We start from the raw sequence: 46,135 nt of genomic DNA, 5'->3' as shown, positions 1-46,135 counted from the left end.
CGCGCATCCGGCGCACGGTGAACTCCGGCATGAGCAGCCGCCGCAGGCGCGTGTGCTCCGGCGGGTCGAACGCGGGCAGCATCCCCGCCAGCATCGTCGCCCGAGCCTCTTCCTCCGGTGCGCCGCCGACTCCGGCCAGGACGCGGGCGGAGCTGAACCGTTTCGGGTCCGACAGCACTTCGCGTACGTCCTGGTAGCGGCAGACCAGGTACGCGGTCCCGCCGAACGGTGTCCGCGTCGGCACCACGCCCTCGCCGTCTCTCAGGCGGGCCAGTTCCTCGACCGGCCCGAATCCGTTCCGCCGCATCTCCAGCGGTAACTCCGGCACGTGCGTCATCCTCGTCCCGCCCGTCGCGTGATGGTGTGAGGCCTTCCGCACGCTACCAGGTAAGTGTTATCCAGCTACCACTTGATGGTGAGGGTTGTGTGGCGAGGGGGTGCGCCGGTCTCAGGAGGAGCAGGTGACGTCCTTCGCCGGCAGATGTCCGCCCGTGAGGTAGGCGTCGACGGTGCGGGTGACACATGCCGGGGCGCCGGGGAAGCCGTACACCGCGTGGCCCCGGCCCCCGTGGACGTACACCATCCGTGAGCCGCGCAGGGCGCGATGCATCGCGCGACCGCTGGACAGCGGGGTCTGGGGGTCCCACTGGTTCTGGACGACGAGGGCGGGGACCTTGTTGCCGACGTGGGTGGCCGGTTCGGCGCCGCGCGGCCAGAAGGCGCACGGGGTGATGTTGGCGGCGAAGTCGCCGTAGAGGGGGTGGCGGGCGCTCTCGTGGCGGGCGTCGCGCTGGTAGCGGGACGGGTCGCGGGGCCAGGACGCGGTGTTGTCGGCACAGATGACGGCCCAGTTGAGGCCGGCGCTGTTGTCGTCCGCCGCGTCGGCGGGGCCGGTGTCCGGGCCGGTGGCGCGGCCGGGGCGGGAAGAGCGCAGGGCGACGACGTCTTCGGCGGCCTGGTAGGGATCGGCGCCGAAGGACCACCGCAGCCAGGAGCGGATGTCGGCACCGGTGAGGACGTCGCCCTGGTGGTCGAGGTCGTCGCCCTCGTACAGCAGGGGCGTGCGGTTGGCGCGGGCGACGAGCCTCCAGAAGGCGGCGCGGACCTTCGCGGGCGTGTCGCCGAGGTGGTAGGTGCGGTCGCGGCCGGCGGTCAGCCGGCTCCACTCCTCGAAGGCCGGCTCGGCCCCGGCCGCCATGGCCAGGGCGGTGCCCCGGCCGAACCGGTTCGGGTCGGGCGCGCTGTCGAGCACCATGCGGTCGCTGTGCCCGGGGAAGAGCTGGGTGTAGACGGAGCCCAGGTAACTGCCGTACGACCAGCCGATGTAGGACAGTTTCTTCTCGCCCAGCACACCCCGGATGACGTCCATGTCACGGGCGGTGTTGCGGGTGGCGCACTTGGCGGCGATGTCCCGGGCGCGCGCGGTGTCCTGGGCGAAGGTCGCGGCCCGGTACGGGCGGTAGGGCTCCGTGAGTGCCGCCTCGTCCTGCGTCAGGCCGCACCGCACCGGGCTGCTGGCGCCCAGGCCGCGCGGGTCGAAGCCGATCAGGTCGTAGCGTTGCAGGACGCTCTTGGCGAGCGCGTCCTTGAGCTGGACCGGGTCCGACAGTCCGGGGTTCCCCGGGCCGCCGGGGTTGGACAGCAGCACGCCGTGGCGCTTGGCCGGGGTGCTGGTGCGCAGCCTGGAGACGCGCAGACGCAGGGTCCGGCCGTCGGGGTGCGCGTAGTCCACGGGGACGGTGACGGAGGCGCACTGGTAGGAGGCGGGTTCGTCGGCTTCGCACCGCTTCCATGTCAACTGCTGGCTGTAGTACCGGACGAGCGGGCCGGTGCGGTCGGCGGACGTGGTCGTGCCCTCGGCGGCGGGCAGGGCCAGGACGGCGACCACACCGGCGGTGGCCAGGGCGGCGAGGGTGGTGGTACGGCGCATGGAGGCGTCTTTCTCGGGTGCGGACCGCTGCGGACAGGAGGGGCGAGGTGCCCTGTCCTACCTTCCGGCCACCGGGGCCGGCGCCGCCTCGGCCGATCGGCCAGACCACCGGAGCCGGCCTCGTCCGAACGGCCGACCTCCGCCGGGTCGCTTGAGTACGTGTGCCGGTCGCCGGTCGGCTCACTCGTGGCCGAACAGGTACGGCACGAAGACGACCGTGCCGCGGCGCAGAACGTACGGCCGGTTCGAGGGCGGGGCGGGTGACGACGTCCGCCGCCGAGCTTGGCGCGGTGAACCGGTCCGCGGTGTGCGCGAAGGAGGCGCGGCCCCTGCGGCAGACCTCCGGACGGGTCACGGAGAGCAGCATGATCGTTTGAGGAGCGCCGTGTGCCGGTCGGTGACGGCGTCGGCCATCGGCGAGCATGCGTCGGGGCAGGTCAAGGCCGTGCCCGTGGACCGTGAGCCTCCTCGACGACCGCGATTCCCGCGTCGGGGATGGGGCTCCACGCCCGCCGGGTCGGCTCCTGACGCGGCGGGCGTACGGCGGACACCCGGCGACGGGGCCCCGGCACGGTGCCGGCGGTCCCACGGGCTCCATGAGCGGCTCGGCCGTTTCCTGTCCTTTCGGACGAGTGGGCCCACCCGACCGAGCGAAGCGCCGGCCCACCGTCCACGCGATCAGCGGTCCAGCGCATACCGGGACTCTCGCCGAAGGCCCCGGCGTTCACGCTGGGGATGAATGCATCTCAAGACTGCTCTGACGTGCACGTCAGAGCGGACGTTTTTGCTGCGGCGATCGTCGCCCAGATCGAGCGGTTCGCCCCGGGATTCCGTGACCGGATCATCGGCAGCGCGGTGCGCACCGCACCCGGATTCGCCGCGTACAACCAGAACTACATCGGCGGCAACATCATGACCGGCGCCAAGGACATCCCCCAGCTGATCGCCGGACCACGCCTGACCACCCAGCCCTACGACAGCGGACTGCCCGGCCACTACCTGTGCTCGGCGGCGACCCCGCCCGGCCCCGGTGCCCACGGGATGTGCGGCGCCCACGCCGCGGCACGGGCCCTGAGCCACCTTCGCGGGGCGGCTGGCGCGTAGACCGGGCTCGCCTCAAGGGCGGTCGTCCTTCGGCCAGTTGCGCAAGATCAGTGAGCCGCATCGGTCAAGGCGCTCGGCGCTGCTGCCCCGGCCCAGTGGCGACTACACGGCGGTGGGTGGCTCCGTCGGCGCGCGGTGCAGGGCGTGCGCCTGCTTGGTGAGCACGTCGACGAACCAGCTGTGGCCGGGATCGAGTTGCCGTACCGGATGCCACCACGCGACCTCGGTGAACGGCGGCAGCGACGACGGGAGTGTCAGTTCCCGCAGCTCGGGGTCGCGGTGCTGTTCCACCAGCCGCTGGTGGGTGAGGATGAGCAGGTCGGTGCCCACCACCAGTCGGCCCGCGGCGGCGAAGTTCTCCACCCGCACCGCGCAGTGCCGGTCGATGCCCAGAGCGGCCATGGCCGCGTCCGACGGGGAGGCCCCGAACCGGTGCTTGAACGGCATCACCCAGCGCGCCCGCGCGGCCTCGTCCCGGGTGAGCCGGTCGCCGACGGAACCGTTTCCCTGCCAGGTGACACAGACCCAGCTGTCCTGGTACAGCTCGGCGCTCGGCACCTCGGAAGGGGAGAAGAGCTCCCGCGGGGCGACGAGGACATCGATCTCGCGCAGCGTGCCCGTCAGATCGCTGACCACCGAGTCGTTCATGGCCCGGAAGTCCAGGCTCACCCCGGGCGCCGCCCGGGCGACCGCGGCCAGCAGACCTGACCCGAGGACTTCCAGCACCGAGTCCGAGCACTGGACCACGAACCGACGCTCCGCCGTGGCCGGCTCGAACCGCGGCTTGGCGGCCAGCAGCAGCTGGAGGTCGTCGAGGGTGTGCCCCAGCTGGTCGTGGAGCGCCTGCGCCAAGGGCGTCAGGACGTACTGGCCGGCGGTCCGCTCCAGCAACGGGTCGTCGAAGTGCCGCCGAAGCCGGGCCAGGGCCGTGCTCGTGCCCGGCTGGCTCAGACCCACCCGCTCGCCCGCCCGCGTGACATTGCGCTCCTCCAGCAGGGCATGGAGCACGACGATCAGATTCAGATCCAGACTGGGCATGTGCACCGTCGGCTCCCGGTCCTCGGTCCCTCTCATACGGCGCACGAATGGACAGGCATACGCATCAATCATTTCCGTGGGCCGTGCGGCTGGGCCGATGCTAGTCGTGCGACGCGGCGATGTCGCCGGTGCTACAGGGAAACGAACCTGGTCCGTGGTGGTGCGCCGAGCCACCGAGCCGGTCCCCGTCCTGGACGGGGTTCGAGGAGGGGAAGCCATGAAACTCGCTCGTTTCGACGGAGACCGTCTCGGCGTCGTCGAGGGGGACACGGTGGTCGACATCACCGACACCGTGCCGTCCGGCCTCGGCGGCGGTCGCCTCCACGGCCTCATCGCGGCCGTCGCCGAGGGGGAAGCCCCGGAGCTGATGCCCGGCCCGGTTCGCCGCCGCCTGTCCGACATCACGCTCGCGTGTCCGCTGCCCGCACCTCCCAAGGTCATCGCCGCCCCGGTCAACTACCTCGACCACAAGGCGGAGATGACGGTCGAGCACACCGTCGCCGACCTCGGGCTGTTCCTCAAGGCCCGGACCAGCGTGATCGGGCACGGCGGCACCGTCGTCCTGCCCTACACCGACATGCGGTTCGACCAGGAGGGCGAGCTCGGCGTCGTCATCGGCCGACGGGTTCGCGACCTGCCGGTGGCGGAGGCGATGACGGCGGTCTTCGGCTACACCTGCCTGCTCGACATGAGCATGCGCTCCACCGAGGACCGCTCGACCCGCAAGTCCTTCGACACGTTCACCCCCGTCGGGCCGTGGATCGTCACCGCGGACGAGATCCCCGATCCCGCCGTGCTCGGCCTGCGCTGCTGGGTCGGCGACACACTCCGTCAGGAGACCACCGTCGCGGACATGATCTTCGACGTCCCCACCCTCGTCGCCTACGCGAGTTCGGTCATGACGCTCGAACCGGGCGACATCATCGCCACGGGCACCCCCAAAGGCGTCGGTCCCGTGGCCGACGGCGACCGCGTCGCGGTCGAGATCGACGCGATCGGCCGACTCGAAGTCACCGTCTCCGACCGGGGGGCCATTCCCTACGGCCGGCGCGTCGGCGCCACCCTGAGTCCGGCCCCCGCTCCTTCCGCGCACCTGTGAAAGAGGCCGAGATGACCACCGAGACCACGGGCGAGGGCACCGACCCTTACGACGCGATCGCGAAGCTCGGCGCCGCGCCGCTGTGGCGGTACTACGGCGAGCTCTTCGCCGGTGAACCGCGCAGCAGGGCCGTGCCCCACCTCTGGAACTACCGCGAACTGCGTCCGCACATGCTGCACTTCGCCGACGCCCTCTCCCTGGAGGAGGCGGAGCGCCGGGTCCTGATGCTGGTCAACCCGGGAATGACGGAACCCCCGGCGACGGTCAACTCCCTCTACGCGGGCATCCAGATCATCCTTCCCGGCGAGACGGCCCAGGCGCACCGGCACACGGCCAACGCCTTCCGCTTCATCATCGAGGGCGAGGGCGCCTACACCACCGTCGACGGCGAGCGCGTGCACATGAGGCCGGGCGACCTGCTGCTCACCCCCGGCTGGCACTGGCACGACCACTACCACGAGGGCGACGGCCCGATGATGTGGCTCGACGGGCTCGACTACCCACTGGTCAACGCGCTGGAGGCCGGCTTCTTCCAGCTCTACGACCAGCGCTCACAGCCGGCCGGGCGGCCGGACGACCTGTCCAGCAGGCAGTACATCCACGGCCGGCTCAACCCCCTGTGGGTCCAGCCGGACCGCATCAACTCGCCCATCGGCAACTACCCGTGGAGCGAGACGAGCAAGGCCCTCGCGGCCATCGGCGACGACGTCACGGGCAGCCGCTACGACGGAGTCGTACTGGAATACAGCAACCCGCACACCGGCGGCCCCGTCATGCCCACGATCTCCTGCCGGATCTCCCGGCTGCGCCCCGGCTTCGACGGCGCCGCGCACCGCCACACCGCCGGCACGATCTACCACGTGGTCTCGGGGGAGGGCCGTACGGAAGTGGACGGCACCGTACTGGAGTGGGGGGAGAAGGACGTCTTCGCGGTCCCCGGCTGGACCGTCCACCGGCACCGGAACGTTTCCCGCTCCACCGACGCGATCCTGATGTCGTACACCAACGAGCCCGTGCACCAGGCCCTCGGCGTCTACCGCGAGGAGCACGTCGAGTGACGCCGAGGCCTTGAGGTGCGGTTGTCCCGGGACGTCGGTGATGGGTGGGGAGCTGGCTGCGGTCCGGTGTGATCTGGAGGACTTCGCGGCGGAGATGTTCGAGCCGTTCGCGCGGGCGGATCAACGCCGGTGGGGAACGGTCTATCTGCAGGGCCTGCTGCTGGACGGGCGGCGCGAGTCGGTGGAACCGATGGTCGCCCGCCTCGGCGAGGACGGCAACCGGCAAGCCCTGGCGAACTTCATCACCACCAGCCCGTGGGATCAGGTCCGGCACACGTCCGCGCCCGCCTGGCCTGGCGGGATGCAGCAGGTGATCAACCCGACCGCGCTGATCGTCGATGACACCGGTTTCCTCAAGGACGGGCTCGCGGCAGGGGGGAACTCGACGGCAGGGCCCACGGCCGCCCCGGCCGTCACGGCCCGGGCAGCGGGGCGACGGCGGCCATGGCGACGTCGAGGAGTCGCGCCACGGGGCGCTTGCCGTCGCAGGCGACCCACTCCCGGCGGGCGTACTCGAAGCAGGCGACGCCGGCGGCGGCCAGCGCGCCCGCGCGCAGCCGGGGCTCGTCGCCGGACGGCGCCTCAGCGAGCCGTGGGAGGAGTGCCTCGGCGATGGCCTCGTTCCATTGCGCCTGTTGGTGCAGGTGGCTCGCGTACAGCACCTGAGTGTCGTAGATCAACCGCATCATCGCCAGCGCCTGGTCGCCGACGGTGAGTGCCTCGATCACGTCGTCGAACGAGCGGCGCAGCGCGTACCACGGCTCCTCCTCGGAGGGGCGCGCCGTCAACGCGGCCGCGATGTCCGTGCCCGCCTTGTCGAGCATGTGGGTCACCACCGCTTCCTTGCCGGCGAAGTAGCGGAAGAAGCTGCGCGGTGACAGCCCGGCCGCCGCGGCGATCTGGTCCACGGTGGTGGATTCGTAGCCGTTCGCGACGAACAGGTCCACGGCGACCGCCTGGACCTCCTCCTGCACTGCGAGCCGCTTCCGGTCGCGCAGGGTGGGCTTTCTCTGTTCCATCCCCGTAATGCTACAGCATGAGTCATGTTCGGCTGAGAGTGCCTTACTTGACAGTCTCTGCCAATAAAGGCGTACGCTGTAGATATGACTGATCCTCGTGATGCGCAGGTGAGGACAGCCGGAACCGCGCGTCCGTTCGTCATCGACGTGCCGCAGCGGGAGCTGGACGATCTGCGGGAGCGGTTGCGCCGAAGCCGGCTGTTCGACTCGGACCTGGACTGGTCGGCGGGGACTCCGACCAGACAGCTGCGTGAACTCGTGGACTACTGGGCCGAGGAGTTCGACTGGCGGGCGGTCGAGCGCCGGCTGAACCGGATGCCCCAGTTCGAAGCGGACGTCACCACCGACAGCGGCGAGTTCCGGCTGCACTTCGTGCATGCCCGTGGAAACGGCCCGGACCCGCTGCCGCTGGTGTTCAGCCACGGCTGGCCGGGGTCGTTCTGGGAGGTGCACAAGATCCTCGGCCCGCTCACCGACCCCGCCGCCCACGGCGGGGACCCGGCGGACGCCTTCCACGTCGTCGCCCCGAGTCTGCCCGGGTACGGCTTCTCACCCCACCCCGGCCGGCCGGGCGTCGGTCCGGCCGCGATCGCGGAGGCGTTCCACACGCTCATGACCGACGTGCTGGGCTATCGGCGCTATATCGCCCAGGGCGGCGACTGGGGCTCCTTCGTCACCGCGGCGCTGGCCCGCGCCCACCACGCGGCGGACGAGGGGGTGGCGGCCATCCATCTCAACTTCTTCCCCGGGCAGGCCACCCCCGAGACCCCGCAGGGCGCCGCGCACCTGCGGCGCGCGGCCGACTGGCAGGCCGCGGAGGGCGCCTACTCCCACCTCCAGATGACCAAACCGCTGACCATCGGCCACGCGCTGGCCGACTCACCGGCCGGTCTGGCGGCCTGGATCGTGGAGAAGTTCCACAGCTGGAGCGACTGCGACGGGGACGTCGAGTCGGTGTTCTCCAAGGACGACCTGCTGACCGACATCACGCTGTACTGGCTGTGCGGTGCCATCGGCACCTCCGTCCGCCTCTACCACGAGATGGCCGCCGAGGCAGGGCCGGCCACGCCGGGGCCCGTCACCGCCCCGACCGCGTTCGCGGCCTTCCCCAAGGAGATCCTCCCGGCGGCACGCGAGGTCGTCGCGGCCTCCTTCAACCTCCAGCGCTACACCGAGTTCCACCGCGGCGGGCACTTCGCCGCACTGGAACAGCCCGACGCCCTGGTCGAGGACATCAGAGCGTTCTTCCGGCCCCACCGGCGCCCCGCGGCGCGCTGAGCGCGGTCCGCGAAAGCCGGGTGCGTCCCGCGCACTCGTACCGACAACACCACGGCACGACAACACCCCCACGGAAGGTGCACATGCCCCCCACCACGATCACCGTCGACTACCTGGTCATCGGTGCCGGCGCCACAGCGATGGCCTTCGCGGACGTCCTCGTCAACGAGAGCCGCCACACCGTCGCCATCGTGGACCGCAACCACGCCCCGGGCGGTCACTGGACCATGTCGTACCCGTTCGTCAGGCTGCACGGCCCGTCGAACGTGTACGGCGTCCACTCCCGCCCGATGCCCAGCGACTCCTTCGGAACGGCTCTCGCCTCGCGCAACGAGATACTCGACTACTACGACCGCGTCATGCGCGAGACCCTGCTCGCCTCGGGCCGCGTCACCCACCTGCCGATGCACGACGTCGACGAGGTGACGCCCGGCCGGCCCTCGACGGCGCGGGCACGCTCCCTCGTGAACGGGGCGAGCACCGAGATCGTCGTCAGGAAGCGGGTCGTCGACGCCACGTACATGAACATCACCGTGCCCGCGATGCGGCGTGTGAACTACGACGTCGAGGACGGTGTGCCGCTCGTCCCGGTCAACCAGCTCGTGGACCTCGGCGGCACGCCCGAGCGGTTCACGGTGATCGGGGCCGGGAAGACGGGCCTCGACGCCTGCCTGTGGCTGCTCGACCACGGCGTCGACCCCGACCGGATCACCTGGATCGCCTCGCGTGACGCCTGGCTCATCAACCGCGGCCACGAGGGGACCGGGCCCCAGTTCCGCCAGCTGACGAAGCTCCAGTCGGCCCCCTCGGCCGACGACGCGATCAGCGCGCTGGAAGAGCTGGACCTCGTCATCCGACGTGACCCCGGCATCACGCCCAGCGCCTTCCGGTGCGCGACGGTCAGCTCCGCCGAGCTCGTCCGACTCCGCCAGATCGAGCACGTGGTTCGGCTGGGACGCGTACGCCGTATCGACGCGAGCGGCGTCCAGCTCGACGAGGGCACCGTCGCGGCGGCGCCGGGGACGGTGTACGTCGACTGCTCGGCGGACGGGCTCACCCAGAAGCCGCTGACGCCCGTCTTCGAGGACGACACGATCACACTCCAGCCGCTGCTGCCGTGTCTGCTCGCCCCCAGCGCCGCCGTCACCGCGAAGCTCGAATGCCTCGACCTCGACGACGAGACCCGCAACAGCCTGGCACCGCCGGCCCTCAACCCCAGTACCTCCCGCGACCTGCTGTCCTTCTACGGCATACGCATGGACCGGCTGCACCGGTGGTCCGGTTCACCCGAACTGTTCGAGTGGCTGCTCGGCTCACGTCTGTCGGCCGCCCTGGTCGACCTCCCGGAGATGAAGGACGAGGACAACCGTGCCACGGCGGCACTCCTCGCCTCCCACCTGGGGGATCTGCTGAAGAGGGACGGGATCGATCCCCGCGTGACCACCACGCTCTGAACGAGTGACGATCTACGCAAGGAGAACGAAAATGAAGACGACCATTGTCACGGGACCGGACTCGGTGGAGGTGCGGGAGGCCGAACAGCCGCCCGCCGGAGACACGGATGTCCTGGTCCGGGTCAAGGCCTGCGGGATCTGCGGAACGGACACCGCGTACATCCACATGGGCGGGACCCCGCTCCAGCAGGGGGACCTGCCGATCGGGCACGAGATCGCCGGCGAGGTCATCGAGGTCGGCTCGGCGGTCGACGGCGTCAGCGTCGGCGATCACGTCGTCGTCAACCCGATGGCCACGTCGGACGGCATCATCGGCAACGGCGGCGCACAAGGAGGGCTGTCGGAGGTCCTGGTCCTCCGTGACGCCGAGCCCGGCTCGCACTTCCGGGTGGTTCCCTCCGACATCCCCTGGCATGTGCTCGCGCTGAACGAGCCGATGGCGGTCGCCTACCACGGGGTCAACCGCTCCGGGGCCGGGGCCGGCTCCAAGGCCGTGGTGTTCGGCGCCGGGCCGATCGGCCTGGGCGCGGCGATCGGACTGAAGTCGAAGGGTGCCGCGCACGTCGTGGTCGTGGACGTGGTGCCCGGCCGGCTCGACAAGGCGCTCAAGGTGGGCGCGGACGCCGTGATCAACTCCGCGGAGGAGGACGTCATCAGCCGACTGAAGGAACTGCACGGTGAGGTACCGCAGTTGCTCGGCGACGCCAAGCCCGGCACGGACGTCTACATCGACGCCGCCGGTGTGCCCGCGGTGATCACGACCGCGTTCGCGGCCGTCAAGCACGGGGCGACGATCACGGTCATCGCCCTGCACAAGAAGCCCGTCGAGATCGATCTGCAGTCCGCCCTGATGAGCGAGGTCGATCTGCGCTTCTCCATGGGCTACCCGACCGAGATCTTCGAAGTGACGGACTCGATCATCGAGAACGTGGACCGGTACGCGGTCATCCCGAGCGACCTGGTGCCCTACAGCCAGGTACTGCAAGGCCTCGAACTCGCCGCCACGCCAGGGGCGACGGACAAGGTCGTCATCACCTTCGACTGAGCGGTCTCCCCGCTCCGGCCCCGAGGAGGAGCCTCATGACAGTCGTCCCGGTCGATCTGCGCACCGACACCCGCCGCGCACCACGCGGCATCGGCTCCGCACGGCCCGAGCTCGCCTGGCGGCTGCCCGCCGGTGCCGCCGACCAGTCGGCGTATCAGGCGCAGGTCGCCACGGGCGACGACTTCCGCGCCGGCGCGCTGGTCTGGGACAGCGGCCGGGTGGACTCGCCGCGGCAGTTCGGCGTCCGTCCGGCCGAGCCGGGCTGGCCGGCTGCACGGATCACTGGTGGCGGGTGCGGGTGTGGACCGGCGGCGAGGACCCCGGCCCGTGGAGCGCCCCGGCGTTCTTCGAGACCGGCGTCCTCGACCCGTCGCTGTGGACGGCCCGCTGGGTGACCGGTGAGGCCCCGGCCGGCCAGGACTACCGGGCGCTGTACCCGCGGGGCACCGCCGAGCCGGCCGGGGAGGTCGTGCGGGCGCGTGCCTACGTGTCGGCGCTGGGCTGGTACCGGTTCTTCGTCAACGGCCACGACCCCGCTTCCGCGGCCGCCTCGGGGCCTTCTCCCGCCGGGCCGTCTACGGGGACCAGTTGGCCGGGCTGGTGCAGGTGCATCTCGAACTGGCCGACGGAACCCGTGCGGTGCTCGCCTCGGACGGGACATGGCAGGCCGGTGGCGGCCCGATCCTCGCCTCCGACCCGATGCACGGGGAGCGCGTGGACCTGCGCGTCGACGACCGGGAATGGAGGACCGCGCCCGTGGCCCCGGCCGGCTTCGCCCCGGTCCGGGTCATGGACCGTGACACCGTCCTGGTGGCGGAGGACGTCGAGCGGGTCACCGAGATCCGGAGACTGCCCGCGGTATCGGTGCGTCGCTCCCCGTCGGGCAAGCAGATCGTCGACTTCGGCCAGAACTTCGCCGGCGTCGCCCGAATCCGCCTTCGCGGCCCCGCCGGCACGGTGGTGCGGCTCACCCACAGCGAGGTGCTGCGGCCCGACGGCGAACTGGACCTGGACTACGTACTGACGCCGGGGACCAAGCGCTGGTGCCAGCGCGACGAGGTGACCCTGAACGGCACCGACACCTGGTTCCAGCCGTGGTTCACCATCCACGGGTTCCGTTACCTGGAAGTCGACGGCCTCACCGCCGACCTGCCGGCCGAGGACGTGGAGGCGGTGGTCCTGTCCTCCGCCCTGCCCGAGGCAGGAACGTTCGAGTGCTCCGACGAACGGCTCAACCGGCTGCATGCCAACGTGGAATGGTCGCTGCGCTCCAACTTCACCGACACCCCGACCGACTGCCCCACCCGGGAACGCTCCGGCTGGACGGGCGACATCCAGGTCTTCGCGCCCACCGCCACCACGTTCGTCGACGTCCAGGCATACCTGCGCCGATACCTGCACAACCTGGCACTGGAGCAGCACCCCGACGGCACCGTGCCGCCGTTCGTCCCGGCGGAGTCCTCGGCCTTCTCCAAGGGTCCGTCACGACTGGACCGTCTGACGCGCACCTCCGCGGGCTGGGGCGACAGCGCGGTGCTCCTGCCGTGGACGCTGTACCAGTACTACGGAGACCAGCGGGTCCTGGAGCGCCAGTACCCGGCGATGACGGCCTGGGTGGAGCAACTCGTCCGGCGCGCCCGCCGGCACCGCAGCGTTCTGAGACGGCTGCGGCGCGAACACGTCGGTGCGCTGGAGCGGTACCTCGTCGACACCGGCTGGCACTGGGGCGAGTGGCTGCGGCCCGGGGAGTCCTTCGTCACGTCCATGCGGGACTCCCTGCTGCGCACCCGGGCCGTCGTGGCGACCGCCTACCTGGAGCACTCCGCGCGGCGCCTGGCCGACATCGCCGCTCTCATCGGACGCGAGAAGGACGCCGAGCGCTACGGAGATCTCGCCGACACCGTTCGTACGGCCTGGCGGGCCGCCTTCCTGCACGCCGACGGCCGCATCGGACCGACCGCCAGGACGACTACGTACGCGCCCGCAACCACTACGCCTTCGGGGCGGTGGCCCGATTCCTGACCGAATACGTCGCCGGTGTCGCCCCGGCCGCACCCGGCTACCGGACCATCGGCATCCGTCCGTACGTCGGGGGCGGTCTCACGTCGGCGCGTGCATCCGTGGCCACCCCTTACGGAGCCGCGTCCAGCAGCTGGCGCCGCGACGGCGAGACGATCACCCTGGACGTCACCGTCCCGCCCGGGAGCACGGCCCGAGTGCACGTCGGCACGGGAGCACCGAAGACGCTCACCGTCGGCACCCACACGCTCACCTGCCCATGGCCCGGACACGACTGACGACGATGTTCAGGCCGCCCTGGTCACGGCCGTTGCCGGCTGCGACGGCGGGCCGTCGGGACCGGGAGCGGCGCGGCGCCCTCCACCACGGTGCTGGACACCGAGCCGATGCCCTCCACGGTGAGGGTGACCGTGTCACCGGGTTTCAGCGGGGGAGGGGTCCGCTCGCCGTGCCGGCCCCAGAGTTCGGCGAGACAGCCGCCGTTGCCGCAGGTGCCGGAGCCGAGGAGGTCGCCCGGCCGGAGAGCGGTGCCCCGTGAGGCGTAGGCGGCCATCTCCTCGAAGGTCCAGCTCATGTTGGACAGCAGGTCCTTGCCGATGACCTCGCCGTTGACCTCCGCGGTCAGGGCGAGGCGCAGGAAGCCGTCCTCGTCGCGGAACGGCTCCAGCTCGTCGGCGGTGACCAGGTACGGGCCGAGGGTGGTGGCGGTGTCCTTGGCCTTGCAGGGGCCGAGGCCCACCTGCAGTTCGCGGGAGGCGAGATCGCGTGCCGACCAGTCGTTGAAGACGGTGTAGCCGACGATGTGCTCGCGGGCCCGCTCCGGGGTGAGGTCCCGGCCCCCGGTGCCGATGACGGCGCCGACTTCGAGCTCGTAGTCCAGGGCCCGGCTGCCCGGCGGGACCGGCACGTCGTCGTACGGACCGATGACCGCGTAGGGGCTGGAGAAGTAGAAGGTGGGGGCGTCGTACCAGGCGTCGGGCACCCCGGCGGAGCCTCCCAGGGAGAGCATCATGCCCTCGACGTGTTCCTCGAAGGTCACGAAGTCCCGCACGGTGGGCGGCTCCAGCGGTGGCAGCAGCCGTACGTCGGACACGTGCGGCGCCGCCGGACCTCCGAGGGCGGCCGTGCCCGCGTCGAGCAGGGCGCCCGGACCGTCGCCGGACCGGAGCAGTTCGATGATCGACCGTGCACCGTTCACGGGGTGCAGGACGCCCTGCTCCCCCATGACAGCGACGTGCCGTTGACCGTGGTGTTCGTAGGCGGCGAAGCGCATGGGCGCGGCTCCAGACTTCGGTTCTCGGATGGGGGCGGGAGCCGGGGACGCGGCCGGCGGGGCGACAGAGGATGCGCCGCGTCCCCGGGGTTCAAGAAGCCTCGCCGGTCAGACCGGCGGGGCGACGAACACGCCGTGGTCGGGGTCGTTGAAGGACTCCTTGGCGAGCATCTCGTTCATGGGGTTGGCGGTGCCCCACTGGTCGGTGACCTCGGGCTGGGAGAAGTCGTAGACGTGCGGGTGCCAGGTGTCCTCGTCCAGCTCCTCCATCTCCGTCGTGTACTCGACGGTGTTGCCGTGCGGGTCGAGGAAGTAGGAGAAGGTGTTGTTGCCCGCCATGTGCCGGCCCGGCCCCCAGAGCTTGCGGACCCCGGCCCGCAGCAGGCGGCCGGTGCCGTACATGTACTCGTCCAGGCCGCGCATCTCGAAGGAGATGTGGTGCAGGGAGGTGTGCGGGCCGCCGGCGATGGCCATCGTGTGGTGCTGGTTGCTGATCCGCATGAAGTGCATGACCTTGCCCACGTACGGCGACTCCAGCGTGTCGGAGAGCCGGAAGCCGAGGTGGGTCTCGTACCAGTCCTTCGTCCTGTCCAGGTCCGCGGAGTTGAGGACCACGTGGGACAGCTTGACGGGGATCGACTCCTTCTCCTCGATCCTGCGGTGCTGCCGCGCCGCGACGTCGGCGGAGACCTCGACGGTGCGGCCGTCGATGTCGAAGAAGCGGAAGCCGTAGCCGCCGCCGGGGGTGTCGAGCTTGCCCGGCTGCGAGATCAACTGCACTCCAGCGGCGGCGAGTTGCTCGGCGAGCGTGTCGACGTCGGCCGGGGTGCCGGCGCCGAAGGAGACGAGGTCGAGGCGCTTCTCCTCGGCCTTGCGCAGCCGCACGATGTACTGCTCGGGGCTGCCCTCGGCGGCCAGGAAGGAGATGCCGGTGTCCTCGGCGACCTTGGTCAGGCCCCAGACGCCGGAGTAGAAGTCGAGTTGCTTGTCGTAGTCGGGCACGGCGAGGTCGACGTGCCGCAGATGGGTGAGCAGGCGGTTGGACATGTGGGGGGTCCTCCTCAGTCGAGGCCGAGCAACGCGGCGGCGTTTCCACCGCGTACGGCATGGAAGTCGGTGTAGGGCAGACCGGCCGCGCGCACGGCGTCGAGCGGGTCCTCGGTGCCCATGTCGAAGGGGAAGTCGGAGCCGAGCAGCACCCGGTCGGCCCCGGCGACGCGGATCAGCTCCCGCAGGACGTGCGGGTCGTGGACGAGCGAGTCGAAGTACAGGTCCCGCAGGTAACTGCTCGGCTCCCGTGAGCAGTTCCGGGCGTCGGGGCGCACCCGCCAGGAGTGGTCGGAGCGTCCGATGTGGGTGGGGAGATAGCCGCCGCCATGTGCCGCGATCAGCTTCAGGCCCGGATGGCGGTCCAGGACGCCGGAGAAGATCAGATGCGACAGCGCGACCGCGTTCTCCACCGGCTGGCCGACGGTGTTGGACAAGTACCACTGGTCGAGGCGTTCGTCGAGGGTGCAGCCGAAGGGGTGCAGGAAGAGGATCGCGCCCGTCTCCTCCGCCAGGGTCCAGAAGGGCTCGTACGCGGGGTCGGACAGTTCCCGCCCCGGCGCGTGGGTGGCGAACTCCACCCCCGACAGACCCTGGTCCAGGGCGTGTCGGAGCAGCCGCACCGCCTGCGTCGGATGCTGCAACGGTACGAGTCCGAGGCCGTACAACCGCTCGGGCGCCTCGGCGCAGTGGGCGGCCGTCGATTCGTCGGCCCGCCGGCACACCTTCTCGGCCGTCTCCTCGTCCGCCCAGTAGTGGTAGTGCGACGGCGACGGGCTCACCAGCTGGACGTCCACGCCCTGTTCGTCCATCGCCGCCAGCCGTGCCGTGACGTCCGTCAGCCTCGGCAGGCGCGCGGCGACCATGGGGCCGCTCACCGCGAGGGCCGCGGGACCGTTGCGCCGGGCGTCGAGCGCCTCGGCCTCCGCCCGTCCCGGCAGGTCCGCCACGAGGACGTCGACCTCGGGCAGCAGGACGTGCGCGTGCACGTCCACCGTGGGTGCCCTCACGGGAGCTCCCTGAGGAGGTTCGAGGTGCGGTGCCGCAGCCCCTCCATGTCGCCGCGCACCCCGTCCTGCTGCCACTCGCCGATCTGCACGGACGCGTCGACGACGGCCCGCACACGCGGGAACCGGCGCTCGTAGAAGGACTGGAACAGCTTGTCGTCCCAGTCGCGCCCACTCGTCAGCAGCTCCGCGAGGACGAGGGCGTCCTCCAGGGACATCGCCGCGCCCTGGGCCAGGGTGGGAGGGCAGCAGTGGGCCGCGTCGCCGATCAGGACGACCCGCCCGCGGTGCCAGGAGCCCTCGACCAGCAGCCGGTGGAACCAGGTGTAGTTGATCTTCGCCGGATCGGTGATGTGGCGGGTGATCTCGGGCCAGACGCCGCCGTACTCGCCGGTGAGGGCGCGCATCTCGGTGGCGTACGCCTCGGGCGGGACGGCGGCGCGGACGCGGGAGTCCTCCACGACGTACGCGTAGATGGTGTCCGGGCCCGTCGGGCAGTACCCGGCGATGTACGTGGGGCCGCCGTACGTCAGGTCGTTGCGGGTGACGGCCGCGGGCCGTGGCGTGGCGACCCGCCAGATGGCCATGCCGGTGGGTTTGGGGAGGTCCGTGATGCCAATGGCCGCGCGGGTGGCCGAGCCCAGGCCGTCGGCACCGATCACCAGGTCGTAGCGGTCCTCCGTGCCGTCGCTGAGGCGTACCGAGACGCCCTGCGCGTCCTGGTCCAGGATCTCGGCGGTGGTGCCCGGACGGACGGTGGCGCCGCAGGCGCGGACCGCGTCCATGAGGATCCGCTGGAGGCGGGGGCGCTCCATGCCGACCGCGACGGGAAGGTCGTCGCCGCCGGTGTGCAGATCCTTGTCGACGGCCACGACGGTACCGTCGGGCGCCGTGATGCCCAGTTCGGCGCAGGCGCATCCGGAGGCCTCCACCTGCTCCCACACCCCGAGCTCGCGCAGGACACGCAGCGCGTTGCCCTGGAGCGTGATGCCGGAGCCGGTGGTGGCGTTCCAGTCGGGCTCGGCCTCGACGAGATCGACGGTGAGACCGGCGCGGGCGAGGAGAACGGTCACCGCGTTGCCGGCGGTGCCACCACCTATGACGAGGACCTTGCTGGGTGTGGCCATCTCAGGAACCCCCTTGTTCCGTTGGTTACTTGACGGCGATCGGGTTGATCGGAGAGCCGACCGCTCCGGTGATGCGGAGGGGCGCGGCGGTGAGCCAGAACTCGTACACGCCGTCCACCACGCAGTCGGCGGCGAGCGCGTCGAGGTCCCACATCTCGCCGATCAGCAGGCCGATGTGGGGGATGGCGACCTGGTGCAGCGGCTGGAAGGCGTGCTCGAACTCGTTGGGCCGTACCTCGAAGCCCCAGGTATCGGTGGCGATGGCGGCGATCTCGGTGCGGTGCAGCCAGCCGGCGGTGGTGAAGGAGAGGCCGGGGGCCGGGCCGCCGGCGTACTCGCCCCAGCCGTCGCGCTTGGCGCGGGCCAGCTGGCCGGTGCGGACGACGACGATGTCCCCGCGGCCGACACGCACGCCGTGGGCCTCGGCGGCCTCGGTCAGGTGCTCCTCGGTGATCGCGAACCCGTCGGGCAGCTCCGGTGTGCCGTCCTCGTCGCCGATGACCCGGCCCAGGTCGAGGAGGACGCCGCGGCCGGCGACGTGCGGTGCCATGTGCTCGATGCCGGTGACGAGGTCGCCGGCCGAGGTGACGACGTTCCAGGCGTCCCGTCCGTTCCACGCCTTGCCGTGGTCGAAGATGTGCCCGAGCCCGTCCCACTGGGTGGAGCACTGCAACGGCATCGCGATGACGTCGTCGGAGCCGCCGTGGCCGTGCGGGAACCCCTGCCCGAAGGCCGCGTCGGCGCCGGTGTCGAGCATGGTGTGGACGGGGTTGGTCCGCCGGCGCCAGCCCTTCTGCGGGCCGTTCATGTCGAAGGACTGGGAGAGCGAGAAGCTCACCCCGCGCCGGACCAGCGCCGCGCCTTCGCGCCGCTTGGCCTCGTCGAGGAAGTTCAGCGTGCCGAGCACGTCATCCTCGCCCCAACGCCCCCAGTTCGAGTACGACTTGGCGGCCTCGGCGATGGCGTCCTCGGGATCGTGCCGGTTCATGACGCCTCCTGTACACAGCGGGTGCGCTGGGTGCCGAGCCCGGTGATGGAGCCCTTCATGACGTCGCCGTCGCGCAGCAGCCGGCCCCAGTGGACGCCGTTTCCGGCCGGTGATCCCGTCAACACCAGGTCTCCGGGAAGGAGTTGGGCCGTCTGGGAGATGTACGACACCAGGCGGGCGACCCCGAAGAGCATGTCCTTGGTCGACTCGTCCTGCATGGTCTCGCCGTTCAGCTTCAGCGTGACCCGCAGGTCGCCCGGGTCGGCGACCGATTCCGCCGGTACGATCCACGGTCCTAGCGGGGTGAAGCCGGGCGCGTTCTTGCAGCGCAGCCAGTCGCTGCCGATGGCGGGCATGTCCCGGCGGAAGACGGTCGCGCGGTCGGTGAGGTCGTTGGCGATCGTGTAGCCGGCGACGTACTCCAGCGCCTCCTCGACCGGGACACGGTGGGCGGGCCTGGCGATGACGGCCGCCAACTCCAGCTCCCAGTCCGGCTTTTCGGCCCAGGCAGGGAGGACGACATCGTCGTAGGGACCGGAGATCGCGCTCGGCAGGCCGACGAAGACATAGGGCAGGTCCTCGGCCGCCCGCCGGTCCATGATCTCCGCGACCTCCGCGCGGGCCTGCTCGGCCGTGCGCGGGTCGTCGGGGGAGCGGTGCGCGACCTCCAGGTCGATCACGTGCTGACGGTAGTTGGCGCCGGACTGGAAGACCTGTCGCGGTTCGACGGGGGCGTGCACGCGCAGCTCGTCCACGTTCCGCCAGGGGCCGCCGGGTTCGGCGGCGAGGCCGTGCAGGGAGGGGAGCGCCTCGGCCAGGTCTTCCAGGAGGGTGCGGATCGTGAGGGCCGGGGCGTCGAGTGCCGTCCGGAGGTCCAGGGCCCGGCCGTCCGGCGTGACGAGTGCCGGAAAGGGAGACCCGTCCGGGACGGACAGGGTGCCCAGGGCGAAAGGGCCGGCGAAGAGAGCGGATTCTGCGGGGGGATTCACGAGCGTGTCCTCCTCGGTGCGATGGAAACCAATGTGGCCCCGCGCTCCGCAATCATGGAAATAGATACTTCAGATGTTGATCATGTGGGTCTCCGATGTGTGGCCGGCGGTGTCGGTGTGAACGAGGCTTCCGTCAGGCACGGTTGCGGGTTCGGCGTACTCGTCGAAGTGCTTCCGGAATTCAGTACCGGTGGCTCCGCGCCGGCCGGACCGGAGTGGCCTCGTGGACGCGCAGTGGCAGCGAAGTCCAGGACCGCAGGGTGTTGTTGGGGTGGCGGCGCGGTGCGGCGGTGAGTTCGATCCGTTCGACCCGGCGGGCCAGCGCGGTGAGCAGCGCCTCCGCCTCCAGTCGGGCCAGGTGCTGGCCCACGCACTGGTGGATGCCCATGCCGAAGCCGACGTGCCCGGACGGGTCGCGGGTGAGGTCGAAGCGGTCGGGGTCCCGCCAGCGGTTCGGGTCGCGGTTGGCCGCGCCGAGGAACATCAGGATCTTCGTGTCCGCCGGGATGACCGTGCCGGCGACGGTGACCTCGGTGGTGGCGGTACGGAAGAAGGTCTGCACGGGCGACTGCCAGCGCACCGCCTCGTCGAACGCCGCCCGCGCCATCTCAGGGCGTCGGCACAGGCGTTGCCATTCCTCCGGGTGGGTGGCGAAGGCGTACAGGCAGCCGGCCAGGCCGTGCACGGTGGTGTCGACACCGGCGGTGAGGAGGGAGCGCACGATCAACGGCGCCTGTTCGTACGTCACTTCGCCGCGGTCGGCGGCCTCCCAGACGCGCGCGCCGAAGCCGCCCTCGGTGAGCGCCTCCCGCCGGCACTGGGCGTTCACCCACGCGGACAGCTCCGCCACCCGGTGGGTGTCCGCCGCGGCCAGGTCGCCCGGCGGGCCGAAGGAGTTGAAGGCCATGGTGCCGTACGGCAGCAGGTTCTCCCGGCCGTCCGGGCCCAGGCCCACCGCGATCTGGTTGACCGCGTACGTATCCCCGTCGGTGCTGGTTCTCGGGGAGGCACCCGAGCCGGAGGTCGGCGATGGTCAGGTGCTGATGGACGTTGAAGCGGTGAACGTGCTGTTCGCCGAGACCATGGTCCGGGCGGGGCGCCCGCCCATGCCGCTGCCCACCCCGCTCTATGTACCCGGCTCGGGTATCGGCGGAGTGGTGCGGTCGGCCCGAACGTCGATCCGGGGCTGCTGGGCCGGCGGGTGTCGTCCAGGTCGGTACGGGGGGTTGCGCGGAGAAGGCGGTAGCTCCCGCGAGCGAGGTGATCCCGGACGTTCCGGCTGGAACGTGCGGCCGACGCCCACGCCGCCATGGAGGCCAGGACGACGGTGGGCAGGACGCTCCTGCTGGTGTGAGCGGGATCGGGCGGTTTCACGGCCGCGGAGCCGGGGTGCGGACCGCCTGCCGGCGGGGTGCGAGAACGGCCTCACGCCCCGGTGAGCGGCTTTGACCGCTCGCCGGGGTTCGGTCCGCGGCTCGCGTCCCGAAGGCTCAGGGACGCTCCGGCCGCCGTGCGCCGTCCAGGAAGATCCCCGCGGCGGCCTCGATGGCTTCCTCGGGGGTCATCACCGCGTCGATCGCCGGCCAGAGCGCACGTTCCACGACCGCGGAGAACATCGCGAACACGGCGTCGCCACCGAGGTCGTCGCGCAGCACCCGCTCGCTGATGCCCCGGTCGATCACCGCGCGGACGGGCCGGACCGTGCGCTCCATGTCGGCGGGGTCGCAGTACTCGTCGGCCTGCCTGATCACCGCCGCGTACTTCGTGCCTTCCCGCAGGAACACGGCGACGATCCGGATGATCGCCCGGTCGGCCGGAAGCTCGTCGAGGCGCGCGGCGTCGAACGCCTCCTCCAGCTCGCTGATGCCGACCTCTGCCACACCTCGCAGCAGCGACTCCCGTGACGGGAAGTGCCGGTACAGCGTCGCGCGCCCCACGCCGGCCTCCTCCGCGATCTCCGTCATCCCCGCGTCTGTCCGCCGACCCAGCACCCGTGCCGCGGCGTCGAGTATCCCCATCCTGGTCCGCTGCATCCCGACATCTGATTTGACCACCCCGTAAGGTTAACGCCTCATAACGAGACGTGAATGTCTCGTTATGAGGTATGCTCCTCTCATGGCATCCCGAGAGCTCGGGCGCACCGGCGTCCGCATGTCCCCGATAGGTCTTGGCTCCGCGCAGTTCTCCGGGGGAGGTGCCGGCACGTTCTGGCCGGCCCTGCCGCAGTCCGAGGTCGATGCCATCGTCAAGACGGCGCTGGCCGGTGGCGTCACCTGGTTCGACAGCGCCGAGGGGTACGGCAAGGGCAGGGCGGAGCGCAGCCTCGGCGCCGCGCTGACCCGAGCCGGTGCGCGACCGGGCGACATCACCCTCTCCACCAAGTGGACGCCGATCGGCCGGACCGCCCGCAACGCCGAGCGCACGATCGGTGAGCGCATCGCGAATCTGGCGCCCTTCCCCGTGGACCTGCACCAGATCCACGTGCCCTACGGCAGCTGGTCGTCGATCCACGCGCAGGCGCGGGTCATGGCCCGGCTGGTCGAGGAAGGCAGGATTCGCTCGGTCGGCGTCAGCAACTTCTCCGCCCGGCAGATGGAGGCCGCTCACGGGGAACTGGCGAAGCACGGCGTCCCGTTGGCGAGCAACCAGGTTCAGATCAGCCTGCTGCACCGCAAGATCGAGACCAACGGGGTGCTGGAGACCGCCCGGCGCCTGGGCGTCACACTGATCGCCTACGTGCCGCTGCGCAGCGGCATGCTGACCGGCAAACTCCACGCCGACCGCACACTGGTCGCCCAACTCCCGTGCCGGCGCAGGATGTTGACCGGGATCTCGGACAAGAGCCTGGACCGCACCACGCCTTTGATCGAGGAACTCCGCACCATCGCGCACGCGCACGGGGCGACCGTCGGCCAGGTGGCGCTCGCGTGGCTGATCACCTACTACGGCGACACCGTCGTGTCCACGGGGGACGCGCGGGCCGCTCTCCCAGTTGCTGACTGCCTGCCGTGTGGTGCCGATCGCGTCGGCAACTTCTTCCTGCGTGAGTTCCGCGCTTTCCCGAATCGAACGATGGACGGTGTCGTGTCCCAGGACGACGTACTCGACGCTGATCGCGGGGCCGTCGAGGTACTCCTCGATCAGCATGCCGGCCGTCCCGGTGTGCTCCAGGCCGAAGAGGGAAGAAGGACGCGCTCTGGGCTGCTTGGAAGGCGTCGCGGACCGGGTCGGGGGTGTCGGCGCGGCGGACGCCGGCGCTGCCCCCATCGACCTCGGCTTGAGGACGACCGGGCCGCCGAGGAGGACCGCGTACTCGACGGCGGTCTCGGCGTCCGGGACGAGGCAGGAGCGGGCCGAGGGCACGTGGGCCGCGGCGAGCAGGGAGCGGCTGAGGTACTTGTCCCGGTAGGCCTCGACGGCGCTGGGGTTGTTGCCGGGCAGCATGAACCGCTCCGCGATCCGGGCGGTGAGGGCCACGTGCTGCTCCATGTAGGTGAGCACCCCGGCAACGCCCTGGTCAGCGGCCAGAGCGGCAACGGCCTGGGCAACGGCCTCGGTGTCCGCCAGGTCGACGGCCATGGAGACGGCCGCGTGGTCGTTGGCCCAGGCGGGAGGTTGCTCGTCGAGGAGGGCGACGCGGTGGACGGCGGCGATGTGTTGCAGTCCGTATCCGCGCCAGATGCGGCTTCCAGCGCCGATGAGGACGGGCAGCGGTGATCCCGAGGAGTGTCATGTGCTTGTCACGGCACGGGACAGGAGGCCCCCGGACGGGAAACTAGAAGGAGAGGTGGCCAGCAGCCAGGCGATGACAGTTCCGGCGGCACCGAAGACGACTCCGCCCAGGACGGCGTAGACAAGGGCCAGGCGCTCGGGGCACGTCAGGTGCTTACGGGACATGGGACCTCCATGGGGCGCGATCAGCGGGTAGGCAGCTGGCCAGCTCGCTCTCCACACTCGGCCCCGCACAAAGATCGACTCCCAATTGCGACGAGCGCCCCGCCTGCGGCGGTATCAGTGCTGTTCAGGCTGTACCCGGGACCGGAGCGGGGATGATGGTGCGATGAGTCGCGACAAGGGGGGCGGGCCCACCAGGCGGCCGCGAAGGCTGGAGCGGGCACGGGTGAAATGGCCGCGTCCGTTGCGGGAGTTGAAAGATCTGCTGTACGAGGCGTACCTGGCGGCGAACGCCCCGAGCCTGGACGACTTGACCGCGGACATCGAGGCCGACGACAACCTCTCAGGGGCGCCGAGCCGGGACACCATCAGCCGCATCATCAGCTCCCCGAACCCGCCGCTCAGCCAGGCTGACGCGGTCTCCATCTCTATGGTGCTCGCCCGCCGCGCGGCGTGGGACGAGGGCGATCTGGCCGCGCGGGTGGGCAAGCTGTGGACCGAGGCCGGGATGTACACCCCTGCGGGTCGGCCGATCAGCGAATTCGACGACCTGCTCGTCCTGGACCGACTGGAGGTGCACCCGGCCCCTGACGTCGGCGCTGCCATCGGCAAGCTCGGCGCGCTGCCGGCCTACGTCCCGCGGGAGTTCGACGCGCTGCGTTCGGTGGTGTCCGCTGCCGAGGGCGGGCAGAGCGGCATCGCGGTCCTGGTCGGCGGGTCCTCCACGGGCAAGACCCGGGCCTGCTGGGAAGCGGTGAAGCAACTGCCGGACGGATGGCGGCTGTGGCACCCGATCGAGCCGGACCGCCCCTCAGCGGTGATCGGGCAATTGGACCTGGTGGCGCCGCAGACCGTGGTGTGGCTCAACGAAGCCCAGGACTACCTCCTCGCCCAGGAGCACAGTGCGCAGGTCGCCTCCGGACTCCGTGAGCTGCTGAACACCCCCGAGCGCGGCCCTGTGCTTGTCCTGGGCACCATCTGGCCCGAGCAGTGGGACGCACTCGCCTACGTCCCCGTTCCCGCGACGGGGTCGGACCCGTACTCGCAGGCCCGCCAACTGGTCACGAACAAGAGCATCACAGTCCCCGAGGTCTTCACCGTCGATGAGCTGAAGACCGCAGAGGTCACCGCCACGAGCGACCCCCGCCTGGCCGAAGCCCTTCGACACTCGGAGCAAGGGCAGGTCACCCAGTATCTGGCTGGCGTCCCCGCCCTGGTCGAGCGGTACCGCACCGCGCCCCCGGCGGCGAAAGCGCTGATCGAGGCCGCCATGGACGTCCGTCGCCTCGGTCACGGCACTGCCCTGCCCCTGGCTCTGCTGGAAGCCGCCGCCGAGGGCTGCCTCACCGACACCCAGTGGGACCTGCTGGACGACGACCGGCTCGAACAAGCCCTCGCTCATGTCGTCCGCCCGGTGCGCGGCACCCGCGGCCCGCTGACCCGCATCCGCCCCCGGCGCGGCCAAGCCACTCCTGCCCAGCCCCACTACCGCCTCGCCGACTACCTCGAACAACACGGCCGACGTTCCATCGGCACCGTTCCTCCGGCACCCGATGCCCGCGATGCTCCCGTTGTCCCCGTTCCGGCTCATACGTGGGACGCTCTGATTGATCACGGTACTCCCGCAGCCCGCGCATCACTGGCCCGCGCAGCCCACGCCCGTGGTCTTCTCCGCATCGCCATGCTTCTTTACCGGAGCGCCGCCGAGGCCGGGGACACCCGTGCGCTGAGACCGGCGGCCGACCTCTTGCGGGTGGCTGACCGGATGGAGGAGGCGATCGCCTGGTACCAGCGCGGCGCCGAGTCTGGCGACCTTCTCGCCCTGGGATGGGCGGTCTTGTCGCTGACGAGGCACGGCAGGACGGACGAAGCCTTCACGTGCCACCAGCGTGCTTCCGAGGCAAGTGATTCCGCCCCCTTGGGGATGGACACCCTGCCGGAGAAGATGGAACAAATCGAGGCCGCGGACGCCCGAGTCCAGCGCAACGTCGTCGACGGCGCGAGGGTTACCACGGAGTGGGCCCCACTGATGTTGAGGGACGACTATGCCTGGTTGTTGCAGAAGCCCACACGGATAGCCGAGGCCTTGGAGCGGCTGCGGCTCCACGCTGAAGCTGGCAATACCGGCGCCATGACGCTGGCGGCAGATCTGCTGCACGCGGCCGGACGGGTGGAAGAGGGGAGAAGACTGAGGCAGTACGGCTGGGAGCCGAAGGGATGGATTGCGGAGAGGTGGGAGGTTCCGCTGCCTGCTAGCTGAACCCCGCCCAGCAGACCGCAGCCCATGCAACAGCCCCCCCGACCCTGGCGGTCACTGCTGTCGGCGTCGGTGACGGTGCTCTGGAGGCCGGCGTCCGTGGGGCATGACCCTCCCGAGCGCGGAACGGGCCTGAACGCGCGACCACCCCCTCTTCGGTTTCGAAACAGGGGCGGTCGTCGTTGGACGCTTACCAGCCTCGTGCGCGCCACTCCGCGAGGTGGGGCCGCTCCGTGCCGATGGTGGTGTCGTTGCCGTGGCCGGGGTAGATCCACGTCTCGTCGGGCAGGACGTCGAAGAGCTTGGTCTCCAGGCCGCCCATCAGGGAGTTGAACTCTTCCGGACGTGTTGTCCGACCAGGACCACCCGGGAAGAGGCAGTCCCCGGTGAACACATGGGGGTGGCCGTGCGGATCGTCGTAGACCAGGGCGATCGAACCCGGCGTGTGGCCCACGAGGTGGCGCGCGGTCAGCTCCACGCGCCCCACCCGGATCGTGTCGCCGTCGTCGACGAGCACGTCGGTCGCCACCGGGATGCCCTCGGCGTCGTCCCGGCCCGCGTACGTACGCGCGCCCGTGGCCGCCACCACCTCGGCGAGCGCCTGCCAGTGGTCGCCGTGCTGATGCGTGGTCACGACGGACGCGATCCCGTCGTCACCGATCAGCGTGAGCAGGGTGCCGGCGTCGTTCGCGGCGTCGATCAGCAACTGCTCGTCGGTGGCCCGGCAGCGCAGCAGATAGGCGTTGTTGTCCATCGGGCCGACCGCGACCTTGGAGATCATCAGGTCCGGCAACTCGTGCACATCCGCAGGGCCGCCGACCTTCACTGCTCCGCTGTACGTCATGGTCGTCAGTCTAGGCCGCGGGGAGTACGGGGAGCGGGCCTCTGGCGGTGGTCAGAGCGGGGGCAGCGAGGGGAGGGTCCCGCCTTCCACCCGTAGCACGGTGCCGTCGCGGCGGCCCGCCAGCCAGCCCAGCAGGTCCGCGGCCGTGCCCCGGACGCCGATCGGGCCGCCCTCGGCGCCGCCGCCGGTCGTCCAGGCCCGGCCCTCGCTGCTGACCAGGCCGGTCGAGGGTACGTTCGGGTGCCCTGCGAAGCGCTCGGCGAGGAAGCCGATCTCCCGCTCCACGAACTCCTCCGGCAGATCCTCCAGCTCGTACCCGATCCCCAGGTCCACGTGATGGATCTCCACCTCGATCCAGCGCCGGAACGGCACCCGGGACGCGGAGTCGGTGACGCCGTTGCGCAACTCGACCGTGCGGGACCAGTCCGCCGGGGACGAGGCGGCCTCCTGGAAGCGGTCCGCGCTCTCGCGCAGGTCGGCGAGGTGCGTCTTCAGAGGACGTGGGGCGTCCCGCTCGATGCCGGCGTCCCTGGCGTCCCCGGAGACGTACATGGGGCGCCCTTCGAGGACGTTCACCAGGGCGTCCGCGTTGCGGGAGAGATGGGCGAGGACATGACCGCGGGTCCAGCCGGGCAGCCGTGACGGCCCGGCGACGGCGGTGTCGTCCAGCTCGGCGGCTGCGGTGAGGAGCCGCTCGGTCGCTTCATGTACACGGGCCAGGTCACGCGCGTGATCCATCATGGCGCCGACCCTAGCCCCGCCACACCTTCGGGTGAAGGTGGCTGACCGCGGCCCAAAATCGAATGCACGTGCTATATGGTCGAGTCCTGCGTCGGGCATGCTGGAAGGCCCGGAATTGTTGTGGAACGGGGAAACAGGACCGGCGCTGTCAGTGGCTCCCCCTAGTCTGTGAAGCACGGGGGCTCCGCTCCTGTCACTTCACTCAAGAAAGGTGCGGACCGGCGTGGCCGACCGTCTCATCGTCCGTGGCGCGCGCGAGCACAACCTGAAGAACGTCTCGCTCGACCTCCCACGCGACTCGCTCATCGTCTTCACAGGCCTGTCCGGGTCGGGCAAGTCCTCGCTCGCCTTCGACACGATCTTCGCCGAGGGGCAGCGCCGGTACGTCGAGTCGCTCTCCTCCTACGCCCGGCAGTTCCTCGGGCAGATGGACAAGCCGGACGTCGACTTCATCGAGGGCCTGTCCCCGGCGGTCTCCATCGACCAGAAGTCGACCTCGCGCAACCCCCGCTCGACCGTCGGCACCATCACCGAGGTCTACGACTATCTGCGCCTGCTCTTCGCGCGCATCGGCAAGCCGCACTGCCCCCAGTGCGCCCGCCCGATCTCCCGCCAGTCGCCGCAGGCCATCGTCGACCGGGTGCTGGAGCTGCCGGAGGGCAGCCGCTTCCAGGTGCTCTCGCCATTGGTGCGCGAGCGCAAGGGCGAGTTCGTCGACCTCTTCGCGGACCTCCAGACCAAGGGGTACAGCCGCGCGCGCGTGGACGGGGAGACCGTCCAGCTCTCCAGCCCGCCCACCCTGAAGAAGCAGGAGAAGCACACCATCGAGGTGGTCGTCGACCGCCTGACGGTGAAGGACTCCGCCAAGCGTCGTCTCACCGACTCCGTGGAGACCGCGCTCGGGCTCTCCGGAGGCATGGTCGTGCTCGACTTCGTCGACCTCCCGGAGGACGACCCCGAGCGGGAGCGCATGTTCTCGGAGCATCTGTACTGTCCGTACGACGACCTGTCCTTCGAGGAGCTGGAGCCCCGTTCCTTCTCCTTCAACTCGCCGTTCGGCGCCTGCCCCGAGTGCACCGGCATCGGTACGCGCATGGAGGTCGACCCCGAGCTGATCGTCCCGGACGAGGACAAGTCGCTCGACGAGGGCGCCATCCACCCCTGGTCGCACGGCCACACCAAGGACTACTTCGGCCGCCTCATCGGTGCCCTGGCGGACGCGTTGGGATTCCGGACCGACATCCCCTTCGCCGGTCTCCCGCAGCGCGCGAAGAAGGCCCTCCTGTACGGCCACAAGACGCAGATCGAGGTCCGCTACCGCAACCGGTACGGGCGCGAGCGGGTGTACACCACCGCGTTCGAGGGCGCCGTCCCCTTCGTGAAGCGACGGCACAGCGAGGCGGAGAGCGACGCCAGCCGAGAGCGCTTCGAGGGCTATATGCGCGAGGTGCCCTGCCCCACCTGCGAGGGCACGCGCCTGAAGCCGATCGTCCTCGCGGTCACGATCATGGAGAAGTCGATCGCCGAGGTCTCCGCCATGTCCATCAGCGACTGCGCGGACTTCCTGGGCGAGCTGAAGCTGGGCGCCCGCGACAAGAAGATCGCCGAGCGCGTCCTCAAGGAGGTCAACGAACGGCTGCGGTTCCTGGTCGACGTCGGCCTGGACTATCTGTCGCTGAACCGCGCGGCCGGCACGCTCTCCGGCGGTGAGGCCCAGCGCATCCGGCTGGCCACCCAGATCGGCTCCGGCCTCGTCGGTGTCCTCTACGTCCTCGACGAGCCCTCCATCGGTCTGCACCAGCGGGACAACCACCGGCTGATCGAGACCCTGGTCCGGCTGCGCGACATGGGTAACACCCTCATCGTCGTCGAGCACGACGAGGACACCATCAAGACCGCCGACTGGGTCGTCGACATCGGCCCCGGCGCCGGTGAGCACGGCGGCAAGGTCGTGCACAGCGGCTCCCTCAAGGAGCTGCTCACCAACGCCGAGTCGCAGACCGGGCAGTATCTGTCGGGCAGGAAGGCCATCCCCCTGCCCGACATCAGGCGCCCACTCGACCCGACCCGGCAGCTCACCGTGCACGGCGCCCGCGAGAACAACCTCCAGGACATCGACGTGTCCTTCCCGCTGGGCGTCTTCACCGCGGTCACCGGTGTCTCCGGCTCCGGCAAGTCCACGCTGGTCAACGACATCCTGTACACGCACCTGGCCCGCGAACTGAACGGCGCCAGGAACGTACCGGGCCGCCACACGCGCGTGGACGGCGACGACCTCGTCGACAAGGTCGTGCACGTCGACCAGTCGCCCATCGGCCGCACCCCCCGCTCCAACCCGGCGACGTACACCGGTGTCTTCGACCACATCCGCAAGCTGTTCGCCGAGACCACCGAGGCGAAGGTCCGCGGCTATCTGCCCGGCCGGTTCTCCTTCAACGTCAAGGGCGGCCGCTGCGAGAACTGCGCGGGCGACGGCACCATCAAGATCGAGATGAACTTCCTCCCGGACGTCTACGTCCCGTGCGAGGTCTGCCACGGCGCCCGGTACAACCGGGAGACCCTGGAGGTCCACTACAAGGGCAAGTCCATCGCCGAGGTGCTGAACATGCCGATCGAGGAGGCGACCGACTTCTTCGAGGCCGTCCCCGCGATCGCCCGCCACCTCAACACGCTGAAGGACGTCGGCCTCGGCTATGTCCGCCTCGGCCAGTCGGCGACCACGCTCTCCGGCGGTGAGGCACAGCGCGTCAAGCTCGCCAGTGAGCTGCAGCGCCGGTCCACGGGCCGCACGGTCTACGTCCTGGACGAGCCGACCACCGGTCTCCACTTCGAGGACATCAGCAAGCTCCTCAAGGTGCTGTCCGGCCTGGTCGAGAAGGGCAACACGGTCATCGTCATCGAGCACAACCTCGACGTCATCAAGACGGCCGACTGGATCGTCGACATGGGTCCCGAGGGCGGCGCCGGTGGCGGCCTCGTCATCGCGGAGGGCACGCCCGAGCAGGTCGCCGGGGTTCCGGCCAGTCACACCGGCAAGTTCCTGCGGGAGATCCTCGGCGCCGACCGCATCAGCGACGCGGCCCCGATGAAGGCGCCTCGCGGGACCGCCGCCAAGAAGACGGTCGCGGCCAGGTCGACACCGGCCAAGAAGACGACGACGGCCCGTACGACCAAGGCCGCCAACAACACGGCGACCAAGAAGGCGGCCACGGCGACGAAGAAGACGGCCACCGCGAAGCGGACGACCCGGGCCGACAAGGCCTGACCAGGACGTTCGGGCAAGGTCTGCCGAGCCCTCTGAGAGGCGTCGTCGGCGGGAGTCCGACCCGGGCCGGGAGTGAGGCGATGCCGCTCCCGGCCCGGGTCGGACTCATGTGCGGCCGGGCCGCCGGAATGCGTCGTGCGGTGCCGAGGCGGCGGATTACACCTCGCCCAGCTCTGCCGCGTACGGCGGTTCCGCGCCCGCGCGGGAGCAGGTGAGGGCCGCGGCGCGGGCGGCGTAGCGGAGCAGGCGGGTCCAGTCGGTGGGGGTGAGGGCGGCCAGGGCGGCGGGGGTGAGGGCGTCGCGGGTGGCGAGGCCGTGGAGGAGGGCCGCGTTGACCGTGTCGCCGGCGCCGATGGTGTCGACGACCTCGATCCTCTCGCCCGGTACGGAGTGCTGGGCGCCGTCGCGGGTGTGGGCGGTCAGGCCGTCGCCGCCATGGGTGATCACCACCGCCGAGGGGCCGGAGGCCAGCCACTGCTCCGGGGTGCCGCCCAGCCACTCCGCGTCCTCCTCGGAGAGCTTGAGCAGCGACACCGAGGGCAGCCAGCTCTTGAAACGGGCCCGGTAGGCGTCCGCGTCGGGGATCAGTCCCGGCCGGATGTTCGGGTCGAGGGCGGTGAACACGCCTTGCGCGGCGGCGCCGCGCATCAGCTCCTCGTACGCGGTCGCCCCCGGCTCCAGGACGAGTGAGCACGTGCCGAAGGACACCGCCCGGGTGCCCTCGGGGAGGCGGTCGGGGGCCTCGAACAGACGGTCGGCACTGCCCTCGACGTAGAAGGAGTAGGCGGCCGAGCCGCGCTCGTCGATGGAGGCCAGGGCGAGCGTCGTGGGCTCGGGGCCGCGCTGCACGGCCGACACGTCGACACCCGCCTCGCGCAGGGCGTCCAGGAGTGCCTCGCCGTAGACGTCGTACGACACCCGGGAGCAGAAGGCCGTGGGAGAGCCGAGGCGGCCGAGGGCCACGGCGGTGTTGTAGGGGCCGCCGCCACGGGCCGGCCTCAGGTCCACGAGCGTGCCGGCGCCCCGCGGGACCAGGTCGATCAGGGCTTCACCGGCGACGACGATCACGCCACGGTTTCCTTTCGTCGGGGCTTGAGGGCTTCGCAGCAGAGGGCTTCGGGCTTCGGGCTCGGGTGTTCGGGGTTCGCGACAGGCTGTCGGCGGAACTCGGCGGATTATCGCCCGGAAGGTACCGCGAACATGTGCGCGGGGCGACGCCCGCGCCCTCGCGCACCCGGCCTCACGCCCCGCCCTTCACACCCGGCGTCACGCCTCGCCCTTGCGCGCCAGGCCTCACGCCCCGGCCTTCACACCCGACCGCCCCGCTCACTCACGGTCCCCACGCCACCCGGCTTCCGCTCCCCCCGCCGCGCTCCTGCCCACTCACCGCCGGGCCGTCGGCCGTACCCCACTCACCGCCGGGCCGTCGGCCATACCCGTCCGCCGCCCCATCGGGCGCCGAGGATCGCCGTCGATACGCGCGCCCCCGCACCGCCCCCGTCCGCTCACCGCGGACCGTCGGTCACACCCCGCCCGCCACCGAATCCGGCGAGCGCACTCAGCCGCCGCCGACCTGCCCCCGCCCTCGCCTTCGCCCCCTCATTCCCACTCCCACCCAATGCCCACGATCCCCGTCCGTACCCGGGGCTCCACGAGGTGAACGGAGCGGTGGAGGGCGCTCAGGGGGAGGGGCTGGTGGGCGCTTCGGGGGGCGGCGGCCGAGTGTTGGGTGAAGCGGTGGCAGCGGGCGGGGAGTGCGCGTTCGTCGAAGCGGATCTGGAGGGCGTACTGGCCGCCGGCCGTGCGGAAGCCGCGTACGTACTCGGTGCAGACCCCGGCCGTACCGTCGTCGAAGCCGTAGCGGAACAGGAAGGTGTCGCCGCTGCGCAGCCGGGTGTCGAAGAGGAGTTCGGCGACGAGGACACCGGTGTCGTGGTCCCAACGCACCCGCCCGCTGCGGCAGTTCTCCAGGGCGTGCACGGCCATGCGCTCCGGTACGCAGCCGGGGTCGCCGTGGTGGACGGCGACATAGCGGTCCACACCGTCCTTGTGGGCGCGGACGATGTGCTGGGACTCGCGGCCGAGCAGTTCCCGGCAGGCGCCGACGAGGACCCGCTCGTGGTGGCCGACGGTGTGCACACCGCTGTCGGGCGGCACCTGCAGTTCGTCGAGGAGCCGTTCCATGACGCCGGAGGCCTCCACGACCGCGCGATAGGAGCGGCCGGCGGGGCGCTCGGGGCCGGCGAGTTCGTCGGCCTGGGCGAGCAGCCGGATCAGTGACTCCTCGGGGAGTTGGAGGATCTCCTCCAGGGCCCGCACCGCGCGCAGCGACTCGGGGCGCTGGGGGCGCCGGGCGCCCTGCTGCCAGTAACTGAGGCTGGTGACACCGACCTTGACCCCGTGGCGCGACAGATGGTGCTGCACACGCTGCAGCGGCAGTCCGCGTGCGGCGATCGCGGCGCGCAGCGCGACATGGAAGGGGCCGCCCCGCAGGACCGACTCCAACTCCGCGGTGGCCGCGTCCGCGACATCCGGGACGTCGGCGATCGTCGCGACGTCCGCGTGCTCTGGGGCGTGCCGCATGCAGGGGCCTTTCTGTGAGGAGGCGCGTCGGCTGCTCGGACCGCGCGGAGGACCGATCTGGGCGCGTCCGTCGGACACGCGGGGCGCGGGGCTCGCGGCGCCCGAATGTCGTTACATCCGGACGAAGGCATTCCTGTTCCCGAGTTCCCCCGCATTGAAGCGTGTTGACCAAGTCCCGACAACACCTGGCGTCCGATATGGCCGGTCCTCACCGTCAAGATCCTCAAGCCTCCGGGCATGGCGAATCGGGCCCCAGCAGATCGCACAGAGCCTGTCCGGAGAGCTTCGATTTGTGGAGAAAGCCCCTGGCGGGGCTGGCCGCGACGAGTTCCTGGACGTCGTCCAGGGTGTGCGTGGACGTGAGGATGATGACGGAGGACGCGGAGCACGCGAGCCGGGGTGCCAGATCCAGCCCGCTCTCGCCGTTCAGATCGATGTCCAACAGGACGACGTCCGGGGTCAGTTCCACGGCCCGTGCGAGTGCCTCCACGCCGGTGGAGGCCACACCGACGACATGGACCCCGTCGCGTTCCAGAAGTGTGCGAGCGGCCTCCAGGAACCGGGCACTGTCATCGACGATGAGACAGCGCATGGACATGTCGAAAGCCTCCCAAGGCGCTCATGGGCCCACATCCCGGCTAGCCGGAAAGTGTCGTCCCGGCAGGATTCCCGTTAGCGGGAATGTGCTGAAGTCCTTTACCGGATCGATCCGTTCACACTCACTCAGGGAATCGAACAAGCCACGAGGAGTAGCATGTCGCTGCCCTTGGGGGCAGATCATCCGTTCGAGTGGGGGTGCGTGATGATGTCGCCGTACAAAGACGTCGGCGGACGCGGGATTCGTCATGCCCTGTTGGCCGGGATGTCGGCCGCCGCGCTGCTGCTGGCGGGCTGCGGCGGGGGCGGGACGCAGGAGAGGGAGGACGAGGGGGACAAGGCGGTCGGTGACACCACGTGCGACGGCCGGATCGACGGCACCGCCCACATCACCATGTGGTTCCACGCCGGACAGAGCGGCGAGTTGAGCACCCTGCGCAGCCAGGTCAAGGAGTTCAACAAGGCCCAGCGACAGGTACGGGTCGAACTGGTCACCCTGCCCGAACAGCGGCCGTACACCGAACTCGTCCTGTCCGCCGCGGCCAGCGGCGACCTCCCCGACCTGCTCGACTTCGACGGACCGAACCTCTACAGCTACGCCTGGTCCGGCAAGCTCAAGCCGATCGACTCCTGTGTGCCCACCGAGGTCCGCGAGGATCTGCTCCCCTCCGTCCGCAGCCAGGGCACCTATGACGGGCGGCTGTGGGGCATCGGCACCTTCGACTCCGGGCTCGGTCTGTACGTCCGGCCGTCCGTGCTGGAGAAGGCGGGCGTCCGCATCCCCGAGGGCATCGACGACCCCTGGACCGCCGACGAGCTGACGGAGATCCTGCGCACCCTCCGCAAGCAGGGGTACGAGACACCGCTCGACCTGAACTTCACCGATTCCAAGCTCGCCGACGAGTGGAACACCTATGCCTTCGCCCCGGCCGTCTGGTCGGCCGGCGGCGACCTCATCGAGCCCAAGGGGTTCGACACCGCCGAGGGCCATCTCAACGGCCCCGAGGCCGTCGACGCGCTCACCACCATGCAGGGCTGGGTGGATGACGGATACGTCGACCGGGACGAGAAGAAGGACAAGAGCGCCTTCGTGAAGGGCCGTAGCGTCATCTCCTGGATGGGCCACTGGAAGTACGGCGAGTACAGTGCCGCCCACCCGGGCGATGTGGCGATCGTGCCGCTGCCCGACTTCGGCTCCGGCACCGTCACCGGAATGGGCTCCTGGCAGTGGGGCATCCCCTCGGGCGGCGCCGACGGTGACGCGGTGTGGCGGTTCCTGGAGTATCTGCTGCGGCCGGAGCAGGTGCTCAGGATGAGCGAGGCCAACGGCGCCGTGCCGGCGACCGAGAGAGCGGTGAAGTTGTCGAAGCAGTACGACGAGAACGGCCCCGAACGGCTGTTCATCGAGCAGTTGCGCAGCGGAGTGGCGAGGCCCCGGCCGCAGACCCCCGCGTACCCGGCGGTCACCGTCGCCTTCGCGCGCGCGGTCGCCGACATCGTCTTCGAGGGGGCGCCCGCGCAGAAGACCCTGGACCAGGCCGTCGCGGACATCGACAAGGACCTGGCCGCCCACAACGGATACCCGCAGAGCCGGCCATGACCCGAAGCGCCGGACCGCGGCAGCGCGCTGCACGCAGAGGAGGACCGACACCGGGGCAGGGCCTGGAGCCTTCTGCGAGGAGTTCCGCCGTGCGGCGTTCCACGACGACACCCCGTCGGCCCCTGCTCGCCGCACTGCTCTGCACGGTCCTGCTGCTCGCCGGCTGTGACGCGGCTGACGACGGGCGGCGGGACGTCCGGCGGCAGGCCGACGCGACCTGCGACGGGCGGATCGACGGGGGCTCCGCGCAGATCACGATGTGGTTCCACGACGCGGCCCCGGACGAACAGGAGGCGGTACGCGCCCAGGTGCGGGCCTTCAACGCCGCTCAGGACGAGGTGAAGGTCCGGCTCGTCACCCTCCCCGAGGACGACTACGACGACCTGGTCCGCGAGGCCGCCGCCGACGGCGAACTGCCCGACCTGCTGGACTTCGACGCCACCGACCTGTTCCGCCACGCCTGGGGAGGCGACCTCCGGCCGATCGACTCCTGCGTCCCCGAGTCCCTGCGCGAGGACCTGCTCCCGTCCGTCCTCGAACAGGGCACCTACCGGGGCAGGTTGTGGGGCATAGGCACCTTCGACTCGGGGCTCGGCCTGTACGTCCGTCCGTCGGTGCTCAAGAAGGCCGGCGTCCGTATCCCGAAGGGCATCGGCGACGCCTGGACCGCCGAGGAGTTCACCGGCATCCTGGGGAAACTGCGCTCGCTGGGCCACGAGAAGCCACTGGACCTCCAGTTGCCGTGGGCCGACACCGAGTGGGGAACGTACGGATTCGCGCCGGCCGTCTGGTCGGCGGGCGGCGATCTCGTGGAACGTTCCGACTACCGAACGGCCGACGGTGTGCTCAACGGACCGCAGACGGTCGACGCCCTGACGACGCTGCAGGGCTGGGCGAAGGCGGGCTACGTGGACGCGAACAAGGACGGCGAGGCCTTCCAGCAGGGCAGAAGTCCGGTGTCCTGGACCGGCCACTGGTGGTACCGGCGCTACTTCGAGGCGTTCCCCGGCGATGTGGCGATCGTCCCGCTGCCCGACTTCGGCACGGGCACCGCCACCGGCATGGGCTCCTGGCAGTGGGGCATCCCGGCGGGCGGCGCCGACGGTGACGCGGTGTGGCGGTTCCTGGCGTTTCTGCTGGAGCCCGACGAGATCCTGCGGATGACCGACGCCAACGGGGCGATACCCGCCACCGCGACCGCGACAGAGCGCACGGAGGCCTTCTCGCAGGGCGGCCCCGGACGCCTGTTCATCGACCAACTCCGCAGCGGCGTGGCGAAGCCCCGGCCGCAGACCCCCGCCTACCCGGTGATCAGCGAGGCGTTCGCCCACGCGTTCGTCGAGATCATGAGAGGAGCCTCCGTCCGACCGGCCCTCGACGAGGCCGTGCGCGCCGTCGACAAGGACCTGGCCGACCACCGCTACTACCCGCCGACCGGTTCGTGAGGCCCGGCGATGCGCCGCTCGTCAGGACGACGCCCCGCCCTCCGCCGCGGCCTCGCGCGGGTCCGGCCCACGACCGCGGGCACCGTCCCGTTCCTGGCCCGGCTGAGGGTCGGCGCCAAGCTGATGCTGCTCGTGTTGCTGCCGCTGACCGTGCTGCTGGCCTTCACGGCGCTCGCCGCGGTGACCCGGTGGGAGGCCGCGCGGACCCTGGGCGACTTCGACACGGCGATCCGGGTGTCGTTCGCGACCAGCGAGGTCACCGAGGACGTCGCCCGGGAACGGATCGCGGCGGTCAGGGCCCGGCTGCGGCCCACTCGGAGCACGACGCGTGAACGGAGCGAGGCCCAGCAGATCACCGACGACGCCCTGCGCGAGGCCTTCGAACTCGCCCTCGACCGGTCGGGGTCCGATGTCCCCGGTGTCCTCGATTCCGTACGCCGGCAGCTGCACGCGCTGCGGGTCGAGACGGGCACCGTCTCCCTGGACGCGCCGACCGTGGCCCGACGGTACGAGGTCATCGAGAACATGCTGCTCGACACCGTCGCCGACCTGGAGTCCGGACGGCCCACCAGGGCAGCGGGACGGGCGGCGGACGCCCATGTCGCCCTGTCGAAGGCCATCGCCGCCGCCGAACGGGAGCGCGTCGAACTCGCCATCCTGTTCGACGCCCCCACCGATGAACGCCCCACCGCCGCCGGCCGCTGGACCGAACTGGAGGACGACCAACTGCGCGCGTTCCGTCTGAACGCCTCCGACGAACTGGGCACCGAACTGCACAGCGCCGTCTTCCGGACACCCGGCCGCGCCGTCCGCGAGGTCCGCGACATGCTCGCCGACTCCGCCACCCGCTCCGCCGACTGGCCCTCGTACGGCGACTGGCTGGAGGACTCCGGGAAGTACGTCGACGACCTGCGCGGAATCCAGCACCGGGCCGCGCGCGAGCTCGCCGTCACCGCCGACCGCGATCTGCGCGCCACCGAGCGGCAGGCCTTCACCGACCTGGCGCTCTCGCTGGGCGTCCTCGGCCTGGTCACCGTCCTCGCGCTGGCCCTGCGCCGCTCGATCACCCAGCCCCTCGGCCAGGTCGCCGAGGGAGCCCGCGCCCTGTCCGGCGGTGACCTCGCGTACGACATCCGCTACGCGGGGCGCGACGAACTCGGGGACGTCGCCGACACCTTCCGTGAGCTGAGGGTGACCACCGAGCGGCTGGCCGAGCAGATCCGGGCCATGAACACCGCGATCGACGCGGGCCGGCTCGAACACCGGGCCGATGTCGACGCCTTCGACGGCACCTGGGCCCAACTGCTCCGCGGCATGAACGGCACTATGGCGTCGTTCGCCGCCGCCCACGGCCGCCGCCGACGGGCCGAACGGGAACTGGAGGGCATCTTCAACCTCTCCATCGACCTGCTGTGCATCAGCGGAGTCGACGGCTACTTCAAACGCCTCAACCCCGCCTTCGAACGCACCCTCGGATACTCCAGAGAGATCCTGATCTCCGCACCCCTGAGGACCTTCGTCCACGAGGACGACCGCGAGAAGACCGAGGAAGCCATCGCACAACTCGCGGCCGGCGCCGAACTCGCCGAGTTCGAGAACCGGTACATCCGCGCGGACGGCACCGAGTGCTGGCTGCAGTGGAGCGCCCGACCGGTCCCGGAGGAGGGCCTGATCTACGCCGCCGCCCGCGATGTCACCGAGAGCCGTTTGGCAGGTCTCGAACAGGCCGCGCTGCGCCGGGTCGCCACCGCCGTCGCGCGCGGAGTACCGCCGGCCGAGGTGTTCACCACGGTCGCCGAGGAGGTCGGCAAACTGCTGAGCACGGCCGCGTCCGTACTGCGCTACGAGCCCGACGGCACCGTCGAGGTCCTCGGCATCGCGTACGCCGATGCCGACCCGGGCGCGGAGCGGGTGCACCTGGTGCGGCGTGAGGCGGCGGGACAGGTGATCGACGAGGTGGCCCGCACCAGCTCCGCCGCGCGGGCGGGCAGCGCGGTCGGCGCTCCCATCGTCGTCGAGGGCGCCCTGTGGGGCGTCGTCGTCGCGGCCTCCCTGGTGGACCCGCTCCCCGAGGGCACCGAGTCCCGGCTCGCCGACTTCACCGAACTGATCGCCACCGCCATAGCCAACGCCGACAGCCGCGCCCAGCTGACCGCCTCACGCGCGCGTGTGGTCGCCGCGGGGGACGCCTCCCGGCGCCGTATCGAACGCGATCTGCACGACGGCGTCCAGCAGCGCCTGGTCTCCCTCCAACTGGAGCTGCGGATGACGGAGTCCCTGGTCGAGGACCCCGGCTCGCCCCTCGCCCAGCATCTGGCCCACCTCGGCAAGGGCCTCGACGACACCTTCCAGGACCTCCTGCAGGTCGCCCGGGGAATCCACCCGGCCGTCCTGTCCAAGGGCGGCCTGGGCCCCGCCCTGCGCGCCCTCGCCCGTCGCTCGGCGGTCCCCGTGGAACTCGACCTCCGCCTGTCCACCCCCCGCTTCCCCGAACAGGTCGAGGTGGCCGCCTACTACGTCACCTCCGAGTGCCTCACCAACGCGGTCAAGCACGCGCGCGCGAGTGTGGTGACCGTCGAGGCATGGGACGACGACGGCGTACTGGAGCTGGTCATCCGCGACGACGGGGACGGGGGAGCGGAGCCGGACAACGGCTCGGGGCTAATCGGGCTCATCGACCGCGTGGAGGCCATCGGCGGCCGGCTGACCGTCGCCAGCCCCCAGGGCGGCGGTACGACGATGACGGTACGGCTGCCGGTGACACCGCCGCCGGAGGACGTCGACATCCTGGGCTGACGCCGCCCGGGCATGGACGACCGCCCGGAGCGTACGCGTTGCGGCCCAAGCAAAGGGGGGAGTTCTTGGCCCGGTGGCGAGCGTACGACCCAGGCGGTCGGGTCGGACGGCGGAGACTGCCGTCCGGCGCCGGTGGCGGGGGAGTCCGCCGTGCCGGGCCAGTCGCGGGTGTTCGGCCCACAGCCTTGAGGCCGACGAACACCACCTCTCGCCCGAGGTGGCCGTTCCACCTGCGACTGCATGGATTCGAGCATTGCGCTCAAACGTTCCGGTGTCGTCCCGGCCCTCCCCCACACTAGGCTTCCTGCTAGCCGTAAGTGCCCAGTTCGGGCAGGCTGTTGGGACAAACCGGACAGGCCGGGCAAGGGGGAAGGCCGAGACCATGGACGCCGATCAGCATCCAGCGCTCGGACGGGTGGTACTCGCGGACGACGACGTGCTTCTGCGGGAGGGGCTGGCGAGCCTCTGCGAGCGCGTCGGCTACGAGGTGGTGGGCCAGGCTGGCGATGCCGACGGGCTCCTCGACCTCGTCGAGGCGGAGCTGCCGGACATCGCGATCATCGACATCCGGATGCCGCCGACGCAGTCCACGGAGGGGTTGAAGGCCGCGTGCGAGATCCGCGAGCGGTATCCGGCCGTCGGGATTCTGGTCCTGTCGGCCTTCGTGGAGGTCGAGGACGCGCTGGAGCTGCTGGCCGGTGGGCGCAGCATCGGGTATCTGCTGAAGAGCCGGATCACCGTCGTGGACGAGTTCCTGGAGACGCTCGACCGGATTCGGCGGGGTGGGTCCGTGGTCGATCCGTCGCTGGTGCAGGAGCTGGTCGCCGCGCAGCGGCGGGACGATCCGCTGTCGATGCTGAGCAATCGTGAGCGGGAGGTACTCGGCCTGATGGCCGAGGGGCGGTCCAATGCGGGGATCGGGAAGCGGTTGTGGGTGACCGAGGGGACCGTGGAGAAGCATGTGCGCAGCATTCTGGGGAAGCTGCGGTTGCCTGAGGAGCCGGATGATCATCGGCGGGTGCTGGCTGTGCTGACCTTTTTGGAGACGCGTTAGGTTTTGGTCGCGCCAATAGCTCGGGGCTGGTTGTCGTCTGGCGGCTGCGGGCTGTGTGTGGCTGGTCGCGCAGTTCCCCGCGCCCCTAAAAGGGGCTTCGCCCCTTCCAGGGCGCTGCCCCTGGCCCTTGTCCACAGGGCACCCGGGATGTCAGTGGGCGCCAGTAGGGTGTGTTGCATGGCCGATCCCTCCAGCTATCGACCCAGTCCGGGGCAGATCCCGGACTCTCCCGGGGTGTACAAGTTCCGTGACGAGCACCGTCGGGTGATCTACGTCGGGAAGGCGAAGAGCCTGCGTCAGCGGCTGGCCAACTACTTCCAGGACCTGGCCGGGCTGCACCCGCGCACCCGCACGATGGTCACCACGGCCGCCTCCGTGGAGTGGACCGTGGTGTCCACCGAGGTCGAGGCGCTTCAGCTGGAGTACTCCTGGATCAAGGAGTTCGACCCCCGGTTCAACGTCAAGTACCGCGACGACAAGAGCTACCCGTACCTCGCGGTCACCATGAACGAACAGTTCCCGCGTGTGCAGGTGATGCGCGGTCACAAGAAGAAGGGCGTCCGCTACTTCGGGCCGTACGCGCACGCGTGGGCGATCCGGGACACCGTCGATCTGCTGCTGCGCGTCTTCCCCGTACGCACCTGCTCGGCCGGGGTCTTCAAGAACGCGGCCCGCACCGGCCGGCCCTGTCTGCTCGGCTACATCGGCAAGTGCTCCGCCCCCTGCGTAGAGCGCATCTCCGCCGAGGACCACCGTGAACTGGCCGAGGAGTTCAGCGACTTCATGGCCGGCCGCACCGGCACCTACATCCGCCGGCTGGAGAAGCGGATGACGGACGCGGCCGAGGAGCTGGAGTACGAGCGGGCCGCCCGGCTGCGCGACGACATCGAGGCCCTGAAGAAGGCCATGGAGAAGAACGCGGTCGTGCTCGCCGACGCGACCGACGCCGATCTGATCGCCGTCGCCGAGGACGAGCTGGAGGCGGCCGTCCAGATCTTCCACGTACGCGGCGGACGGGTGCGCGGCCAGCGCGGCTGGGTCACCGACAAGGTCGAGGCCGTCACCACCGGTGACCTCGTCGAACACGCGCTCCAGCAGCTCTACGGCGAGGAGACCGGGGACTCCGTGCCCAAGGAGGTCCTCGTCCCGGCGCTCCCCGACCCCGTCGAACCCGTGCAGGAGTGGCTCACCGGGCGTCGGGGCTCCAACGTCTCGCTGCGCATCCCGCAGCGGGGCGACAAGAAGGCCCTGATGGAGACCGTGCGGCGCAACGCACAGCAGTCGCTCGCCCTGCACAAGACCAAGCGCGCGTCCGACCTCACCACCCGCTCCCGGGCCCTGGAGGAGATCGCCGACGCCCTCGACCTGGACAGCGCCCCCCTGCGCATCGAGTGCTACGACATCTCCCATCTCCAGGGCGACGACGTGGTGGCCTCGATGGTCGTCTTCGAGGACGGGCTGGCCAGGAAGAGCGAGTACCGGCGCTTCCAGATCAAGAGCTTCGCCGGCCAGGACGACGTCCGGTCCATGCACGAGGTCATCACCCGCCGCTTCAAGCGCTACCTCGCGGAGAAGGAGCGCACGGGGGAGTGGGTGGAGGAGACCGCGGGCGAGGGTGCTGCCGAACCGGGTGAGGCGCCCGCCGTACCCATCGGCCCCGGCGACGCCGCGAACGGCTCCGGCGCCCCCGCGAACGATCCCGGCGGCCCTCCGAACGGCCTCAAGGACGACGACGGCCGCCCCAAGCGGTTCGCGTACCCGCCTCAGCTGGTCGTCGTCGACGGCGGCCGGCCGCAGGTGGCCGCCGCGCGGCGGGCGCTCGACGAGCTGGGGATCGACGACATCGCGGTGTGCGGGCTCGCCAAGCGGCTGGAGGAGGTCTGGCTGCCCGGCGAGGAGGACCCGGTGGTGCTGCCGCGCACCAGCGAGGGGCTGTATCTGCTCCAGCGGGTCCGTGACGAGGCCCATCGGTTCGCGATCACCTATCAGCGGACCAAGCGCGCCAAGCGCTTCCGGGCCAGCCCCCTGGACGACGTGCCCGGGCTCGGCGACGCTCGCAAACAGGCCCTGTTGAAGCACTTCGGCTCACTGAAGAAGCTGCGTTCCGCGACGATCGACCAGATCCGCGAGATCCCCGGCATAGGCCGCAAGACCGCCGAGACCATCGTCGCCGCCCTCGCGACGGCGGCCCCGGCCGCTCCCGCGGTGAACACCGCCACGGGAGAGATCATGGAAGAAGAGGAGCCCGGTACGACGGCGGACCCCTCTGGGGAGCCCGTGGCCGCGGGCGCCCCGGACCGGCGATCGGGGCAGGAGACATGACCGAGCACGAGCGCCCAGAACTTCCGGAGCCCCCCGTGCGTCCGGAAGTACAGCACGACGAGCACACAGCACAGCACGGGCAAGCGCACAGCGCCGCGGGCGACCATGTCGGCCCGCACCCGGCGCCACAGGAAGACGGAGCACACGTGAGTACGGGCATCGAAACAGCCGGGGTCCCCGAGGCGGCCATCCCCGAGCTGGTCATCATCTCCGGCATGTCCGGCGCCGGACGGTCCACGGCCGCCAAGTGCCTGGAGGACCTCGGCTGGTTCGTCGTGGACAACCTGCCGCCCGCGCTGATCCCCACCATGGTGGAACTCGGCGCCCGCTCCCAGGGGAACGTGGCACGGATCGCCGTCGTCGTCGACGTACGGGGCCGCCGCTTCTTCGACAATCTGCGCGACTCCCTCGCCGACCTGGCCACGAAGAACGTCACCCGGCGGATCGTCTTCCTGGAGTCCTCCGACGACGCCCTCGTCCGCCGCTTCGAGTCGGTGCGCCGCCCGCACCCCCTCCAGGGCGACGGCCGCATCACCGACGGCATCGCCGCCGAGCGGCAGCTGTTGCGCGAGCTGCGTGGCGACGCCGACCTGGTGATCGACACCTCCAGTCTCAATGTGCACGAGCTGCGCGCCAAGATGGACGCCCAGTTCGCCGGCGAGGAGGAGCCCGAGCTGCGGGCCACCGTCATGTCCTTCGGCTTCAAGTACGGCCTTCCCGTAGACGCCGACCTGGTCGTGGACATGCGCTTCCTGCCGAACCCGCACTGGGTCCCGGAGCTGCGCCCGTACACCGGCCTCAACGAGGAGGTCTCGGCGTACGTCTTCAACCAGCCCGGTGCCAAGGAGTTCCTCGACCGCTACTCCGAGCTGCTCCAGATGATCGCCGCCGGATACCGCCGTGAGGGCAAGCGCTATGTGACCGTCGCGGTCGGCTGCACCGGCGGCAAGCACCGCTCGGTCGCCACCGCCGAGAAGCTGGCCGCCCGGCTGTCCGCCCAGGGCGTCGAGACCGTGGTCGTGCACCGGGACTTGGGGCGCGAGTGACCGGACGTGCTGCTCTGCGGCTGAGCAGGCTGCGCCGGATCACCCCCGAGACCCGGGGGGCCCGTCCCGCCGAGGCACGCGGGGCCAGGCCCCGCCGCCGGGGTGCCCAGCCCAAGGTCGTCGCGCTCGGCGGCGGCATGGGTCTGTCCGCCTCGCTCGCCGCCCTGCGCCGGATCACCGGCGACCTCACCGCCGTCGTCACCGTCGCCGACGACGGCGGCTCCAGCGGACGCCTCCGCGACGAGCTGGGTGTGCTGCCGCCCGGCGATCTGCGCAAGGCGCTGGCCGCGCTCTGCGGCGACGACGACTGGGGCCAGACCTGGTCCCGTGTCATCCAGCACCGCTTCCACTCCAAGGGCGATCTGCACGACCACGCCGTCGGAAATCTGCTGATCGTCGCCCTGTGGGAGCAGCTCGGCGACCATGTCCAGGCCCTCGACCTGGTCGGCAAGCTGCTGGGCGCCCAGGGCCGCGTCCTGCCCATGTCGGCGGTGCCGCTGGAGCTGCAGGCCATGGTCAAGGGCCATGACCCGGAGCGCCCGGGGGACGTCGAGACCGTACGGGGGCAGGCGACCGTCGCGCTCACCCCCGGTGAGGTGCAGTCCGTGCATCTTGTGCCGCACGACCCGCCCGCCGTGCCGGAGGCGGTGGAGGCGGTGCTCGACGCGGACTGGGTGGTCCTCGGGCCCGGTTCCTGGTTCTCCTCGGTGATCCCGCATCTGCTCGTGCCGGAGCTGCTGGACGCCCTCACCGAGACCAAGGCCAGGCGGGTGCTGTCGCTGAACCTCGCCCCGCAGCCGGGAGAAACCGATGGGTTCTCCCCGCAGCGTCATTTGGAGGTTTTGGCACGACACGCCCCTAAACTCGCCCTGGACGTGGTGCTGGCCGACCAGGCAGCCGTGCCCGACCGAGACTCCCTCGCCGACGCCGCCAAGCGGTTCGGTGCCGCGGTCGAGCTGGCGCCGGTGGCCCGGACCGATGGATCTCCGCGGCATGATCCGGAGCTGTTGGCCGCCGCGTACGACCGTATTTTTCGGATGCATGGAAGGATCGGCCCATGGCGATGACGGCAGCGGTGAAAGACGAGATCTCCCGGCTACCCGTCACCCGGACCTGCTGCAGAAAGGCGGAGGTCTCGGCGATCCTGCGGTTCGCGGGCGGGCTGCACCTGGTGAGCGGCCGCATCGTGATCGAGGCGGAGCTGGACACGGCGATGGCGGCCCGCCGGCTCAAGCGGGACATCCTGGAGATCTTCGGCCACGGCTCCGAACTGATCGTGATGGCACCCGGCGGGCTGCGCCGGGGCTCGCGCTATGTGGTGCGCGTGGTCGCGGGCGGCGACCAGCTGGCCCGGCAGACCGGTCTGGTCGACGGCCGGGGCCGCCCCATCCGGGGGCTGCCCCCGCAGGTCGTCTCCGGGGCCACCTGTGACGCCGAGGCCGCCTGGCGCGGCGCCTTCCTCGCCCACGGTTCGCTCACCGAGCCCGGCCGCTCCTCTTCCCTGGAGGTGACCTGCCCGGGTCCGGAGGCCGCCCTCGCCCTGGTCGGCGCGGCCCGCCGGCTGTCGATCGCCGCGAAGGCCCGCGAGGTACGCGGTGTGGACCGGGTCGTCGTCCGCGACGGGGACGCGATCGGCGCGCTGCTGACCCGGCTCGGCGCCCATGAGTCGGTGCTCGCCTGGGAGGAGCGGCGGATGCGCCGCGAAGTCCGCGCCACCGCCAACCGGCTCGCCAACTTCGACGACGCCAACCTGCGCCGCTCCGCCCGTGCCGCCGTCGCCGCCGGTGCCCGGGTCGGCCGCGCCCTGGAGATCCTCGGCGACGACGTCCCCGAGCACCTCGCCGCCGCCGGCCGGCTGCGCATGGAGCACAAGCAGGCATCCCTGGAGGAGCTGGGCGCGCTCGCCGACCCACCGCTCACCAAGGACGCCGTCGCGGGCCGTATCCGCCGGCTGCTCGCCATGGCCGACAAGCGCGCCCAGGACCTCGGTATCCCGGGGACCGAGGCCAGCCTCACCGAGGAGATGGCCGACAACCTGGTCGGGTGACATCCGGCGCCGTTCGCCGGCCGGGACGGCTTCCCGTCGCTCCCGCGCCGGGATGGCTTCCCGCCGGTCCATCGCCGGGATGGCTTCCCGCCGGTCCATCGCCGGGATGGCTTCCCGCCGGTCCATCGCCGGGATGGCTTCCCGCCGGTCCATCGCCGGGATGGCTTCC

Annotated in this window: 34 protein-coding genes and 5 pseudogenes; 21 read left to right on the top strand and 18 right to left on the bottom strand. The window is 70.9% G+C overall.

The annotated features are described in order from the left end of the window. Both ACWD4G_RS40495 and ACWD4G_RS40490 read right to left on the bottom strand, forming a co-directional pair. A pseudogene (locus ACWD4G_RS40495) lies at positions 1 to 337 on the bottom strand (cytochrome P450); the annotation flags it as partial. 111 nt (positions 338 to 448) lie between these two features. After that, entirely contained in the window at positions 449 to 1,930 is a 1,482-nt protein-coding gene (locus ACWD4G_RS40490) for an alpha/beta hydrolase (RefSeq protein WP_451302798.1), read from the bottom strand. Positions 1,931 to 2,692: 762 nt separating this feature from the next. On the opposite strand from ACWD4G_RS40490, the gene ACWD4G_RS40485 reads away from it, so the two are divergent. Next, positions 2,693 to 3,034: a hypothetical protein gene (locus tag ACWD4G_RS40485; RefSeq protein ID WP_451302796.1), complete on the top strand. Its 342-nt coding sequence runs from the start codon at positions 2,693 to 2,695 to the stop codon at positions 3,032 to 3,034. A 102-nt stretch (positions 3,035 to 3,136) separates the two neighbouring features. Here the strand turns inward: ACWD4G_RS40485 and ACWD4G_RS40480 are convergent, their stop codons facing one another. Then, positions 3,137 to 4,072, bottom strand: a complete 936-nt coding sequence (locus ACWD4G_RS40480; protein ID WP_451302794.1) for a LysR family transcriptional regulator — start codon at positions 4,070 to 4,072, stop codon at positions 3,137 to 3,139. A gap of 217 nt (positions 4,073 to 4,289) precedes the next feature. Between ACWD4G_RS40480 and ACWD4G_RS40475 the strand changes: the two genes are divergently transcribed. The 3 genes and pseudogenes from ACWD4G_RS40475 to ACWD4G_RS40465 form a co-directional block, all read left to right on the top strand. Beyond that, complete coding sequence (locus ACWD4G_RS40475; RefSeq protein WP_451302792.1) at positions 4,290 to 5,171, top strand: fumarylacetoacetate hydrolase family protein; 882 nt, start codon at positions 4,290 to 4,292, stop codon at positions 5,169 to 5,171. Positions 5,172 to 5,182: 11 nt separating this feature from the next. Beyond that, entirely contained in the window at positions 5,183 to 6,229 is a 1,047-nt protein-coding gene (locus ACWD4G_RS40470) for a cupin domain-containing protein (protein WP_451302790.1), read from the top strand. 40 nt (positions 6,230 to 6,269) lie between these two features. Continuing rightward, a pseudogene (locus tag ACWD4G_RS40465) lies at positions 6,270 to 6,587 on the top strand (transposase); the annotation flags it as partial. Positions 6,588 to 6,642: 55 nt separating this feature from the next. Here ACWD4G_RS40465 and ACWD4G_RS40460 read toward each other — a convergent pair. Next, positions 6,643 to 7,248 (bottom strand): TetR/AcrR family transcriptional regulator, encoded by a 606-nt coding sequence (locus ACWD4G_RS40460; protein WP_451302788.1) that lies wholly within the window; start codon positions 7,246 to 7,248, stop codon positions 6,643 to 6,645. Positions 7,249 to 7,332: 84 nt separating this feature from the next. Between ACWD4G_RS40460 and ACWD4G_RS40455 the strand changes: the two genes are divergently transcribed. The 6 genes and pseudogenes from ACWD4G_RS40455 (at position 7,333) to ACWD4G_RS40430 (ending at position 13,322) form a co-directional block, all read left to right on the top strand. After that, positions 7,333 to 8,526: an epoxide hydrolase family protein gene (locus ACWD4G_RS40455; protein ID WP_451302786.1), complete on the top strand. Its 1,194-nt coding sequence runs from the start codon at positions 7,333 to 7,335 to the stop codon at positions 8,524 to 8,526. 83 nt (positions 8,527 to 8,609) lie between these two features. Beyond that, positions 8,610 to 9,980, top strand: coding sequence for an FAD-dependent oxidoreductase (locus ACWD4G_RS40450; RefSeq protein WP_451302784.1), 1,371 nt, complete (start codon positions 8,610 to 8,612; stop codon positions 9,978 to 9,980). Between the two features lie 31 nt (positions 9,981 to 10,011). Further along, positions 10,012 to 11,025: a zinc-dependent alcohol dehydrogenase gene (locus ACWD4G_RS40445; protein ID WP_451302782.1), complete on the top strand. Its 1,014-nt coding sequence runs from the start codon at positions 10,012 to 10,014 to the stop codon at positions 11,023 to 11,025. A gap of 35 nt (positions 11,026 to 11,060) precedes the next feature. Next, positions 11,061 to 11,264 (top strand): annotated as a pseudogene (locus ACWD4G_RS40440) (glycoside hydrolase family 78 protein); the annotation flags it as partial. 262 nt (positions 11,265 to 11,526) lie between these two features. Continuing rightward, complete coding sequence (locus ACWD4G_RS40435) at positions 11,527 to 13,047, top strand: family 78 glycoside hydrolase catalytic domain (RefSeq protein WP_451302802.1); 1,521 nt, start codon at positions 11,527 to 11,529, stop codon at positions 13,045 to 13,047. Next, positions 13,032 to 13,322, top strand: coding sequence for an alpha-L-rhamnosidase C-terminal domain-containing protein (locus ACWD4G_RS40430; RefSeq protein WP_451302780.1), 291 nt, complete (start codon positions 13,032 to 13,034; stop codon positions 13,320 to 13,322). Before ACWD4G_RS40435 ends, ACWD4G_RS40430 begins: the two co-directional genes overlap by 16 nt. Positions 13,323 to 13,345: 23 nt before the next feature. Here the strand turns inward: ACWD4G_RS40430 and ACWD4G_RS40425 are convergent, their stop codons facing one another. The 8 genes from ACWD4G_RS40425 to ACWD4G_RS40390 form a co-directional block, all read right to left on the bottom strand. Continuing rightward, positions 13,346 to 14,317, bottom strand: coding sequence for a fumarylacetoacetate hydrolase family protein (locus ACWD4G_RS40425; protein ID WP_451302778.1), 972 nt, complete (start codon positions 14,315 to 14,317; stop codon positions 13,346 to 13,348). A 108-nt stretch (positions 14,318 to 14,425) separates the two neighbouring features. Further along, positions 14,426 to 15,364, bottom strand: coding sequence for a VOC family protein (locus ACWD4G_RS40420; protein WP_451302776.1), 939 nt, complete (start codon positions 15,362 to 15,364; stop codon positions 14,426 to 14,428). Positions 15,365 to 15,378: 14 nt separating this feature from the next. After that, the gene (locus ACWD4G_RS40415) at positions 15,379 to 16,374 is read right to left on the bottom strand and encodes an amidohydrolase family protein (RefSeq protein WP_451302774.1); all 996 of its coding nucleotides are present in this window, start codon (positions 16,372 to 16,374) and stop codon (positions 15,379 to 15,381) included. After that, the gene (locus ACWD4G_RS40410; protein ID WP_451302772.1) at positions 16,371 to 17,498 is read right to left on the bottom strand and encodes an FAD-dependent oxidoreductase; all 1,128 of its coding nucleotides are present in this window, start codon (positions 17,496 to 17,498) and stop codon (positions 16,371 to 16,373) included. The genes ACWD4G_RS40415 and ACWD4G_RS40410 overlap by 4 nt, the downstream gene beginning before the upstream one ends. 25 nt (positions 17,499 to 17,523) lie before the next feature. After that, positions 17,524 to 18,486: a cyclase family protein gene (locus ACWD4G_RS40405; RefSeq protein WP_451302770.1), complete on the bottom strand. Its 963-nt coding sequence runs from the start codon at positions 18,484 to 18,486 to the stop codon at positions 17,524 to 17,526. Then, complete coding sequence (locus ACWD4G_RS40400; protein WP_451302768.1) at positions 18,483 to 19,475, bottom strand: fumarylacetoacetate hydrolase family protein; 993 nt, start codon at positions 19,473 to 19,475, stop codon at positions 18,483 to 18,485. Before ACWD4G_RS40400 ends, ACWD4G_RS40405 begins: the two co-directional genes overlap by 4 nt. A 181-nt stretch (positions 19,476 to 19,656) precedes the next feature. Further along, positions 19,657 to 20,430 (bottom strand): cytochrome P450, encoded by a 774-nt coding sequence (locus ACWD4G_RS40395; protein ID WP_451302766.1) that lies wholly within the window; start codon positions 20,428 to 20,430, stop codon positions 19,657 to 19,659. Between the two features lie 535 nt (positions 20,431 to 20,965). Further along, positions 20,966 to 21,508, bottom strand: a complete 543-nt coding sequence (locus ACWD4G_RS40390; protein ID WP_451302764.1) for a TetR/AcrR family transcriptional regulator — start codon at positions 21,506 to 21,508, stop codon at positions 20,966 to 20,968. 64 nt (positions 21,509 to 21,572) lie between these two features. Between ACWD4G_RS40390 and ACWD4G_RS40385 the strand changes: the two are divergent. Next, positions 21,573 to 22,412, top strand: a pseudogene (locus ACWD4G_RS40385) (aldo/keto reductase); the annotation flags it as partial. A 78-nt stretch (positions 22,413 to 22,490) separates the two neighbouring features. On the opposite strand, the pseudogene ACWD4G_RS40380 reads toward ACWD4G_RS40385, so the two are convergent. Next, positions 22,491 to 23,054 (bottom strand): annotated as a pseudogene (locus ACWD4G_RS40380) (ATP-grasp domain-containing protein); the annotation flags it as partial. Between the two features lie 541 nt (positions 23,055 to 23,595). Here ACWD4G_RS40380 and ACWD4G_RS40375 point away from each other — a divergent pair. After that, entirely contained in the window at positions 23,596 to 25,629 is a 2,034-nt protein-coding gene (locus tag ACWD4G_RS40375) for a hypothetical protein (RefSeq protein WP_451302762.1), read from the top strand. A 187-nt stretch (positions 25,630 to 25,816) separates the two neighbouring features. On the opposite strand, the gene ACWD4G_RS40370 is transcribed toward ACWD4G_RS40375, so the two are convergent. After that, on the bottom strand, positions 25,817 to 26,470 hold the full coding sequence (locus ACWD4G_RS40370; protein ID WP_451302760.1) for an MBL fold metallo-hydrolase: 654 nt from the start codon (positions 26,468 to 26,470) through the stop codon (positions 25,817 to 25,819). 51 nt (positions 26,471 to 26,521) lie between these two features. Beyond that, on the bottom strand, positions 26,522 to 27,211 hold the full coding sequence (locus tag ACWD4G_RS40365; protein WP_451302758.1) for a maleylpyruvate isomerase family mycothiol-dependent enzyme: 690 nt from the start codon (positions 27,209 to 27,211) through the stop codon (positions 26,522 to 26,524). Positions 27,212 to 27,434: 223 nt separating this feature from the next. Here ACWD4G_RS40365 and uvrA point away from each other — a divergent pair, with 223 nt between their 5' ends. After that, the gene (gene uvrA, locus ACWD4G_RS40360; RefSeq protein ID WP_451302756.1) at positions 27,435 to 30,476 is read left to right on the top strand and encodes an excinuclease ABC subunit UvrA; all 3,042 of its coding nucleotides are present in this window, start codon (positions 27,435 to 27,437) and stop codon (positions 30,474 to 30,476) included. A gap of 156 nt (positions 30,477 to 30,632) precedes the next feature. Here the strand turns inward: uvrA and ACWD4G_RS40355 are convergent, their stop codons facing one another. From ACWD4G_RS40355 to ACWD4G_RS40345, 3 genes are all read right to left on the bottom strand, one after another. Then, positions 30,633 to 31,544, bottom strand: coding sequence for a carbohydrate kinase family protein (locus ACWD4G_RS40355; protein ID WP_451302754.1), 912 nt, complete (start codon positions 31,542 to 31,544; stop codon positions 30,633 to 30,635). A gap of 531 nt (positions 31,545 to 32,075) precedes the next feature. Next, entirely contained in the window at positions 32,076 to 33,059 is a 984-nt protein-coding gene (locus ACWD4G_RS40350) for a hypothetical protein (RefSeq protein WP_451302753.1), read from the bottom strand. 223 nt (positions 33,060 to 33,282) lie between these two features. Then, entirely contained in the window at positions 33,283 to 33,657 is a 375-nt protein-coding gene (locus ACWD4G_RS40345) for a response regulator (RefSeq protein ID WP_451302751.1), read from the bottom strand. 156 nt (positions 33,658 to 33,813) lie between these two features. On the opposite strand from ACWD4G_RS40345, the gene ACWD4G_RS40340 reads away from it, so the two are divergent. The 8 genes from ACWD4G_RS40340 (at position 33,814) to whiA (ending at position 45,966) form a co-directional block, all read left to right on the top strand. After that, positions 33,814 to 35,256: an ABC transporter substrate-binding protein gene (locus ACWD4G_RS40340; protein ID WP_451302749.1), complete on the top strand. Its 1,443-nt coding sequence runs from the start codon at positions 33,814 to 33,816 to the stop codon at positions 35,254 to 35,256. Between the two features lie 89 nt (positions 35,257 to 35,345). Then, positions 35,346 to 36,701 (top strand): ABC transporter substrate-binding protein, encoded by a 1,356-nt coding sequence (locus tag ACWD4G_RS40335; protein ID WP_451302747.1) that lies wholly within the window; start codon positions 35,346 to 35,348, stop codon positions 36,699 to 36,701. Between the two features lie 9 nt (positions 36,702 to 36,710). After that, positions 36,711 to 39,497 (top strand): PAS domain S-box protein, encoded by a 2,787-nt coding sequence (locus ACWD4G_RS40330; RefSeq protein ID WP_451302745.1) that lies wholly within the window; start codon positions 36,711 to 36,713, stop codon positions 39,495 to 39,497. A 382-nt stretch (positions 39,498 to 39,879) separates the two neighbouring features. Further along, positions 39,880 to 40,551, top strand: a complete 672-nt coding sequence (locus ACWD4G_RS40325) for a response regulator transcription factor (RefSeq protein WP_451302743.1) — start codon at positions 39,880 to 39,882, stop codon at positions 40,549 to 40,551. 177 nt (positions 40,552 to 40,728) lie between these two features. Then, positions 40,729 to 42,873: an excinuclease ABC subunit UvrC gene (uvrC, locus tag ACWD4G_RS40320; protein WP_451302741.1), complete on the top strand. Its 2,145-nt coding sequence runs from the start codon at positions 40,729 to 40,731 to the stop codon at positions 42,871 to 42,873. Continuing rightward, complete coding sequence (gene rapZ, locus ACWD4G_RS40315; protein ID WP_451302739.1) at positions 42,870 to 43,919, top strand: RNase adapter RapZ; 1,050 nt, start codon at positions 42,870 to 42,872, stop codon at positions 43,917 to 43,919. Before uvrC ends, rapZ begins: the two co-directional genes overlap by 4 nt. Next, positions 43,916 to 44,986: a gluconeogenesis factor YvcK family protein gene (locus ACWD4G_RS40310; RefSeq protein ID WP_451302737.1), complete on the top strand. Its 1,071-nt coding sequence runs from the start codon at positions 43,916 to 43,918 to the stop codon at positions 44,984 to 44,986. Before rapZ ends, ACWD4G_RS40310 begins: the two co-directional genes overlap by 4 nt. Continuing rightward, on the top strand, positions 44,977 to 45,966 hold the full coding sequence (gene whiA / locus ACWD4G_RS40305; RefSeq protein WP_451302735.1) for a DNA-binding protein WhiA: 990 nt from the start codon (positions 44,977 to 44,979) through the stop codon (positions 45,964 to 45,966). The genes ACWD4G_RS40310 and whiA overlap by 10 nt, the downstream gene beginning before the upstream one ends. The last annotated feature ends 169 nt before the right edge of the window (positions 45,967 to 46,135 follow it).

The organism is Streptomyces sp. NPDC002643 (genome assembly GCF_053592555.1).
Note: the sequence above shows the minus strand (reverse complement) of the source record. Positions and strands in the feature narration are given on the sequence as shown.

Excerpts from the sequence above, each read along its gene's own strand:
- ACWD4G_RS40490 (WP_451302798.1), bottom strand. The coding sequence starts at position 1,930 with ATGCGCCGTACCACCACCCTCGCCGCCCTGGCCACCGCCGGTGTGGTC.
- ACWD4G_RS40480 (WP_451302794.1), bottom strand. The coding sequence starts at position 4,072 with ATGCCCAGTCTGGATCTGAATCTGATCGTCGTGCTCCATGCCCTGCTG.
- ACWD4G_RS40475 (WP_451302792.1), top strand. The coding sequence starts at position 4,290 with ATGAAACTCGCTCGTTTCGACGGAGACCGTCTCGGCGTCGTCGAGGGG.
- ACWD4G_RS40470 (WP_451302790.1), top strand. The coding sequence starts at position 5,183 with ATGACCACCGAGACCACGGGCGAGGGCACCGACCCTTACGACGCGATC.
- ACWD4G_RS40460 (WP_451302788.1), bottom strand. The coding sequence starts at position 7,248 with ATGGAACAGAGAAAGCCCACCCTGCGCGACCGGAAGCGGCTCGCAGTG.
- ACWD4G_RS40455 (WP_451302786.1), top strand. The coding sequence starts at position 7,333 with ATGACTGATCCTCGTGATGCGCAGGTGAGGACAGCCGGAACCGCGCGT.
- ACWD4G_RS40450 (WP_451302784.1), top strand. The coding sequence starts at position 8,610 with ATGCCCCCCACCACGATCACCGTCGACTACCTGGTCATCGGTGCCGGC.
- ACWD4G_RS40445 (WP_451302782.1), top strand. The coding sequence starts at position 10,012 with ATGAAGACGACCATTGTCACGGGACCGGACTCGGTGGAGGTGCGGGAG.
- ACWD4G_RS40425 (WP_451302778.1), bottom strand. The coding sequence starts at position 14,317 with ATGCGCTTCGCCGCCTACGAACACCACGGTCAACGGCACGTCGCTGTC.
- ACWD4G_RS40420 (WP_451302776.1), bottom strand. The coding sequence starts at position 15,364 with ATGTCCAACCGCCTGCTCACCCATCTGCGGCACGTCGACCTCGCCGTG.
- ACWD4G_RS40410 (WP_451302772.1), bottom strand. The coding sequence starts at position 17,498 with ATGGCCACACCCAGCAAGGTCCTCGTCATAGGTGGTGGCACCGCCGGC.
- ACWD4G_RS40405 (WP_451302770.1), bottom strand. The coding sequence starts at position 18,486 with ATGAACCGGCACGATCCCGAGGACGCCATCGCCGAGGCCGCCAAGTCG.
- ACWD4G_RS40390 (WP_451302764.1), bottom strand. The coding sequence starts at position 21,508 with ATGCAGCGGACCAGGATGGGGATACTCGACGCCGCGGCACGGGTGCTG.
- ACWD4G_RS40370 (WP_451302760.1), bottom strand. The coding sequence starts at position 26,470 with ATGACGTACAGCGGAGCAGTGAAGGTCGGCGGCCCTGCGGATGTGCAC.
- ACWD4G_RS40365 (WP_451302758.1), bottom strand. The coding sequence starts at position 27,211 with ATGATGGATCACGCGCGTGACCTGGCCCGTGTACATGAAGCGACCGAG.
- ACWD4G_RS40350 (WP_451302753.1), bottom strand. The coding sequence starts at position 33,059 with ATGCGGCACGCCCCAGAGCACGCGGACGTCGCGACGATCGCCGACGTC.
- ACWD4G_RS40345 (WP_451302751.1), bottom strand. The coding sequence starts at position 33,657 with ATGTCCATGCGCTGTCTCATCGTCGATGACAGTGCCCGGTTCCTGGAG.
- ACWD4G_RS40340 (WP_451302749.1), top strand. The coding sequence starts at position 33,814 with ATGTCGCTGCCCTTGGGGGCAGATCATCCGTTCGAGTGGGGGTGCGTG.
- ACWD4G_RS40330 (WP_451302745.1), top strand. The coding sequence starts at position 36,711 with ATGCGCCGCTCGTCAGGACGACGCCCCGCCCTCCGCCGCGGCCTCGCG.
- ACWD4G_RS40325 (WP_451302743.1), top strand. The coding sequence starts at position 39,880 with ATGGACGCCGATCAGCATCCAGCGCTCGGACGGGTGGTACTCGCGGAC.
- uvrC (WP_451302741.1), top strand. The coding sequence starts at position 40,729 with ATGGCCGATCCCTCCAGCTATCGACCCAGTCCGGGGCAGATCCCGGAC.
- rapZ (WP_451302739.1), top strand. The coding sequence starts at position 42,870 with ATGACCGAGCACGAGCGCCCAGAACTTCCGGAGCCCCCCGTGCGTCCG.
- whiA (WP_451302735.1), top strand. The coding sequence starts at position 44,977 with ATGGCGATGACGGCAGCGGTGAAAGACGAGATCTCCCGGCTACCCGTC.